The sequence below is a fragment of the Streptosporangium sp. NPDC023963 genome, assembly GCF_040639135.1.
Classification (GTDB): Bacteria; Actinomycetota; Actinomycetes; order Streptosporangiales; family Streptosporangiaceae; genus Streptosporangium.
The window spans coordinates 1-57289 of the sequence record NZ_JBEZZK010000012.1 but is presented as its reverse complement, the minus strand read 5'-3'; the positions used below and the strand labels follow the sequence as shown (position 1 = coordinate 57289).

Sequence of the window (57289 nt, the reverse complement as noted above, 5' to 3'; positions counted from 1 at the left end):
GCCTCCATGGCGGCCAGGCCGAAGCCCTCCTTGAGCGAGGGAAAGGCGAAGACGGCCGCGGAGGCGACCAGCGACGGCAACTCCTCGTGGCCGACGGGACCCAGGACGACCGGTTCCACGCCGAGGACCGCGGCACGCTCGGCCCACCGGGCCCGGTAGTCGCGATAGTCGAACAGGGTCTCGCCCCCGGCGATCACCAGCTTCAGGCCGGGGTCTCCGGCGGCCAGCGACGCGTACGCCTCCAGCAGGTCCAGCGAGCCCTTGCGGGGCTCGATACCGCCGACCGTGAGGACGTAGCGTCCCAGCCGGTCCCTCCAGCGGCCGTCGCCGCGCGCGGCGGCCGCCGCGAACCGGTCCGCCTCGACGCCGTTGGGGATGACCGTCGCGGTGATGCCCCATCCGCCGGCGAGCTCGGCGGCGACGGCACGCGAGACGCAGACGTGCGCGCGGGGTTCGACGATGGCGCGCTCGTGACAGGCGGCCAGCTCGGGGGTGGTGAAGTGGTCCAGGTGGTGGACGGTCCGCACGCACCGCTCGACCGCGTTGGCGCTGATGCAGTCCTGGGCGTGCACGATGTCGTAGCCGCCGGGGGTGAACGCCTCGCGCAGCGCGGAGATCGAGCGCAGCACCCGCTCCCCCACCGTCTCACCCGCCACCTCGCCGAAGGGCACCACCACCTGCCGCACCGCGGGCGCCACGGGCCGGAAGAACCCCGCGTCACCGCCGCGGCCGAGCGTCCAGACCGTCACGTCCTGGCCCGCCTCGGCCAGCGCCTCGGCGAGGTTGAGGGTGTGCACGACCCCGCCGCGCGGCTTGGTGGAGTACGTCAGCAGCGCGATCCTCATCACCGGGAACGCCCCTGGGGCGTCTCTCGCGCCTACCCTGCCGACCGGGCCCGTAGTGCCCTCGGTGCCCCCGGTGCTCATCGCGCCCGCCGCACGCGCAGGGTGCGCAGTGCGTCCGGTGCTCACCGCGCCCGGCGTGCGCGCGTCGCTCATGAGGCTCCCCGGTAGCTGCCGGGCCTGCGCTCGTCGAGATGGCTCAGCACCCGCCGCGCGGTGGCGATCTCGGCGGCGACGTCCACCTCGGCGACCGCCAGGCCCGCCTTGGACCAGGTACGGGCGAGGATGTCACCCCCGGGACCGACCACCTTGGCCTGACCCAGGAAGCGCATGCCGCCCATCGCGCCGGTCTGGTTCGACGAGGCCAGGATGACCTGGTTCTCGGCGGCACGGGCGCAGTCGTAGAGGTCGAACAGACGCGACTGGCGGTCCTGGGCCATCCGGGGCGCCCGGTTGGTGATGCTGGTCGGCCAGGCCGACAGGCAGGCGACGATCTGCGCCCCGTCCAGGGCGAGGCTCCGCGCCGACTCGGGGAAGGTCTTGTCGTAGTCGATGAGCATGCCCACGCGGCCCACCGGGGTGTCGAAGGCGTCGAAACGCTCGCCGGGCGCGTACGCCGCGATCTCCCCGGCGGGCAGGTGCACCTTGCGGTGGCGTCCCAGCACGCCGTCGCCGCTGACACACGCGGCGCTGTTGTATCTGCGGGTGCCGTCGGCCTCGCAGTAGCCGACGCACACCACCATCTCGGCGGCCAGCTCGCCGACCCGCTTGATCAGCGGGTCGTCGGGGCCGAGTGCCGGGGGCAGCGCGTCGGGGTCGGGATGGCGCAGGTCGGCGAGGTAGCCGCCCAGCGCGGCGTCGGGCAGCACCAGCAGCCCCGCCCCCGCCCTGCGGGCGTCGTCGATCAGTTTCGCGATGCGCCGCAGGTCGAACTCCAGGTCCCGGCCGAAGTGCGCGGAGGCCGCGGCTATGCGGATCACGGTTCAGGATCCTCCCACGGCGAGCGCGGGACGGTAGGCGTCCGGGCGGCGGTCGCGCAGGTGGCCCATGGAGCGGCGGGCGGCCTCCAGCGCCGCCCGCACGTCCAGTTCGGCGACCGCGACGCCGCCCGGCACACCGGTACGGGCCAGGATCTCCCCTCCGGGGCCGACGACCTTGGCGCTGCCGACGAACCTGAGGGCGCCGAAGACCCCCGACTGGTTGGCCGACAGCCATACCACCTGGTTCTCCAGCGCCCTGGCCTGGTCGAAGAGGTCGAACCTGCGGGTCCAGCGGTCGTCGGCGAGGTCGGGCGCGGGATCGGTCCTGCTGGCGGGCCAGGCCGACACGCACACCACGATCTCGGCACCGTCCAGCGCCAGCGCCCGCGCCGACTCGGGGAACGCCTTGTCGTAGCAGATCATCATGCCGAGACGGCCGACCGGGGTGTCGAAGGCGGAGAAGGAGTCACCGGCCGCGAACAGCGCGTTCTCGCTGAGCGGCTGGTGGACCTTGCGGTGGTGACCGAGCACGCCGTCGCCGCTGAGGCAGACCACGCTGTTGTACCTGCGGGGGCCGTCGGCCTCGCAGTAGCCCGCGCAGACGACCATGTCGCCCGCCAGGGCGGCCAGCCTGCGGATCTCGGGCCCGGCGGGGTCCAGGGCGGGCGGGGCGTCCTGCGGGTCGCCGTCCATGCTGAGCAGATAGCCGCCCAGGCATGCCTCCGGCAGGGCGAGCAGCCCGACCCCTTCGGCCCGCGCCGCGGTGATCAGCTGCTCGATGCGGGCGAAGCCGCCCTCCACGTCGCGGTCGAACGGCGCCGCGACGGCGCCCATGCGTAATTTCACGTTTCTCCTTCCCCGGGTTCTGCGGGTTCTGCGGCCCTGCCCAGCCCGGTCACCGGGCCGGTGATCACCTCGGTCAGCTCCCCGTCCGGCCAGCGCAGCCGCACTCCCCCGCCGGGAACGAACTCGCCGCACGCGGCACCGGAGGCGGGCCCGGCGTCGAGGCCGGGACTGCCGGGACGCTCGGCGGTGAGCATCGCGAAGCCGGGAAAGCAGGTCAGCCAGTCGCCCATGCTGGCCGCGCCGGGCCTGGGCAGGGACGCGACGTCCAGTACGGCGCCGCAGCCGGAGGCCTCGGCGAGCATGCCGAGGGTGCCCGCGACGCCCGCCATGGACACGTCCTTGGCGGCGGCCGGGCGGGCGGCGGCGACGGCTCCCAGCATGGCCCGCAACTGCGGGGTGCGGCGGTGCGTGGTGGAATCCCACTGGCGGCCCGTGTAGCCGGGCCTCCACCCGCCGCCCAGGTCCGCGGTGAGCCGCACCCGGTGCCCGGGACGCGCCCCGCCGCCGGGAACCGGCTTCCGGGCGCGGCCCAGCGCGGTGACCGACAGCGCCGCCGGTACGCCGAGCTGGGTGTGACCGCCGAGCACCGGCACCCCGTACGCGTCGGCGGCGCGGCGCAGGCCCGCCAGGACCCTGGCCACCGCCGAGGCGTCGCGGGCGCCCACCGCGTCCAGCAGCCCGACCGGCTCCGCGCCCATGGCCGCCAGGTCGTTGAGGTTGACCAGTACCGAGCACCAGCCCGCCCACTCCGGGTCGCGTTCCACCATGGACGGCAGGATCGCGTCGCAGGCCGCGACCAGGTCGCTGCCCGGCACCGGGGCGCCGTCGTCGCCGACGAAACCGGGACCGCCGGGCGCGAGCCCGGCCAGCAGCGCCCCGAGATCGCTCTTGGTGGCAGCGACCAGCGCGGCGATCCTGCCGACGGGCCAGCGCATCAGCACATGCGGTACGCCGGCCACGGCCAGGGGGCGTACGGACCGCCAGCCGAGGCGGGTGAACATGCGCTCGGCACCGGCCCGTACGGTGGCCTCGAAGCGCAGCGCCCCGGCCGCCTCGGCCCGCGCGCACGCGGCGCGCACCAGCGCAGGGCCGATGCCCGCGCCGTTGCGTTCGGCCGGGTCGACGGCGAGCCGCCCGCCGCTCCACCACCCGATGTCGGGGCCGTCACCGGCCGGCCCGAGCCGGACGCCGCCGACCACGGCGCCGCCCCGGTCCCTGGCGACCAGGACGACTGTGCGCGGGTCGTCGTCGCGATCGTCCAGGTCGTGGCCGCTGAACACGCGCTGCTCGGTCACGAACACCCGGTGCCGCAGCGTCCGGTAGGCGGCCAGCCCGGACGTGTCCGCCTCCTCCACGATGAAGGAGGGTGCGCGGGTGCCGAGCAGCACGTCGCAGACCGGCTCGGGGAGCCGCGGCCCGCGGCCGGGAACGGTGCGGCCGCCCCGCCCCGAGCCGCCGCTCAGGGCGGAGGCGACCGGGAGATCGGAGGTGAGGCTCACGGGCGCCTCACCCGCCCGCGGCCTGGAGCGCGCTGCACGCGCCGCACGCGGCGCAGCCCGCGCGCTGGTCGGCGCCCGCCATGCCCGCGTCCCGCAGCAGCGCGGCGACGCTCTCTGTCACCCGCCGGACCACGGCCGGGTCGGGGCCCGGCACGCCGTCGCGGCCCGCGAGGGTGCCGCGCATGGGGCGGAACGGCACGACGAACGGGTACACGCCGCGCTCGACGAGCCCCGCGGCCCCGGCCACCAGCTCGTCGGGATCCTCGCCGAGACCGACCAGCAGGTAGGTGGAGACGCGGTTGCGGCCGAAGACGCGCACCGCCTCGTCCCAGGCCGCCTCGTAGGCGGACATCGGCACCTCGGACTTACCCGGCATCCAGCGGCGGCGCACCTCCTCGTCGAGGGACTCCACGTGGATGCCGATCGCGGACGCGCCCGCCCGCCCGAGCTCGCCGATCCAGGCCAGGTCGGCCGGCGGCTCGCACTGCACCTGGATCGGCAGGCCGGGTACGGCCTCCAGCACGGCCCGCACCGAACGGGCCAGGACGCGCGCTCCCCGGTCGGGGCCGCCGGTGGTGCCGGTGGTCATCACCATCTGCCGCACCCCGTCCAGGCGCACCGCCGCCTCGGCGACCTCGGCGAGCTGCGCCGGGGTCTTCGCGGCGACGGTGGCGCCCGAGCTCAGGGACTCCTCGATCGAGCAGAACCGGCACCGCTCCGCCTCGCCGTAGCGGACACAGGTCTGCACCACCGTGGTGGCCAGCACGTCGGCGCCGTGCAGCCGGGCGATCCTCTCGTACGGGACGCCGTCGGCGGTCGCCAGGTCGTAGAAGCGAGGACGGCCGACCGCGTGGACGGAGGCACCCAGATCGGTCTCGCCCAGCCACAACCTGCCGTCCCTGACGGCATACGGGCTGGCCGGGTTGAGCGGGATCGCGGCGTTGGCGCCGTCGAGGACCAGGTGCCCGTCGTCGCTGGGTCCCGCACCGCCCGCGCGGCGCACCGGGGCGTCCACGCGGACGCCCATGATGGCCACGTCGACTCTCGTGCCGACACTCACCGGTGCCCCCTCAGAACATGTAGGTCGAGTTGATGATCGCGCCCTTGCGGCCGTAGTGGATCAGCGCGTCCTGCACGTCCAGCGGGTGCGTGGGGATGACGCCCTCGATGAGATCCTCCTCGCGGGCGCCGTGCAGCGACAGGCCGAACCGGCAGCAATAGACCTTGCCGCCCTCCTCGATGAACGTCTTGAGCGAGTTGTTGATGTTGTGCTCGCCGGGGAAGGCGGAGTTGCCGGTGGTCGGGAAGCCCCGGGTGGCCAGGCAGTTCAGCGAGCCGGGACCGTAGAAGTAGATCGCGGACTCGAAGCCCTTGCGCAGCGCCCGGGTCGCCTGCAGGATCGCCACGAAGCTCACCGACGACTCGTGGGCGATGCCGTGTACGAGCGTGAAGTACGACTCGCCGTTCTCCGCCTGGTAGTCGGGGAAGACCTTGGTGCCGCCGTACAGGCTGGAGCCCTCCGGGAGGGAGGGGTGCGGGATCTCGGTGAGGCTCTGCTTCTCGAGGTCGGTCAGGTCGGTCATGGGTCTCTCCTTGTCAGCCGTACAGTTTCTCGAAGGTGTCGCGGAAGGCCAGGCGGGCCAGCTCCCCGTCGCCGGCCGCGGCGGCGAGGCGGGCGCGCTCGCCCGCGTAGTCGCCCCACGGCTCGTCGCTGGCGAACAGCACCCGGTCGTGGCCGATGCCGCGCCGGTCGATCTCCTGGGCCAGCCAGCGCGGCGTGAATCCGATCGCCCAGGACAGGTCGGTGTAGACGCGCTTGCCGGCGGTGATCCAGTCGAAGAACCGCGCCCCGGCGAGCTTGATGTGGCCGCTCATGCCGCCGCCGAAGTGCACCAGGTGGACGGCGACCTCGTCGCCGTACCACTCGACCAGGTGGCCCACCTCGTCGATGTCGGAGGCGGCACCCGGCGAGGTGTGCACGTGCACCACCAGGCCGTGCAGGCGGGCCGCGGTGAAGATGCGGTCGAGCGCGGGCCGGCAGGCCGGGTCGGTGGGGCGCCCGCCCAGCAGGAAGCTGAGCTTCAGCGCGCGCACGCCGCTCTCGGCGGCCAGCGCCAATGCCTCGGCCGTGCGCCGCTCGTCCTCGGGACGCGGTGAGACCCACAGGCCGCAGCGGATCCGGTCGTCGCGGGCCGCCGCCTCCAGGCAGAGCTCGTTGAAGGCGAACGCGACCCCGGGATCGGGCACTCCGTAGTTGGGCATCACCAGGGCGCGCTCGGTGCCCTCGGCGTCCAGGTCGGCCAGGAGCCGTGCGACGCTCGCGCGAGCGGTCGTGTCGGGGTTGACCGGAGGGCCCCCGTAGAACGGGTGGGCGGGCAGGACCCCGAGGTGGCGGTGGGCGTCGAAGACCATGTCATGTTCCCAGCAGCTCGGGGTGGACGAAGTAGCCGAGCTGCGCCGGTCCCGCGGCGCGCGGGGCGGGTACGGGACCGCCCGCGGCGGCGATGTGCCGGGCCAGGTGCTCGGCGTCGGCCGCCACCCCGGAGAAGCGGCCCGAGCCCCAGGTGTGCTGCCAGGGCAGCCCGAGGAAGTACAGGCCGGGGACCCGGGTGACGCCGCGCTCGTGGGTGGGGTAGCCGGTGCCGTCGAAGACCGGCACCCTGATCCAGCCGTGGTCGCGGCGGAAGCCGGTACACCAGACGACCGAGGTGATCCGTCCCAGGTCCAGGGTGTCGGGCTCGAAGGCGGGCTGCCAGGGCGGTGTGTAGCGCTTCTCGGCGGGGGCGGAGATGCGGTGGAGGTCGATGAAGGCGTCGATGGAGTCCTTGACGCTCTCGCAGACCGCGTCGGCGTGGTCGAGGTTGCGTCGCAGGTCGGGGGCGAACCGCGCTGTGCCGCTTCCGGCGCCGTTCTCGGCCGTGACCAGCCTGCCGTACAGGCTCATCCCCTCCAGGGCGAAGACTCGCAGGTCGATGTCGCGTCCGCCGTCGCGGCCGGTCACGTAGTGGTTGGCGCGGGCGCGGACGGCGTCATGGTCGTCGAAGGAGTCGATGGGCCGGTCGTAGTGGCCCATCAGGTCCAGCCAGGCCACCACGTCCCTGCCCCGGTAGAAGCGGGCCACCCGGGGCGCGCCGCCGACCGACAGGTGCACGCGCCGCCCGGACAGATGCAGGTCCTCGGCGATCTGGCACCCCGACTGGCCGGTGCCGACGACCAGCACCTCGCCCGGAGGCAACTGCTCGGGATTGCGGTAGTCGCCGGAGTGGATCTGCGTCATGTGCGACGGGAACCGCTCGGCCACCCGCGGGATCACCGGGACCTGGTAGGGGCCGGTGGCGACCACGACCTGGCCCGCGGTGACCGTGCCCCGGTCGGTCTCCACGCGAAACCCCCGCCCGTCGGGGAGGAGGCGGGTGACGTTCACCCCCTCCAGCACCGGCGGGGAGAAGGAGGCGGCGTAGTCCTCCAGGTAGGCGACGATCTGGTCTCGGAGCATGAAACCGTCATGGTCGTCGCCCGCGTAGGGGAACCCCGGCAGGCGGCACTGCCAGTTGGGCGTGACGAGGCAGAAGGAGTCCCAGCGCCGCGCGCGCCACTCGTTGCCCACGCGATGACGCTCGAGCACCAGGTGGTCGACGCCGTCCCGGCGCAGGCAGTGGCTCATCGACAGGCCGGCCTGGCCCGCGCCCACGACGACCACCTCGTGGTGACGGCCGTTCACCGCTCGAACCTCTCGACCGTCACCATGCCGGCACCGGCGAAACCGGCCGCCTTCCTCTCGATCTCGGCGAGCTGGCCGGCCGCGGCCGTGCACCCGAACCCGTACTTCTCGCGTACGCGCCTACCGGCCGCCTCCAGAGCCTTGCTGCTCAGCGAGACGAATTCGGCGATTGGGTACGATTGTTCGGGATGAAGGAAGTCCTCGATGACGAGCGAGGGAGAATAACAGCGTTGTCGCGAGCCATCGGGCCATCTGACCTGGAAGTACATCTCAGGCATGCGAATCTCCACAGGGGAAAGCGGCCTTATCCGAATTGGCGGGCCTTTACCGCTGACGCCAGTTCAACCGGCGGACGTTGCCGACCTGTTTCATCCGGAACAAAACGCGATTGCTGTGGTCACACCAACTTCTCCACCGGATAACAGTGAGGCGGGACGGGGTCCCGCCTGTTTCGATGACGGCCGGAACCCGTAGCGGGCCGGCCGGTACGCCGGCGTCGGGCCCGCCGCGCCGGCCCCCGAGCCGCACGGTCACGCCGAGAAGCGGGCGACCCACTCGCGGGCTCCGGGGAGAATCTCCTCCACCGGCGCCACGTGCGGATACCAGGTGCGCTCCCACTCCAGGGAGACCCAGCCCCCGAAACCGCGCAGCAGCTCGCCGCACTCGTCGAGAGGGACACCGCCCGCCCACATCGGCACCGGGGTCGTGTCGGCGGCCGAGACCGCGTCCTTGATCTGCACATACGCCAGATGCCCGGCCAGCGCCGCCAGGGTCTCCGCGGGCTCCTCGCCGTGCCGCCACGGGTGCAGCACGTCCCACAGCGCGCCCGCCGCCCCGGGAACGCCCGCCGCGTCCAGCAGCCGCCCGACCGCGGCGCCGGTCGGCATCGCGTCATGGGTCTCCACCAGCACCCGTACCCCTGACTCCACGCACAGGTCCGCGACCGCGCGCAGCCGCCGCGCACCCGTCTCGACGTCGTCCCCTCCGGGGAACACCCGCACGGCGGGCGCGCCCAGGTCGGCGGCGAGAGCCAGATCGTCCCGCAGCGCCCGCACGACGGGTTCGTCCGGACCCGCCGCGGCGATCCTGACGTATCCGGCGAGGGCGGAGACCTCCGGCCGGGCGGTCCCGGACGAGCCGCCGGCGGCGGGGCGCGCGGCGCCCGGCGCGCCGTTCCCGCCGTCACCCGGCGAGCCGGCCTCCTCCGGGCGGCCGCCCGGCGACCCGGCGTCCCGCCGGTGGGCACCCGGCGCCCCCGCGAGTGCCGGGTGCCCCTCCGATGGCCCGGCGAGGAGCGCGCGGACCTTCGCACGCCCTGCCGGGGAGAGCCCGGCGTGGACCCCGGTGTCGGGGTGGAGGCGGAGTTCGAGGCCGGCGCACCCGTACTCCACGGCCGTCGCGACGGCCTCGCGCAGGCCCTGCCCCGGCATGCCGAGCGTGCTGAACGCCAACTTCATCGAGGCTCCCTCGCCACCGTTGCCCGGAAAGCGCTTCCCGAGCGAGTCCATCGTAGACGCCGCGCCATCTCGCCGCGCCGGGGCGGCGGGGCTCCGGCGGGGCTCCGGCGGGGCTCCGGCGGGCGATGCCGCGGGGCGGGTCGTCCGCCGCACCGGATTAGGGGCGCGCGACCGGGGGGAGGCCTCAGGTGATGCCGATCGGGGGGCGCGGAGCCGGAGGAGCCCCGGACTCGCAGCGACATCGATCTTCTCAGCTGGAGAATCCCATGACTGGACGCGTATCGGCCCCGGGCGACCTCGGCCGCCGGATCGCCAGGCGACGCGAGGACCTCGGCCTCACCCGGGACGAGCTGGCGAGGCGCGCCGGGATCGACCCGGGCTATCTCGCCTACCTGGAGGACGCCGTGGCCTCGCCGAACACCGGCACCGTCAACCGCGTGGCCACCGCCCTGGACACCAGGCCCGAGGAGCTGCTCGGCGGGAACGTCGACCTGCCGCCCGGCCGGGGCCGACCGGACTCCCGGCCTGAGCTGGAGAAGCTGGACCGGGACGAGTGCCTGCGGCTCATCACCCCCGGCGGGGTGGGACGGATCGCCTTCGAGGAGATCGACGGGCCGGTGATCCTGCCGGTCAACTACGCCCTGCACGGCAGCTCAGTGATCTTCCGCACCGCTTTCGGCGGCCCGCTCGACGACGCTCTGCGCACCGGGGTCCAGGGGGTCGAGTCCAAGGTGGCCTTCGAGGTCGACCGGATCGACGACGCCGGCCGTGAGGGCTGGAGCGTGCTGGTGCGCGGCGGGGTCCACCACATCTCCTCGGAAGAGGACCGCGCCGCCCTGGCGGCGCTGGGCGTCCGGCCGTGGGCGGGTGGTGAGCGAGAGCTGTACGTGAGGATCGCCGCCACCGAGGTCACCGGCCGGCGCATCCGGCGCGACCCGTGACTCCCGCGGAGACGGACGCTCAAAGCGTCGCCGCCCCGGGCCGATCTCCTCGCGTCTCCTCGCGTCTCCTCGCGCCCCCTGCGGCCGGTCCGCGTCCCGGTTTCCTTCCCGGGCCGGGAGGCCCGGGTCTCCTCGAAGGGCTCCGAAGGGCTCCGAAGGGCTCGGGTGGCCTCAGATCTCCTTGATGACGCGGTGCAGGAGATCCGTCGTCGCGGCCGGTTGCTCGGCTTCGATCCCCAGCCGGTTCATGACGTGCCAGTAGCGCTCGACGTCGGCGAGCTTGTCCAGGTAGAGGGCTCCGGTGAGCTGTTCGAGGTAGACCAGGTCGGGCAGCTCCCCCTCGGGGAAGCGCAGGATGGTGGCGGGGCCCGTCGCCGCGGCGGCCGCGCCGGCGCTGAACGGCATGACCTGGAGGGTGACGTGGCCGAGCTCGACGATCTCCGTGAGGTGCCGGAGCTGGTCGCGCAGCACCTTGGGGCCTCCGACGGGACGGTGCAGCACCGCCTCGTCGACGACGATCCAGAGCGTGGCGGGCTCGGGCCGGGTGAGGAGCCGCCGGCGCGCCATCCGCAGGGCGACGCGGCGCTCGACCTCCGACTCGGGGGCGCCGGCGCAGGCGGGCCGGATGAGGGCGCGGGCGTACTCCTCGGTCTGCAGCAGCTCGGGGACGAACTGGACCTCGTAGCCGCGGATGAGGGAGGCGGCCTGCTCCAGCCCGAGGAAGGCGTCGAACCAGGGGGGAACCACGTCGCCGTAGGCATGCCACCAGCCGGGCCTGTTGGCCTCCGCCGCCAGGGCGAGCAGCGGGACGCGCTCGTCGTCGGCGACGACCCCGTAGAGGGTGAGGAGGTCGGCCACGTCACGCTGTTTGAAGCCGGTCCGCCCCAGCTCCAGGCGGCTGATCTTGGAGTGCGACGCGCGGATCGCCTCCCCGGCCTCCTCGCGCGTGATGCGGGCGTTCTCGCGCAGCCGCCGGAGCTGCGCGCCCACCAGCATGCGGACCACGGTGGGCCCGGCCTGCCGGTGATCCGGGTTCTGGCCATCGGCTTGTTCGCTCATCGCCCGAACAACGCGCAAGTTCGCCCCCTTCGACCGCGACCGGTCGCCCAGTGAATGGTCGAGCTTTTCACGTCGGGGCCGTTCCCCGCAGTGAGACGAGGACACCGCGGCCCGAATTTAGGCCATTCCCATACGGAACAGCAGGTTCACCGGAACCCGGGCCACGCCTCGGGCGGACGACATCCACCCGGCCGTACCCGTGAGCGTGGCGCCCGGAGAAGTCCGCGTCTCTTCTCCCGAATTCTCCACTTTATGATGCCGAATCCTCATAATTGGTGATCTCGAATGGACTCCTCGGAGAGGAAGCCAGACCATGCCCGATATCGACCCCGTACGGGCGGGGGATCCCGAACGCGTGGGCGAGTACCAGGTCGTCGGACGGCTCGGGGAGGACGTCTATCTCGCCACGGCCCCCTCGGGAGACCGGGTGGTCGTGCGCCTGCTCCCCGCGGACGTGAGCCCGGAGCGGTTCCGGGAGGCGATGGAGCCGCTGCGGGAGATACCCGCCTTCTGCACGGCGCAGGTTCTGGACAGCGGGCCCGACGGCGGGGTGGACGGCGACAGGCCGTACATCGTGAGCGAGTACGTCGACGGTCCCACGCTGCGGGAGGCGGTGACCTCCGAGGGCGTCCTGGGCGCGGCCGCGCTGCACCGGCTGGCCGTCGGGACGATGACCGCCCTGGTCGCCCTGCACCAGGCGGGTACGGTGCACGGCGACCTGCGTCCCGGTGCCGTGGTGTTCGGCCCCGACGGGCCACGGGTGATCGACCTCGGCATGGCGCGGGCGCTGGAGGCGACCGCGTCCAGCACGACCCGCAAGGTCGACGTCCCCGCCTACAGCGCGCCGGAGAGGCTCATGGGCACCTCCCCCGGGCCCGAGGGGGACCTGTTCTCGTGGGGGGCGACCGTGGTCTTCGCCGCCTCTGGCCGTTCCCCCTTCGACGCCGGGACGATGTCGGGCACGGTCAACCGCATCGTCAACGACGAGCCCGACCTCGGCGCGCTCCCCGACGACCTGCGCGGGCTGGTCACGGCCTGCCTCGCCAAGGACCCGGCGCGGCGGCCGACCGCGAGCGACGCCCTGCTCCGCCTGGTCGGCGGGTTCCTCACCTCCGACCAGGCGCCCCTCGATCCCTCAGCGTCCTCAGCGCCCGGCGCTCCCGCCACCCGGCCGCTGCGCCGCGCCCGGCCCGCGCTGCTGGTCGCGGGCGCGCTGGCCGTCGCCCTCGTCTCCGGTGGCGCGGTCTACCTGGCGGTGTCGGGAGACCCGGCGCCCGCGCCCGCGGCCGCTCCGCGCCCGGCCCGGAGCACCGCGCAGGGCGCGCTCGCCCCGGCCTTCACCCCCCAGCCCCAGCTCAGCCCGAACGTCACCACGGCGCCCTGGGAGTCGGTGGAGAAGACCACCGAGGACGTCGAGCTGCCGGGGACGGGCATCACCCTGCACGAGAGCCCGAAGGACCCGGTCAAGCTGGGCGGCTACGTGAACATCAAGGTGCCCTTCGCCTCGTTCGCCAGGGAGAGGGGGAAGGAGACGTTCATACAGGTGGCCAGCGCCATGCAGCCGGTGTTGTCGCCGCAGGGCGACCTGGTGGCGCTGAACCCGATCGGGAAGTTCGCCGACTCGTCCTTCGACTACCTGAGGATCCGCGACCTGAGGAACGGCGCCCAGTTCGACGTCCCGACCGTCGAGCGGCCCAGGGAGGGGCACAACCCCGTGTGGTCGAAGGACGGCTCCAAGGTCCTGCTGTCGGTACGGGACACGGACGAGGAGAAGTCCGACGGGTTCGTGGTGGTGGACGTGGCGGCGCGCAGGGCCACCCACGTGCGCACCGAGTCCGTCGGAGCCGACACGTTTCCCGTCACGTTCGCGCCGGACGGCTCGGTCGCGCGGGGATACTACGACGGCAAGGGCCACGGGGTCGACTTCTACGGCCCGAACGGGCAGGCCACCCGGACGATGCACTGGGTCGGCCAGCCGCGCAACACCACCTGGTTCTCCCCCTCGGGCGCGCTCTTCGCCACGATATGCCCCAAAGGGAACACCGTATGCGTGTGGGACACGCTGAGCGGCCACCGGCGCTACACGATGGACATCAGGGAGAACACCCGGTTCGTGGGCTGGTTCAACAACAACCACCTGCTCCTCCAGAACCCCGTCAAGAAGGGTTCCAAGATCGAGGTGGTCGACCTGTACGGCAAGTCCGTCCGGGTCCTCGCCGACCTCAAGAAGGGCGACACCGCCCTCCTGAGCTTCACCGCGGCGGCCGGATGACCCGGGTCCTGCCGCCGGCTCCCGGCGATCCCGACCGCATCGGGCCGCACCGGATCACCGGCAGGCTCGGCCGCGGCGGGCAGGGGACGGTGTACCTGGCGGAGTCCCCCACCGGGGCACGGGTCGCGGTGAAGGTGCTCGGCAGGGGCGGCGGCGAGCAGACCCTGGCGCGCTTCCACCGCGAGATCGAGCTGGCCCGCCGGGTGGAGGCCTTCTGCACCGCGCAGGTGCTGGAACACGGCGAGGCCGGCGGCATGCCGTACATCGTCAGCGAGTACGTCGACGGCCCCAGCCTCGCCCAGGTGATCGACGAGCGGGGACCGCTGCGCGGGGCCGAGCTGCGCAGGCTCGCGGTCGGGACCGTCACCGCGCTGGCCGCCATCCACCGGGCGGGCGTCGTGCACCGCGACTTCAAGCCCGCGAACGTGCTGCTCGCCCGCGACGGCCCCCGGGTGATCGACTTCGGCATCTCCCGCGCGCTGGACGCCACGGTGACGGCCTCCGACCACCTGGTCGGCACCCCTCCGTACATGGCGCCCGAGCAGTTCGACGGGCGCGAGGCGGGATCGGCGGCCGACCTGTTCGCGTGGGCGTCGACGGTGGTGTGCGCGGCGACGGGGGAACCGCCCTTCGGGACCGGCCCGGTGCCCGTGGTGATCCACCGGATCCTGAACGCGGAGCCCGTACTCGGTTCCCTGGACGACGAGCTGCGCGAGCTGGTGGGCGAGTGCCTGGCCAAGGATCCGCGGGCGCGCCCGGCGGCCATGCCGGCGCTGCTGCGGCTGCTGGGCCATCCGGCCGAGCGGCCGTCGTACGGGACGGGTCAGGAGGCGCTCGGCGAGGGCCGCAAGCAGGCCGCTCCCCCGCCGGCACGGCGGCGCTCCTCGCGTCCGGTGGTCGCCGCCCTCGCCGCGCTGGCGCTCGCGGCGGCCTCCGGCGTCGCGGTCCTCGCGGTCCGGGCGGCGGGGACGGAGGAGCCCGCGAAGGTGGTCGCGAGCGGCCCGGAGGGCACCCCCTCCCCGCCCGCGAGACCGCCGATCGGGACGATGCCCACCACCTCCACCACCGACCTGCGGATCCCCGGAACGAAGATCACCCTGAGGGAGAACCCCGCGGACACGGAGCGGGTCACCACCTACCGGGACTCACGCAAGGGGGCCGGCGGCTCCCCCGTCTTCCTTCGGCGGGACGACACCGCGGAGTTCACGTTCCTGGGGACGTTCATGACCGCCGTGTCCGCGCCGGGAGGAGCGCGCGTCGCCGTCAACCCGGACAACAAGTTCACGCTGGAGGGGTTCGACCTGATCCGGCTGGTGGGTCCGGAGGGAGAACCGGAGACCCAGATCAGGACCGTCGACTCCCCGCTGACGACCTTCAACCCGCACTGGGACCGGAACGGGACGAGGATCCTGCTGACGATCTACGAGGGAATCGAGGAGGAGCAGCGCTCCCGGGGCTTCGTGATCGTGGACGTGGCCTCGCGCACGGCCCGCGTCTTCCGGGTGCGGGACGACGACCACCGCTCCGACTACGTCTGGGGCGCCGGCGCGGCCTCGGTCCTGCACACCGGACCGGACGGGTCGGTCCGCTTCTACCGCCTGGACGGCACGCCGCTGCGGACGGTCCCGAAGGTGGGCCGGCTGGTCACGGACGACGTCCGGGCCACCTCACTCGGGACGGTCTTCACGACCCGCTGCCACGACAGGCCCCAGGACGTCTGCGTGTGGGACGCCGCCACGGCGGAGCGCAGGGCCGTCGTCCCGATCAGGAAAGGGACGACCTTCAGCGGCTGGCTGGGCGACCGCCACTTCCTCGCCACCGTGACCGAGGGGAAGACCGTGAAGGTCGTCCTGCTGGACCTGCACGGGAAGGTCGTGCGGGTCCTCGCGGACGGCCCCGCCACGGAACTGAGCAAGATCGGCCTCTACTACACGCTCAAATGACGGGCTCCGCCGCGGTCCGGCCGCTCCTCGCCTCGTGGACCTCGCGCAGCAGCGCGGCCGCCGCCGCGCTCGTCGGGTCGCCCGTCACGGTGACGGTCTCCCAGGCCGGCACGGCCCCGGCGAGCCCGACGAAGCGCACCCGGTCGGTCTTGACCGCGAAGGACTGCGGCACGAGCGCGACGCCGAGCCCGAAGGTCACCAGGTCGAGCAGCGAGTGCACGTCGTTCACCTCCAGCGAGACGCGGCGTTCGACGCCCGCGGCGGCGAACACGTCGTCGACCAGGTCCCGGGTGCCCCAGTCCGGCTGGAAGTCCACGAACCGCTCCGCCCGCAGCTCCGGCAGCTCGACCTTCTCCCTGGCCGCGAACGGGTGGCCGGGCGCGCAGGCGAGCACGAGCGGCTCGTCCGCGAGCGGCCCGACCACGATGTCGTCGGGACAGCGGGCCGGGCGGGAGACGAACGCCAGGTCCAGCCGTCCGGCGCGCACCTGCTCGATCAGCTCGCCGGATCCCCCCTGGCGCAGCCGGATCTCCAGGCCGGGGTAGGCGGCGAGGAAGCGGGCGAGCACTGCCGGCAGGTGCACCGCGTGCAGGCACTGCAGCGAGCCGATGGCCAGGCTTCCGCGAAGCAGGCCCTGCACCGCCGCGACGGCGTCCCTGGCCGCGTCGGTCGCCGACAGCGCCCGCCGGGCCTCGACCAGCAGCGCCCTTCCGGCGGGCGTGAGCTCGACCTGCCGGGTGCTGCGCAGGAACAGCGAGGCGCCCAGCTCGCGCTCCAGCGAGCGGATCGAGGCCGACAGGCCGGACTGGGCGACGCGCAGCCGGTTGGCCGCCCGGGTGAAGTGGCACTCCTCGGCGACGGCGACGAAGTACTCCAGCTGCCGTAGTTCCATGATTCATCACCAGGATCGCTGAAAGGCATCAGTTTCTTCTATTGGACAGCTTAATCGGGGCAGGAGAGGGTGAACTCTGTACCAACCGATCTCCGAGGAGGAACTTCCATGCAGACACGCCGCATCGGCGACGTCCAGGTCAGCGCGATCGGTCTCGGCGGCATGCCGATGTCGATCGAGGGGCGCCCCGACGAGCAGCGTTCGGTCGCGGCGATCCACGCCGCGCTGGAGGCGGGCGTGACGCTGATCGACACCGCGGACGCCTATCACGTGGGCGCGGACGAGGTCGGTCACAACGAGTCCCTGATCGCCCGCGCGGTGGCCGGCTACGGCGGCGACACGTCCGACGTGCTGATCGCCACGAAGGGCGGCCACGTGCGTCCCGGCGACGGCTCGTGGACCTTGGACGGCTCGCCGGACCACCTGAAGAAGGCCTGCGACGCGTCACTCGCCCGCCTCGGCGTCGAGGCCATCGGGCTCTACCAGTTCCACCGCCCCGACCCGAGGGTCCCGTACGCGGAGTCGGTCGGGGCGATCCGCGACCTGCTGGACGCGGGCAAGATCCGTTTCGCGGGCGTCTCGAACGCCGACCCCGACCAGATCCGGCAGGCCAACGAGATCCTCGGCGGGCGGCTGGTGAGCGTGCAGAACCAGTTCTCGCCGTCGTTCCGCTCCAGCGAGCCCGAGCTGGAGCTGTGCGCGGAGCTGGGGATCGCGTTCCTGCCGTGGAGCCCGCTGGGCGGGATCCCGCGGGCCGGCGAGCTGGGTTCGCGGTTCGCCGTGTTCGAGGACGTCGCGCGGGCCCACGGGGTGAGCCCGCAGCGGGTGTGCCTGGCGTGGATGCTCGCCAAGGCGCCGGTGGTGATCCCGATCCCGGGCTCCTCGCGTCCGGAGACCATCCGTGACTCGGTCGGCGCGGTCGACGTGAAGCTGTCGGCCGAGGAGCTGTCCCGCCTCGACGCGGCCTGACCTCGAAGCGGCCCGGCCTCGGCACCTTGAAGCGGCCCGGCCTCGACGCGGCCTGAAGAGACGCGGCCTGAGGAAGCGCGCTCCGGCCGGGCCGGCACCGCTCCGGTGCCGGCCCGGCCGTCCGCGTACGAGAGGCGTCTAGGAGGAGTAGACCTCGAACGAGGAGAGCTGCCCGGCGGGCCAGCCGGTGTTGCCGGTGATGTTCAGCCGCACGTACCTCTTCGTCGTCGCCGGGAAGGTGATGGTCACCGTGTTGCCGGTGGCCGGGTTGAAGACGTGACCCCGCGACGGCACGACGGTCTCGAAGTGGTTGTCGGGCGAGACCTGCACCGACAGCGTCTGGGTGCGCGTGCCCCAGGCGGCGGACGGCGGCAGCTTCAGCACCAGGCGCCCGACGGAGGTCTGCGCGCAGAGGTCGACGGTGATCGACTGGGGGAAGGCGTGGTTGGCGCTCTCCCAGTAGGTGTTCGCGTCGCCGTCGACGGCGTTGGCCGCCACGTAGTTCTGCGTGGTGCTGCTCGCGGTGATCGACTTGCCGCGGGCCAGGTCGCCGGTGCCCGGGGAGCACCCGGGCGGGGGCCCGGTCGTCGCGGTCACCGTGCCGGAGGGCGGCGAGGTGTTCTGCGCGGCGTCCCTGGCGACCACGTAGAAGCCGTAGGAGGTCGACGGCGTGAGGCCGGTGACGGTGAACGACGTTCCCGCGGTGCTGCCCACCTTGACGTCGGTGGCGCCCGCCTCGCGGTAGACGTCGTAGCCGGTCACCCCGACGTTGTCGGTGGCCGCGTTCCAGCCCACCGTGATGCTCGTGCTCGACGCCGGGACGGCGCGCGCGGCGCCCGGCGCGGTCGGGGGCTGGGTGTCGCGCGTGCCGCCGGCCCTGCGGGTCTCGAACTCCGTCGCCCAGTACTTCGTCCGGTCCAGGTACGCGGTCTCGGCCGCGGCCCCCGTCCTGCCATACGCGCCGTCGAACGTCTGGTAGCCGAACCCGGCGGGCGGGGTGGAGTCGGCGGGCTCGATGGAGCTGCCCTCGTGCCATTCGTTGAACGAGGTGATGGAGACCCAGGTGGGCAGGCCGCCCTTGGCCGGGTCGAGGGCGTTGGACCACTCCAGGTCGTAGGTGGCGCCGTCGGCGCGGCCGAGGGTCGGGGTGGTGTTTCCGGGCACCGCGCGGTCGTCGATGTAGCCGGGGGCCACCGAGGGCGCCCAGATCAGGTTGTGCTGCTTGGCGTAGGCGCTCGCGTTGGCCCAGCCGGGCGCGGTGGCGCCGGCGATCCCGTCGTAGGTGTACATGCCGGAGAAGTGCGCGATCTTCGACGTGTCGGTGGTCTGGGCGAGCACGATGTTGCCCGCGGTGACCTGGTCGAGCGCGGCCCAGTCGGTGATCCTCAGGCTCTCGAACACGTAGAACGCCGCCCGGTCGCCGTGCTCGGCGTCACGGTAGAAGGCCGGGTGGGAGCCGTAACGGGTGTTGATGTAGCGGATGTCCTCGACGGTGGAGGCCGCCGTGCGCCCGCCGTAGGGCTCCAGGTGCCAGGCGACCTTGACGCCGTACCGCGCGGCGGCGTCCATCACGCCCTGGGTGAGCCTGTCCTCGAAGCTGTCGCGGCCCCACCAGCTGTAGACGATGACGCCGACCCCGGCCTGCTTGATCCACTCCATGTGCCTGGTGACGGCGCCCGCGTGGTCGCCCGAGTCGTAGGCGCCCAGGCTGGGGTACAGGTCGGCGCCCACGTCGCCGGGCGGGGTGTGGCCGCCCTGCTGCCAGTGCCGCCACTCACCACTCGTCTGGGGGTTGCCGTACCAGGAGTAGTAGAACAGGTGGACGTTGGAAGACTGCTCGGGGACGGCCGCGCCACGTGCCGGGAGCGGTGCCTGGGCTCCGGCCCAGCACAGGGCGGCCAGCAGGAGCGCGAGGACGATCTGGGCGCGTCGCCCGGTATGGCGTAAGCGGCTGACAGATTGGTCGGATGTCTTCATCGGCTGACCCTTCGTCACGCGGGGCCGGATCGCCGCGGCCGGCGGAGCGTACGGTCACCGCGATCCAGCCGGGTGGGGGGCGGAGAGGATACCGCCGTCGCCGGGAGGATCGGCGAACGGCGCTGTGCACACCATAAGATGGCGGACAGATGTCCGCAATGTTTCTACTTCTTTTCGCAAAAATATGCCTACAGTATGGCTTTACGCGATATATCGACCGACAGGGGTCGACAGGCGAGTCGGCCGGGACCGCGAGCGGGCGCACCTTCCTGGAACGGTCCGATGTTTCTTGTCCAGCGTCGAAGGGTTTCCCGGCGTCGCGGGTCTCCCGCGGCCCGGAGGTGCGGGGCGGCAGGGCACCCCGGTGCCGGGGAACCTGTGGTTTTTCGCAGGGGAACGCGGAGGGATCTCACAATGGTCCGGGCGGGACGGTGTTCGTAACGTCGACTGGTGCCCGAATTCAAGATCGCAAACGGCCCGCTCCCCCGGCGCCTCGCCGGGCGCCGCCCGGTGGCCCGCGCCGTCATGCTCGCGACGGCCCTCCTGACGGCGGCCTCGTTCGCGCCGGCCCCGTTCGCGCCGGCCTCCTCGGCGGCGGCGTCCTCGGCGCCGGCCTCGTTCACGACGGCGTCCTCGGCGCCGGCCCCGTTCGCGACGGCGTCCTCGGTGTCATCGGCGGGGACGGACACCGCCCCCCGGGAGATCGGCCCCGCGTCCGTCGACCGTTTCGTGAACGCCTACCGGGAGGCGACCGGACTGCCCGGGGTCGCCGTCGCCGTCACCAAGGGGGACGAGGTCGTCCACGTCGCCGGCTACGGCCGTACCTCCTCCGGCGATCCCGTCACGGCGGACACCCCCATGGCGACCGCGTCGCTCAGCAAGTCCTTCACCTCCCTGGCCGTCATGCAACTGGTGGAGAAGGGAGCGGTCAGGCTCGACGAACCGGTGCGCGTCCGGCTCCCCGAGTTCGTGATGGCCGATCCGCGGGCGGCCCGCATCACCGTCCGCCAGTTGCTGGACCAGACCTCGGGCATGGCCGACGAGGCCTTTCCCGAGAGGAGCCTGCCCCAGCCCCGATCACTCCGCGAGGCCGTGGCGCGGCTGAGGGGGGCGAGGCTGGCCGCCGACCCCGGCACGCGGTGGAGCTACCACAACACCAACTTCCAGGTCGCCGCGCGACTGGTCGAGGTGGCGAGCGGCATGCCCTTCGCCGGTTACCTCCGGACGCACGTGTTCGGCCCGCTCGGCATGCGGAACAGCACCACGATCGACACCGAGCGCGACCTCCCCGCGAGCGCGCGGGGCCACCTCCACCTGCTCGGCGCCACGCTCGCCCTTCCCGAGCCCCCGGGCTTCGGCAACGGCTCCGGCGGGGTGATCAGCAGCGCGAGGGACATGGCCCGGTGGATGATCACGCAGAGCGGCGAGGGGGTCGGACCGGGCGGTGTCCGCGTCGTCTCCGCGGCGAGCGTCGCCGAGATGCGCACCCCGTCCAGGATCAACGACTCCTACGCCCTGGGCTGGGCGATCGGCACGACGAGAAACGGCTCGCCGGTCGTCGCGCACGGCGGCGACCTGCTCACCGCGACGGCTCAGCAGACGCTCCTGCCCCGGTCGGGGTACGGCATCGTGGTGATGGCCAACACCGGCACCGCGTACGCCGACAGCGACGCCGTCGCGGACGCGCTGGTCGCCATGGCCGAGGGACAGGAGCCCGAGGCGCCCCCCTCGATCCCCCCGTACCTGATCGTCGATCTCGCCATCGCGGCGGCCGCCGCCGTGACGCTCCTGCTGGCGGGCCGCGGGCTGGCCCGTTCCCGCCGGTGGGCGGCGCGGCGGGCCGGGCACCCGGCGTGGCGCGCGGCGGCGCGGCTGCTGCCGTACGCGCTGCCGGGGGTGCTGTGCCTGACGATCACCGACGTCTTCGGGATGCTGGCCAGGGGAAAGGACACCACCTGGACGCATGTGGCCTACATCTACCCGTCCTTCATGGTCTGGCTCGTCCTCACCACCGGGGCCTGCGTGGTCCTGGTCGTCGCACGGATCGGTCACCTGGTCCGGGCGCGCCGGACGCCCGCGCCCGGCGCCGGGTGAGCGCATCAGGCGCGCCCGGTGCGCCCGATGCGCCCGGCGATCCCGACAGGCCCGCGAGAGGGACCGGACCGGGTTCCGGCGGTGGTGCGGCGGGGACGACCGCTGCTCGGGCGAGATCAGCCGGCGGGCTTGCCGAACCAGCGGGAGAGGTGGTCGTCCAGGTCCTGCTGATCGTCGCCGATCCAGGCGACGTGGCCGTCGGGGCGTAGCAGGACGCACGGAACATCCAGTACCGCGGTGGGATCCGCGAGGTGGTCGACCCGGTCCGACCAGCCGCCGGCGGTCAGGCGTTCGGTGCGGTCCAGCAGCAGGCCGCGGCCGCGACGCAGCAGACCGTAGAGGTGACCCTGTTTCACGTCGATGTCGCGCAGGCGGCGGCCGAGCAGGTCGGGGCCTTCGCCGAAGTCGTAGCGGACGCCGATCGCGGTGATCTTCTCGATCAGATGGCGGTTCACCTCGTCGAAGTCCATCAGTTCGGTGAGCAGCCTGCGCACGGCCCGCGGGCCCGGTTCGGCGGACAGCAGTTCCGTCTGGGCGCGGGTGTTGTCCAGCACGTCCTCGGCGACCGGATGACGTTCGGCCTGGTAGGTGTCCAGCAGTGTTTCCGGCGCCCAGCCGCGGATCTGCGCGGCCAGTTTCCAGCCGAGGTTGAACGCGTCCTGAACGCCCAGGTTGAGGCCCTGACCGCCGATGGGCGGATGGATGTGCGCCGCGTCGCCGGCCAGCAGCACCCGCCCGACCCGGTAACGTTCGGCCAGCCGGGTGGCATCCCCGAAGCGGGACAGCCAGCGCGGGGAGTGCACGCCGAAATCGGTTCCGGCGACGGCGCGCAACCGTTGCCGGAAATCTTCGAGGGTGGGCGGTTCCGTGCGGTCGCCGACTCCCGCGGCGGGGACGACGACGCTGTATACCCCTTCGCCGAAGGGCCTGAGCCAGAACGGCCGGTGGGTCTCGCCGATCTCGGCCACCTTGGCGGCGACCTCCTCCTGCGGCACACCCACCTTCATCTCGCCCATCAGCGTGTCGTTCCGCGAGGGCTCGCCGGGGAAGCCGACGCCGAGCAGCTTGCGCACCGTACTGCGCGCGCCGTCACAGCCGACGAGGTAGCGCGAACGCAGCCGTTCCCCGCCGGCCAGCTCGACGGTCACACCCTCGTCGTCCTGCTCGAAACCGGCCACCGCGCAACCGCGCCGGACCCGCGCGCCCAGTTCCTTCGCATGTTCTTCGAGCAGACGTTCGACGACCGGCTGCGGGATGCCCAGCAGATAGGCGTACGCGGAGTCCAGGCCCTCGGGCGCGGGTTTGGGGATGGCGGCGAAGAAACCGCCGGCCGGACGCCGTCTTCCGTGCGGAAGAACGCGATCCAGCAGCCCGCGCATCGCCATCAGCTCGAGACTGCGGATGTGCAGGCCGACTATGCGGACGAACGACGCGGGCTCGGTTTCCTTCTCCAGGACGAGTACCCGCACATCGTGCAGCCGCAGTTCGGCGGCCAGCACCGCACCGGTCGGCCCGCACCCGGCGATGATCACATCGAAGGTGAGGGGCGCGCGGTCGGCGCCGGAGGCCGGCGACCGGAGAACTCCGGGGGCGTCGCCCGCCGTGGAGTCGTGCTCGCCCCTGTCGTTCGACGGCGGCTCGGCGGTGACCTGCGGAGAGTGCATAGGTGTTGCCTTTCGGGAGTGCCTTGTTGTCGAGGCGCTCCCGGCGACACCTACGTCAATCGCCCGACCGTGACGGCAAGGGGGAGCACCCACATCGCTACAGCGTTCATGGATCTCACCTCCTCGGGCGGTGTCGCGGCCAACCGCAAGTTACAAGCCCGGGCATCACCCCGTCCAACCCTTTTCCAGCCACGTGATCACGGCTCCGGACGGGCCCGTGCGGCGGCGGGGCGAATCCGGCGCGGCGGCCCTGATCTCGGTGGGCGCCGCCCCGACGAGGTTCGCTCGTGGCCACCGCGCGAACCGGTCGCGGGCGACGACGACCGGCGCCTCGAATGATCGAGGTTGGACACCGCACGACCGATGCCGTTCCGGTGGCGCGGAGCCGCCCACCGAGCCGCGGAACCCGCGTCCCCGCCGCTCAGCCGTCCAGATAGCGCAGGATGGCCAGGACGCGCCGGCTGTAGCCGGGGGTGCGCGACAGCCCGAACTTGTCGAAGATCGCGTTGATGTGCTTCTCCACCGTGCTCTGCGACACGTGCAGACGCTCGGCGATCGCGGCGTTGACGAGACCCTGGGCCAGTTGCTCCAGCACCTGGGACTCCCGCCGGGTGAGCCTGCTCAGCGGGTCGGTGCGGGTGGTGCGGGCGAGCAGCCGCCGGACCACCTCCGGATCGAAGACCGTCCCGCCCGCGCGGACCCGCTCCAGCGACTCCAGGAACTCACCCACCTCGGTCACGCGGTCCTTGAGCAGGTACCCCAGCCCTTCGGGGGTTCCGGCGAGCAGCCGCGCGGCGTAGGCCGTCTCGACGTACTGCGACAGCACGAGCACGCCCACGTCCGGCCGGCGCTCCCGGATCGTCAGCGAGGCCCGCAGCCCCTCGCCCGCCTGGCCCGGCGGCATGCGCACGTCCACGATCGCCACGTCGGGCCGGTGCCCGTCCACGGCCTCGAGCAGCCCCGCCGCGTCACCCACCGCCGCCACCACCTCATGACCCGCCTCCTCCAGGAGACGGACCAGGCCCTCGCGGAACAGTACGGAGTCATCGGCGAGGATCAGCCGCATGACGGCTCCGGGCGTTCGGACCCGCCGCGGGGCAGCGTCGCCGTGACCCTGGTCGGGCCACCGGGGGGACTGTCCACCTCGAAGGCGCCGTCCAGCGCCAGAACCCGCCGCTCCAGCCCGGACAGCCCGCCACCGGCGGGATCCGCCCCGCCCCGGCCGTCGTCGGAGATCTCCACGGTCATCGCGTGCTCGTCCTCGCTCAGGACCACCAGGACGCCGCCGGCACCCGCGTGTTTCGCGGCGTTGGCGATGGCCTCGCGGGCCACGAAGTAGACGGCCGTCTCGATCTCGGACACCGGGCGTTCCGCGAGACCGTAGCGGACGGTCACCGGCACGCCCGCCCGTTCCGCCACCCCGGCCAGGGCCTCGCGCAGGCCCAGCTCGTCCAGCGCGGCCGGGTAGATCCGCCAGGCCACACTGCGCAGCTCGTCGAGGAGGCGGCGCGACTCCGCGTACGCCTGGTCCACGAGGGCGGCGACCGCGGCCGGGTCGGCGCCGTGCCGAGCCCGGCCCAGCAGCATTCCCAGGGCCACGCCCCTCTGCTGGACGCCGTCGTGCAGGTCACGCTCGATGCGCCGCCGCTCGTCGTCGACGGCCCGCACGACGCCGCTGCGGGTGGCGGTCAGCTCCGCGATGCGGCGGCGCATCGCCTCCCGCTCCCCGGGACCGGCGAAGTACGCCACCAGCCGCCGCTCCGCGGCCACCGTCGCCGCGCCGCACAGCGCGGCCAGCCCCAGCAGGACCACCCCGTAGGCGGTGCCCAGCGGCCCGCTGTCGACCGTCAGGCGTACGCCGGGATACCGCAGCGGGACCGGGGACGACGCGCCGGAGAGCAGTTCCCCGACACCGCCGGCCAGGAACAGCAGGCCGACGAAGAGAGCGGTGAAGGTCAGAAGGCTCGCGAACGTGCCGAACGCCGCCCGCAGGGCGAGGTAGCCGTACGCGCTCCTCGCCGGTTCCCCGCCGGTGCCGTGACCGGACCACGCTCCGGTGCCGTGGCCGGACCACGCTCCGGCGCCGTGGCCGGACCACGCTCCGGCGCCGTGGCCGGACCACGCTCCGGCGCCGTGGTCGAAGCACGCCGCCAACCGGGCGCGTTCCAGCGCGACCAGCCGTGCCGTTCCCGCCGCCGCGAAGCGCCGCGCGGCGCGCCGGCCCGCGGGCCACGCCGCCAGGACCGCGAGCAGCCCGCCCGCGACGCACAGGAAGCCGAGCTCGGCGACACCCGTCACGCCCCCGGCGACCAGACCCGCGACGCGCCGGGCGGCCCGCCCGACCGGCGTCCCGGCCCGCGCGGATCGGGGCACCGGCCACGGCATGACTTTCATCCTCGGGGTCATCGGGGTCATCGACATCAGACGAATTGTATTGACCTTCCCCCGCCCCCCGAAGACCACGGGCCCCGCCCCTCGAAGACCACCGGGAGGCGACGTCGACCGCCGAAACCGGGCGATGCCGCGGCTCGGAACCGGCTCCGGAACCGGCGGGGCCCCGGACCGGAGGACCCCGGAGCCCGATACACCGCCCGAGCGCTCGCCTAAGGATCCAAATACCTATACAAAGCACCCAAAGAGTCACTGCATTCGCGAATTGCTTTGACCGGCAACCAGGAATTGGTCATATTTACGCAATGATTCATTTACGCCATCTCGCGGGAGCCGCCCTCGCGTCCGTTCTGCTGGCCGGTTCCGTCGCCGCCCCCGCGGCGGCCTCGGCCCGGGAAACCGTCGCCGTCTCCTCGACCGAGGCCGCCGCGCGACCGGGCAACGGAAAGATCCTCTATGACCGCATCAGCGGTGGGCGGGGCACGCTGAAGATCAAGAACGGCGCCGGCAGGGACGCCGTCGTCACGCTGGTCCGCGGCAGGTCCAAGGCGATCAGCGTCTACGTCCGCGCCCGGTCGACGGCCTACGTCCGCGACGTCAGGGACGGCACCTACACGATCTTCTTCACCTCCGGTTACCGGTACAGCACCTCCCGGGGCAGGTTCACCGGCTCCCCCTCCTACCAGCGCTTCACCAGCAAGCTGAGGTTCACCACGACCTCGTCCAGCTCGACCATCTGGACCCTGACCCTCAACCCGGTCAGGGGCGGAAACGCCCGGACGACCGGCGTCAACCCGAACGACTTCCCCACCTGATCCGGCCTCCCCTCCCCCGTACGCCCGTCGTCACGGCAACGCCCGCAGCGTCGCCGGAAGATCCGCCGGGCCGCCTCCCCCCACCGGAAAGGCGGCCCGGCGGCCGCCCGGCGCCGAACGGGACGGCCGCGCCCCTCGCGAGAGCTCCCGGCGCCGGAGCTCTCCGCTCCCAGCGAAGGACGCGACGGCGAGCCAGGCGCCGCAGCACACCGTCGCGGGACGTACCTTGAACTGCACGGGTTGTTGTATCTGACCAGACCTGGGGAAGGTGTGAACGCCATGGAAGCCGCCACCGTGGAAGGCACCGTTGAGGTTGTCGAGGTTGAGGAAGAGGACCTGATCCTGACCGACGACGACGAGGCGCCCGCAGCCCTGGAGGCGACCGTCGGGGCGAGCACCGACCCGGTCAAGGACTATCTCAAGCAGATCGGCAGGATCCCCCTCCTCAACGCCGAGCAGGAGGTCGAGCTCGCCAGGCGCATCGAGGCCGGGCTGTTCGCCACCGAACGGCTCAACGACGGCGACCGGCTCCAGCCCGACGTGCGCGCGGAGCTCGAGTGGCTCGCCGAGGACGGCCACCGGGCCAAGAACCATCTGCTGGAGGCCAACCTGCGCCTGGTGGTGTCGCTGGCCAAGCGCCACACCGGCCGGGGCATGCTGTTCCTGGACCTGATCCAGGAGGGCAACCTGGGGCTGATCCGCGCCGTGGAGAAGTTCGACTACACCAAGGGATTCAAGTTCTCCACGTACGCCACCTGGTGGATCAAGCAGGCGATCACCCGGGCGCTCGCCGACCAGGCCCGCACCATCCGCATCCCCGTGCACATGGTCGAAGTGATCAACAAGCTGGCGCGCGTGCACCGGCAGATGACGACCGACCTGGGCCGCGAGCCCACCCCCGAGGAGCTGGCCGTGGAGCTGGAGATGACCCCGGAGCGGGTCGTCGAGGTCCAGGGGTACGGGCGAGAGCCGATCTCCCTGCACAGCCCGCTGGGCACCGAGGGCGACAGCGAGTTCGGCGACCTCATCGAGGACTCCGAGGCGATCACCCCCGAGGACGCGGTGGCCTCCGCGCTGCTGCAGGAGCAGCTGCACACGATCCTGGAGGCGCTGTCCGAGCGTGAGGCCGGGGTGGTGGCGATGCGGTTCGGGCTCGGCGACGGCCGGCCCAAGACGCTGGAGGAGATCGGGCGCGCCTACGGGGTGACCCGCGAGCGCATCCGGCAGATCGAGTCCAAGACCATGACGAAACTGCGCCACCCCTCGCGCTCGCGGGCCCTGCGCGACTATCTGACCTGATCGGTCTCCCGGCCCCCGCCGGGCGCCCGGGCCGATCGCCGTCCGGGCCGCTCGGCGGGTGCCGTCACGACCCGTGCCGCGACCTGCGCGCGACGACTATCTCGGTGACGACCTCCTCCTGCCACTCCCCCGACGGGTTCGCCGCGGCCAGTGCCTCGCGCACCGCCTCGGTGAACGCGGGCAGGCGCTCGCCGAGACGCGCGGGCGAGGAGTAGGAGAACGACAGCTGCAACCCCACGATGTCGTCGACGGACTGCCGGGCCGTACGGGTGAAACACCGGGACTTCAGCCGGTGGAACGCCGACTCGCGCAGCATCTCCTGGTGGTGCCGCCCGCTCTGGGCGTACTCCTCGCTGTTCGCCCGCCACTCCAGGCCGAACGTCTGCCGTACGGCCCGCACCACCGGCTCCCAGGGCGGATCGACCGGGTCGGTGGTGGGTCCGGCGAGGACGACCGCGCCGTGCGCGGGGAGCAGCCCGTCGAAGTACCGGAGCACCCGCTCGCGCTCCATCCAGTGGAAGGACCGGCCCATGACGACGTGGTCGACCGGGCCGAGGGGCAGCTCCCCGAGCGTCGAGGAGTCGCCCCGCAGCCAGCGGATGCCGGGCGTGCCCCGCCGGGCCCCCTCGGCGAGCATCTCCTCGCTGGGGTCCACGGCCAGGATCTCCCCGGCCCGGGACGCGAGGGGGATCGCCAGCGTGCCCGGACCGCACCCGAGGTCCAGCACCCGTACCCGGTCGTCGAGGTCCAGCATGTCCGCGATGTAGTCGATGATCTCTGTTTCGTAGCCGTGCCGGTAACGCGCGTAGTAGGTGGCGGCACCCGCGAACAGTTCGCTCCGAGAGATCATGAGAACCAGTTTAGACACGCCCTTCCGGGAACCGGAGAGCCTCGACCGGGCCGTTAGGGGGCCCCTGAACAGCGGAGGACGCCGTTCGTCACGCTGCCGGAGACACGCGTCCCGTTCGGCGCGCAGGAAGGGTCACGCCCGGTCCGGGACACCGGGAGGGCCGCGTCCCGTTCAGGGCGTCCGGGAGCCGGAGGGAACGACCCTGCCGAGTCCCCAGGCGACGAGGCCGGTGATCGCTCCGACGATCACGCCGGTGAAGACACTGCTGATCGCGGCGAAGAGGCGCAGGACGGCGGACTGCGTGGCCGGGTCGAGGTCGCTCAGGTTTCCGCCGAGCGCGGGCGGGTCGTCGCCGAACGCGGAGTTCCAGAGCAGCTGATGTCCCGCGGCCAGGATGACGCCGTAGAACAGGCCCACGACGAGGAGGGTGAGGAAGGGGTTGGGCACCCGTTTCCAGAGGGCGACGGCGATCCAGACGACCGGAGGTACGAAGACGAACAGGGCGTTCACGAAGGTACCCTCGTGGATGACGTCCAGGTCGTGAAGCACGACCCGGGGCGCCGCGAGAAGAGCGAGTCCGATCACGGCGAGCACGGGAAGTCCGAGAACCGGGCGTCCCGGGGCGAGCGGTTGACGCGGCCGGGTGTTTCGAGAGGTCATGGCCTCACGTTAGGAAGCGTCCGGGACGCGGCACATCCGTCTCCGGTCTCGATGCCGGTACGTCGAGAGGCGACCGTCGGCGTCGCCTCACGCGGGACGCGGAGCGACGAGACGGCGCCGTAGGGTGAATTCATGATCGAAGAGCGGTACGGGCAGGCGCGGAGGAGGCTTCCGCCCTGGGCGGCCGACGCCCTGATCGGTGCGGGCGTCACCCTCATCGTGTCGGTCGTCATCTCCGCGGGCCAGGGAGGACGGCAGGGCCCTGACGCGATCGCCCATCTGTGGGCCGTGGGGCTTGGAGCGCTGATGCTCGTCCGGCGACGCCACCCGGTGGCCGTGCTCGCCGTGACCGCCCTGGGACTGTTCGCCTACTACGCCGCCGGCCATCCGGCCGTCGGGCTCGCGGTCCCCGTCGCCGCGGCGCTGTTCTCGGCGGCCGAGTTCGGCCGTCTCGTCCACGCCGTCGTCACCGCCACCGTCGTGATCGCGGTCTCGCTGTCCTTCCGCCTGGCCGAGGGAGATGACTTCTCGTTCGTCGTCGGGTACGAACTGGCCGGGCACATCCTGCTCATGGCCGCGGCGATCGCCCTGGGAGACAGCCTGAGATCGCGGCGGAACGCGCAGGCGGGAGCGAGACGGATCGCCGAGCTCACCGCCCAGCGGTACCGGCAGGAAGCGGGCGCCCGGCTGCACGCCGAACGCCTGGCCATCGCGCGTGATCTGCACGACTCGATCGGCCACACGACCTCCGTGATCTCCCTGCACGCCGATGTCGCCCGCGAGTCGCTCGGCCGCGACGAGTCGCAGACCCGGGCGGCCCTCGACCTGATCAAGTCCACCACCACCCGCACGATGGGCGAGCTGCGCAGAACCGTCGCCCTGCTGCGCACCCCGGACGAGGACGCGAGGTCGGTCGTCTCGTTGTCGAGCGTCGACACGCTCCGCGAGAACGCCGCGGCCGCGGGAATCGAGATCGACATCGAGATGCGCGTCACCGCCGAGCTTCCCGCGACGGTGGACGCCTCGGCGTTCAGAATCGTCCAGGAGGCGGTCACCAACATCGTCAAGCACTCCCGCGGCACCCGTGCCCGCATCACCGCGCTCGACGACGGCGCGGTCCTGCGTCTGTCCGTCGTCGACGACGGTCCCGGGCGGGTCCGCGACAGCGGCCCGGACCACGGCATCGGCTCAGGCGACGGTCACGGCGACGGCGACGGCGACGGCGACAGTCACGGTGTCGGCCCGGGACACGGCATCGCCGGGATGCGTGAGCGGGCCGAGACCCTCGGCGGCACCCTGACGGCCGGGCGCGAGTCCGCGGGATTCGCGGTCCGGGCCGTCCTCCCCCTGGAGCGGACGCCATGATAGGCGTGGTCATCGTCGACGATCAGGAGCTCGTGCGCGCGGGACTGCGGACACTCCTCGAGAACGATCCGGGCATCACCGTCGTCGGCGAGGCCTCGGAGGGACGTGCCGCGCTCTCCCGCGTACGGGAGTTCCATCCGGACGTCGTGCTCATGGACATCCGCATGCCCGGCATGGACGGGCTCGAGGCGACCGCGGCCATCAGCGCCGACGAGTCCCTGAGGGGCTCGCGGGTGCTGATCCTGACCACGTTCGACGACGAGGAGGACATCGTCGAGGCCGTCACCGTGGGAGCCGCCGGTTACCTTCTCAAGGACACACCGTCGGAGGACCTCCGCAAGGCGGTGCGCACGGCCGCGGGAGGCGGCAACGTGCTCTCCCCCGCGATCGCCCGGCGCGTCATGGAACGTCTCGCCAGGGCTCCGCGACCTCCCGAGCCGGACCCGCGGCTGGCCACTCTGACCGCACGGGAACTCGCCGTCCTGGCCCGCATCGGCCATGCCGAGACCAACGACAGGATCGCCGCCGCGCTCTTCATCAGCCCGGCCACCGTACGCACCTACGTCAGCCGGATCCTGACCAAGCTCGACGCGCGGGACCGCACGGCGCTGGCCGTCATCGCTCACCGTTCCGGGCTCGGTACCGGCGAGGACCTCCGCCGGTGGTGACCGGAGAGGACCTCCGCCGGTGGTGACCGGCGGGGGCCTTCGCGCACCGTAGCCGTCCCGCCCGGAAGTTCGTCGGGGGTCGGTAGTCGAGGTAGAGATCGCAGGCGCGGTCGAGGGCTTCTTGGGCGGTGCCGACGGGTAGCCCGGTCGGCGGGATCCGGTTCTCGTGCTTGCCGCTACCGGCGAGGTGGAGGCCGAAGCCCCAGCTGGCGGCCGACCCGGCTGCCGACACCCGCGTGAACCCCCGGAGGGTTTACCGGTGAGACCACCCTGTTGAGTTGCCAGGCGCATGACATGGCCGGAAGCCGCCCCGCGCTCGGGCTCCTGCACAGCCACCAGCGTACCGTCTAAGTTGCATTGACCGGTAGCACTCACACGTCTACATTCATGTCTAACAGGACGTCCCCGTGAGGCGACACAAAAAAGCTACCTTCATAATTCCGAACGATGGTGAACCAGTCGAGGAGACCGCGTGCAAGAACGCTTCGGAAGCAAGTCGGCGATCGTCGCACTGACCGCCCTGACCCTGGCCGTGTTCATCTACGTGACCACCGAGTCGCTGCCCATCGGCCTGCTCCCCCTGATCGCCCAGGATCTCGGCACCAGCCCGTCGGCGGTCGGGCTCCTGGTCACCGGATACGGCCTGATCATCGTGCTGGTGTCCCTGCCGCTCACGCGACTGACTCGCCGGCTGCCCCGGCGGCGGCTGCTGTGCGTCCTGTTGGGCATCTTCGTCGTGGCGACCTGCCTGTCGGCCATGGCGGGGAACTACTGGCTGCTCATGGGCGCCCGGATGGTGACCGCGCTGAGCCAGGCGCTGTTCTGGGCCATCGTGACGCCGGCCGCCGCCGGCCTCTTCCGGGCCGAGGTGCGCGGCCGGGCCCTGTCCATCCTGTACGCCGGCGCCTCCAGCGCCGCGCTGACCGGCATCCCGGCCGGCACGTGGCTCGGCCAGCAGACCAACTGGCGGGTGGCGTTCCTCGCGCTCAGCGGCCTGGCTCTGCTCGTCCTCGCCACGATCGCGGCCGTCCTGCCCGACACGCCCGCCGGGCAGGGCGCGGCGGACCGGGGCAGCGCGCCCGACCGCGGCCGGTACCTGTCGATCGTGGCCACCACGGCGGTCGCGGTCACCGGCGCGTTCACGGCGTTCACCTACATCAGCCCGTTCCTGAGCGACGTCAGCGGCTTCACCGAGTCATCGATCGGCCCGCTTCTGCTGGCACGCGGGATCGCGGGCCTGATCGGCGTGGTCGTGGTGGGCTACCTCGTCGACCGCCACGGCTGGAGCACCATGACGGGGCTCATAGGCCTGCAGGCGTTGGCGCTCGCCGGGCAGTACGCGTTCGGCGCCTCCCCGGTCGGGACCGTCATCGCGATCTCCCTGTCCGGCTTCACCCTCGCAGGCCTGACCGCCGTACTGGGATCGCGGGTGCTCGTGTACGCGCCGGGCGAGTCGGTCATGGCGAGCGCCGCTACCTCCATGGCGTTCAATGTGGGCATCACCGCGGGCGCGTTCCTCGGCAGCGTGCTCCTTCCCGGCCCGGGCGTGCGCAGCACGGCACTGGCCGGGGCGCTGCTCAGCCTGGCGGCGTTCGCCATCGTGCTGGCCGAGCCGGTCCTGTCCAGCCGGCGGAAGGGCGCACCGGCCACGGCCGCCGACCCCCTGCCCGAGGGCGCCCGAGTCATGTGATCCGATGCTCAACGCACTGAACCGTGCAACCCCCTTGCCTGCCTTGAGTGGTAGCCTCAAGGGCATGTCACTCGACGTGGGACACCTTCCCCTGGTCGGCGGGCACCCCGCGCTCGATCTGGTCAACACGCTCGAACGAGGGGTACCGCTCGACGGCGGGCCGCCCCACGACTATCTGTCCGACGCCCCCGCATTGCTGCGCTGGGCGGCCAGGGCAGGCCTGATCAGCGACGCGGAGCGCGATCGGGCCGACCAGGCGTGGCACGACGATCCCGCGTCGGCGCAGGCGGGGCTGGCCACCGTACGGGACATCCGGGAAGGGCTGCACCTCGTGGTGCTCGCAACGATCCGGCCCGTCGACGGCGGGCCGGCGGACGACGCGGGCGAGGGGGATCCGATCGCGGCCGGGGCCGCGCTGGTCGTGCTGCACGAGCGATGGGCCGGGGCATCCGCCAGAGCCGCGCTGGTGCTCGACAGAGGCGACCCGCCGCAGGTGCGGCTCACCTACGGCACGATACCCGCCATGCTGATACCCGACCGGGTCGCCGAGGCCGCACTCGACGTCCTGCGGACGGCCGACCTGCCCCGGGTACGCCGCTGCCCCATACGCGACGGCGGCTGCGGATGGCTGTTCCTCGACCAGAGCCGCAACGGCTCCCGCCGCTGGTGCCGCATGGCCGACTGCGGCAACACGGCCAAGGCCCGGCGGCTCACCGAGCGCCGCCGCGCCGCCCGGGGCGGCACCCCGTAGGACTCGTACGCGATCAACGGCCGACGTCGCACCCAGGCAGCGGGTCACCTCGCCGCTGCCCATCGAGGACCCGGCCGGCACCGCGTCCTGCCGGTCGGGTTCGTCCATGAGGGCGTTGAGGTCGGCGGCGAAGGTGTCCATGCCCGATGCTTGTGATCGCTTCTGTACTCCCCAGGCCACCGAACATCTCAGGGGGATCCGCTGCACCATCTCCTGATCATTCTGTTCGGAGTTCTTGGTGAGGGACGTGCAGGCCACGCTCGAAGAAGCTCTCCAGCACCATGACGGTCTGCGTGCCGGTCACCCCCTCGATCTCGAAGATCCTGCGCAGCACCTCCTGCAGTTCCCGGGTGCTCGCCGTGCGCGCCTTGACCAGCAGTGACGCCGGGCCCGCGATGACGTGCGCCTCCTCGATCTCGGGAATCGCCAGCAGTGCCTCGCCCGACGCGCCCATCCACGCCCCTCCCTCCACGAGCACGAACGACAACACGCCCCTGCCCGCGGCGACGGGATCGACCTCGATGGTCGTCCGCCGGATCAGCCCACGTTCGCGCAGTTTGCGCACCCGCTCGTGCGCGGCGCCGCTCGACAGCCCCACCGCCGCGCCGAGCGCGGCGTAAGACTGACCGGCATCGACCTGAAGGAGGCTGACCAACGTCTTGTCAATGTTGTCCATAGCCGTATCATATTCTGTGATCAAGGAGGATTGCATGATGGAATCTATCGCGGCGGAATTCGAGACGCTTGACGAACGGTTCGTCGGCGTCGGGGGCGACGAGCGGATCGAGCGGATCCACCACGGTTGCCGATGGGCCGAAGGTCCCACCTACGTCGCGGCGGGTCGCTATCTGCTGTGGAGCGACATCCCCAACGACAGGATGCTCCGATGGGATGAGATGACCGGGAACGTCGGCCCCTTCCGCGCCCCGGCCGGCTACAGCAACGGTCACACCGTCGACAGGCAGGGCCGGCTGGTCTCCTGCGAGCAGGGCAACCGGCGGGTGACCCGTACCGAGCACGACGGCTCCATCACCGTCATCGCCGACAGCTGGCAGGGCAAGCGTCTCAACAGCCCCAACGACGTGGTGGTCAGGTCGGACGACTCCGTCTGGTTCACCGACCCCAGTTACGGCATCACCAGCGACTACGAGGGCCACCGCGCGGAAAGTGAGATCGGCAACGACCAGGTCTACCGTCTCGACCCCGCCACCGGAGAGGTCACGGCGGTGGCCGACGACTTCGCCCGCCCCAACGGCCTGGCCTTCTCGCCGGACGAGTCCCTGCTCTACGTCGCCGACACCCGCCACGGGCATCTGCGGGTCTTCGACGTGCGCGGCGCCGCGCTGGAGAACGGCAGGGTGCTCGCGGAATGCTCGGCGGGCGGCCTCGACGGGATCAGGCTCGACACCGCCGGCCGGATCTGGGCGGCGACGCACGAGGGGCTGCACTGCTTCGCCCCGGACGGCACCCTGATCGGCAAGCTCAGGCTTCCCGAGAAGACCTCCAACCTGGTCTTCGGCGGCCTCAAGCGCAACTGGCTGTTCATGACGGCCTCCAGCTCGGTCTACGCGATCATGACCAACGTCCGCGGAGCATGATCTTCCGGGACGGGACGGAGGCCGGCTCGGGGACACGGCCGGTGCGCCGGGAAGCCCGGCCGGGGCGGTGTCGGGTGCCCGCCGGCCCGCCGGGGCCGGACCGGCCCGGCGTACGGCCGCGTCCACCGGAGGGGGATCAGCCGCCTCGCCGGTCGACCTGACCGGCCAGCCGCTCCAGGCTGTCGCCGAGCGCCCGGTCGACCGCGTCGCCCGGAGGGGCGTGCGCCTCGTCGAAGAAGGACAGGTGGATCGTCACCTCGCTCTCGGCGTCGCCGATGCCGGCCACCTGGAGCCACCCCGCGTAGCTGCCGTCGTCGCGGGTGCCCCACTCCATCCGGAGCTGGTCTCGCTCGGTGCGCAGCAGCGCGCGGAAGTCCTGCCCGTTGGAGTCCTGCCCGCCGGTGTCGTCGTGCACCGTCACCGCGGGCAGATCTCCCGGGTGTACGTGCAGGTCGTGCGGGAGCCACTCGTCGAGGTTGTCCAAATCGCCCGCCCGGTCGAACACCACCTCCGGCGGTGCGGCGATCGTACGGGAACGCTCGTATTCACTCATCTCGATCCCTCCGGTGTGGAGACCCCGGCCTCGGCCCCGAGGAGGTCGCCGACCGGTCGTGGACGTTGATCGACGACCTACCCCGCCCGGCGAGATCCATCCACGAAACACCAGCTCAAACCGGATTTCGAGAGCTCAGGGCCGGGTCCTCCACCGGGACGGCCCGCCGGGGCCCCGCGGCGTCCCCGGAGGGAACGGCGCGGAACCGAACGGCACCGGATGTCGTTGTGCCGGAAGGGGACCGGGATCCCGGGTGGGGCGTCGAGCTCGATGAGGCGCGTCCCGCCCTCCGACCTCATGAACCCTCACGAACCCTCACGAACCCTCATGAACTCCGTGAATCCATCGGAACGGAACGAAGCCATGCACGTCCCCCAGGATCCTCGGCCCGCGGCGGAGCCCCTCCGGCCCTCCGCCCAGCCCCCCGGCCCGCCGCCCCACCGGTTCGGCGTTCCCGGTGCTCCCGCCGCGTCCGGCGTACCCATGGAGCACTTCCCGCCCCCGTCCCGGCACGACCCCTGGCTGGTGCCGGCACCGCCCGGCAGCCGCTACGACCGGTTGGCGCGCACCCGCCTGCACGCCTGGTGGCGGCCGGTGCTGGGCACGGCCGTGGGCCTCGCGGGCCTCATGCTGGCCGGGCTCGCCGTCATCCTCGGCGGTGCGACGGCCGGGGTGTTCGCGGGCGTCGAGACAGGCGGATCCGGCGGGCAGCTCTTCGCCGATCCGGTGTTCGACCTGGGGATCAACCTGCTCGCGATCGCGGCCGTCCTGCCGATCGTGTACGGCGTGGCGGCGTGGATCCAGCGGCGCCCGCCCGGCACCCTCTCCTCGGTCGTGGGCCGCCTGCGGTGGCGGTGGCTGGCGCGGTGCGCGGCGGTGGCGATCGGCGCCGTGGTGCTGGGCCAGGCCGCGGTCGCCGTCACCTACGTCGCCACCGGGAAAGACCTCGGCGACATGTTCGGCTGGGTGGGCTGGGAACGCTTCCTGCCCGCCCTGGCCGTCACCGTGCTCCTGGTGCCCTTCCAGGCCGCCGCCGAGGAGTACGTCTTCCGGGGGTGGCTGGTCCAGGCGTTCGGCGCCTTCCTCTCCAACCCGTGGCCCGGCATCCTGCTGAGCGCCGCCGGCTTCACCGCGGTGCACGCCTACGTCGACTGGGGCATCGTCGACGTTTTCGCCTTCGGGGCGCTGATGGGCTGGCTGGCGGTGCGGACCGGCGGCCTGGAGGCCGCCATCGCCCTGCACGTGGTCAACAACGTGCTGGCGTTCGGGGTCAGCGGAGCCGACGGGAGCCTGTCGGAGGCGCTGAAGCAGGGGTCGGTGCCCTGGCAGACCCTGGCGGGAACGGTCGTGCAGCTCGGCCTCTACGCGATCGTGGTGGTGGTCATGGCCGGGAGGCGAAGGATCGAGACCGTCTCCCGCTGAGACCTGAGACCTGAGACCTGGAACCTGGAACCTGGGACCTGGGACCTGAGACCTGAGACCTGAGACCTGGGACCTGAGGCCGCACCGCGCCGGGGCGGCCCGCTCCCGGTGACCCGCCTCCGGGCGCCGGCACCCTGTCGTCCGCGGGGAAACCGGCCGGACCGCGCGCTCCCGTCCCGCACGCCGGACGCGACACCTGGACCGCCTTCCATGCTCCTTGACAGCATATATGCCGACTCAGCTATATTGCCGAAGTGGCAACCACATTCGAAGTACTGGCCGAGCCCCGGCGCCGGGAGATCCTCGACCTGCTCCGCACCGGCGAGCGTCCCGTGGGCGACCTGGTGGAGCGGCTCGCGCTGACCCAGCCGACGGTGTCGAAGCACCTGAGGATCCTGCGCGAGGCGGGCCTGGTCGAGGTCAGGCACGACGCGCAGCGCCGGTGGTACCGGCTGCGACCGGAGCCGCTCGCCGAGATGGCCGCCTGGCTCGAGCCCTACCGGAGCATGTGGGAGACCAGCCTGGACGCGCTCGAACGCCACCTCGACACCATGCCGGAAGAGGCCTGACGAGACATCAAGAAATCCGACAAAACCCTAGAAAGGACGACATAGTGGAAGAGCAACAGGCGACCCTGCGGACCGTCGACGACCGGCCGGTGCTGCGCTTCGAACGGCGGCTGGCCCATTCCCCGGAGAAGGTCTGGAAGGCCGTCACCGACCCGGCCGAGACGGTCCACTGGTTCCCGGCGACGGTGGAGACCGAGCAGGTCGTCGGCGCCGCGATGCGCTTCACCTTCGAGGGCGGGGACGACCTCACCCACGGCCGGATCCTCGAGTTCGACCCCCCGAAGGTGTACGCCTTCCGCTGGAACCAGGACGTGCTGCGCTTCGAGGTTCTCCCCGACGGGCCGGGGTGCCGTCTCGTCTTCACCCACACGCTGGGAGGCGGGTGGGCCGGCCGGCTGACCGCGGGCCGCAACGCGGCGGGCTGGGACACCTGCCTGACCGCGCTGCTGGCCAGGCTGGACGGCGAGGCCGCCGAGCAGCCCTCGGGCTGGGCCGACCGCATCGGGGCCTACGTCGAGGTCTTCGGGCTGGCCGAGGGCGAGACGCGGGAGAGCGGCGACGGCCACCTCGTGCGGTTCGCGCGCGACCTGATGTGGAAGCCCGTCGAGGAGGTGTGGAACATCCTCGTCGAGCGGGACGATCCCCGGCCGGGCGCGGAGCCGCCGGCGTGGTTCACGACCCCGTACGTGCCCGCGGGCCCGGTGACGGAGGCCGGGGCGCCGCGCGTCCTGGAGTACGAGTGGCGCCATGACGGCGAGCCCGCGGGGCGGGTGCGCTGGGAGTTCGCGCACGATCCCGCGCAGGGCACCCGGGTGGTGCTGACGCAGACGGTCCCCGCGCGGCTGGCCGGGCTCCGCGCGACGGCGCTCGCCGCCTGGCAGGCGCACCTGGAGGCGCTCTTCGCGGCCGTGCAGGGCGAGCCCCGGCGCCTGCCCGAGGGCCGCGTCGAGGAACTGCGGAAGCTGTACGAGCACCGCCTGGGCTGATCGCGCCCCCGGAGCACCCCGCGGCGCGATCGGCGCGATCGACGGGCAGCGGGCGGGCCGCGCGGATTTCTCGCCCTCACCATGTCGCCACAATACATAGCAATGCTATGGTTTCATGGAACGCGAGCCCGAGCTCGCCGAGGACGAAGGAGCAGCGATGGCCGTCACCCTGGTCAACCCGGACGGATTGCCGAAGCCCGAGGTCTACCGGCAGCTGTCGATCGCCACCGGGTCGAAGCTGGTGTTCCTCGCCGGCCAGGTCGCCCGCGACGCCGACGGCGGCAAGGTGGGCGAGGGCGACCTCGCCGCCCAGGTCGAGCAGGCCTACCTCAACATCGGCACCGCGCTGGCCGGGATCGGCGCCTCCTTCGACGACGTGGCCAAGCTGACCGTCTACGTCGTCGACTGGAGCCCCGACAAGATGCCGCTGCTCGGCGAGGGGGTCGGCCGGGCGGCCGCGAAGCTGGGGGTCGACCCGGTCAAGCCGATCACGCTGCTGGGCGTCGCCGCGCTGGGCGAGCCCGATCTCCTGGTCGAGGTGGAAGCCACCGCGGTCATCGACTGAACGACGGGTGACCGCCGCCCTCGCCGTCCGGCGTCCCCCCGCGGGGCCCGTCGCGGTCGCCTCGTCGGCCACCGTCACGCCACCGGCGGGACCGCGAGGAGGATAGGTTTTGTACTGCGATGATCACGGTTCGCTGGATATGATCGCTTCTTGGTAGATACGGCCGGACGGTGGGCAGGCAACCGGCCAACGCGCCAGACCGGCGTCCGAGCGGGTGGTGTCTCGGCGACGGCGGAGGGAGTCGGCTCCGGTGGGAAACCTCGATCTGAATCGCGAGGCGCTGGCCAAGCTGCGCGTCACGGTGAACACCCAGGGGGGAAGGCTCGCCACCGTCGGCGACGACTTCCCCGCCAGGGGCGGCGCGAGCCCGTCGCTCTTCGGGACCCTGACCGGCGCCCGGGAGCTGGCCGACGCGATCGGCCGGGTCGAAGGGCACGCGGACGGCGAGCTGGGCACGGTGAAGAGCCGTCTTGACGGCGTCGAACGTGCCCTCGACACGATCGAGGACAACGTGACCACGGCCGAGCGGGGCACCACGAGCCACCTTCCGGCCATATGACCGACATGGACGCCGTGGCGGCGCTGCCCGGAGGGCAGGCCCTGGCCGCGCTGGCGAAGAAGACGGACGGGGACCCCGCCGCGATCCGGGCGATCGCCACCCGGTGGCGCAAGGCGGTCAGCTCGTCCGCCGAGCCGTTCAGGCTCCTGAGGAACGCGGTCAACCAGGTGGACACCGCCTGGAGGGGCGCCTCCGCCGACGCCTTCGTGGCGTACATGCGGCGGTACGACAAGGCCGGCGGTTCCCTGCGAGACGCGCTGGGCGACTGCGCGAACTCCCTGGACACCGCCGCCGGCGCCGTCGAGACGGCGAAGGCGGACGCCGAGCGCGTCTGCGGTGACCTGCTGACCTGGGTGGCGGAATACCGGCGCCGCAACCCGCACGCCACCGAGGAGCAGCTCAAGCCGGGCATCGGCCGGCAGGTCGAGATGGCGGTGTCCCAGGTGCAGGGGCACGTCGACTCGGCCGAGACCGCGCTGTCCACCGCGCGGCGCGAGCTCGACAAGCATCTCGGTGACACCACGGTGTTCTCCGCCATCCCGGCCGCGGGCGACCAGGACTTCGTCCCCGGCCCCGGGCACACCACCCGGTGGGTGCCGGTGCCCGAGGAGGAGTTCCGCACCACCACGCTCGCCGGTACGGAACCGGGCTCGCAGGGCGGCGGCGGTAACGGCGGCGGGGGCGGCGGACCGTCGTCCGGGAACCAGGGCAGCGGCTCGGGCGGCTCGGGCGGCGGCGGTGGAGGCGGGGGCCAGGCGATCCCGTACACGGTCACCGGCGACGGCACCGGAGCCGACATCGTGGCCGCCGCGAGGAGTCACATCGGCAAGCCCTACGTCTGGGGCGCCGACGGGCCCAACGCGTTCGACTGCAGCGGCCTGGTGCACGTCTCGCTGAACGAGGCGGGCATCAAGATCGGGGACAACACCGCCGCCGGGTACCAGGACAGCGGCCGGCCGGTCACCGGCCCGCCGCAGCCGGGCGACATCGTCTTCTTCGGCGACCCGGCGACCCACTGCGCCGTCTACATGGGCGACGGCCAGATGATCGCCGCCCCGAAACCGGGCGACCACGTCAAGATCCAGTCGGTGGCCGGCGCTTCTCCCATCACCTACCGGCGTTTCGTCTGAACGTCCGTACGGGACTCGCACGACGCTGACCGGCAGGCCCGCTCGCCGGTGTTCGCGGTGACGGGGCCGGCGGTTCGCGGGCCGCCCGCGCATCGGGTAGGGAGGAGAGGGAAATGTCGGTGGACTCTGGCAGGCTGAGGGCGACCGGCCCAATGGTTTCGTCCCTGCGCGCAGAAGCCTGGAGCCGGGTCACCGGCACGTGAACGCATCGAAGGAAGAGGCCATGCTCACCACCCGATATGTCCCCGGTGCCCCCAACTGGATCGACCTGGGCACGCCCGACGTCGAAGCCGCCGCCGCCTTCTACGGACCCCTGCTCGGCTGGAGCCTCCAGGAGGCCGGTCCCCAGGCGGGCGGCTACGGATTCTTCGAGCTCGACGGCAAGGTCGTCGCCGCCGCCGGGCCGCTCACCCAGGAGGGAGCGGTTTCCGCGTGGACGCCCTACTTCCACACCGCCGACGCCGACGCCACGGCGAAGGCGGTCGAGCAGGCGGGCGGGACCGTGCGCGTCGCGCCGGACGACGTCTTCGCCAAGGGCCGGATGGCCGGGTTCACCGACCCCGGCGGCGCCGAGTTCGCCGTCTGGCAGCCGGGCACGATCAAGGGCCTGGACCTCGTCACCGAGAACGGCTCCCTGGCCTGGCTCGAGCTGTACGTCACCGACGCGGAGACCGCCCGCCCCTTCTACCAGGCGGTCTTCGACTGGGATATCCAGGACATCACGTTCGGCGACATGCCCTACCTCCTGCTGTCGACCACCGAGGGTGAGAACGCGGCCCTGGGAGGCGTCAGGCCGCTCCAGGCGGGCGACAGGCCGCACTGGTTGCCGTACTTCGAGGTGGCCGACTGTGACGCCTCCGTCGTCCGGGTGCGGGAGCTCGGCGGCGACCTCGTCGCGCCCGCCGCGGACATCGAGGGCGTCGGCCGTTTCGCCGTGGTCTCCGACCCCCACGGCGCGCGCTTCGCCGTCATCGCCAGCGTCGGCTGACCCGCGCGGGGCGCCCCGCCGGTCCTGCCGACGCGGGGCGCCCGGCCGGTCCCACCCGCTGAGCAGGCGTGCGTGCCTCCTACCCGCTGAGCAGGCGTGCGTGCCTCCTACCCGCTGAGCAGGCGTGCCAGCCGCGTCGCGTACGGTCGCCAATCAAGGCCCTTGTCCAGCGCCCAGGCGTCGTCGTGGCAGGTCCGCAGGTGACGCTCGCCGGCGTCACCGATCACGGTGACCACGTCGCCGCGGACCTGCCGGTCGCGCATGCGGACGGCCATCTCCAGCGCGCCCCACAGGTTCGTCCCGGTGGCGGCGCCGACCGTCAGTCCGGTCACCTCGCGCACCCGGCGGGCGGCGGCCACGCTGGCGGCGTCCGGCACGGGAACGACCAGGTCGACGAGGGAGGCGACGAAGCCCGGCTCGATGCGCGGCCGGCCGATCCCCTCGATCCTGGACGGCATGCCGGTGCCGTAGTCGTCGGCACCGGTCACCCAACCGGGAAAGTACGCCGAGTTCTCCGGATCGACCACGGCCAGCCTGCCGGGCAGCCGGTGGTCGCGCAGGTGGCGGCCGACGGCTGCGGAGGTGGCACCGGTGCCCGCGCCGACCACGGTCCACTCCGGGCAGCGGGGCACCTGCTCGAAAAGCTCCTCCGCCAGGCTCCCGCCGCGCCAGTCGACGGTCGCGGCCGAGGCGTAGTGGTCCAGGTAGCAGCCGCCCAGCCGCTCGGCCAGCTTCGCGGCCTCCTCGTAGATGGCCGGCGGCGGATGGACGTATCGGCAGGTCCCACCCCATCTCTCCACGTCCTGCCCTCGGGAGCCCCGCGGCATGACCGCGGTGTACGGCAGGTCGAGCAGCCGGGCGAAGTACGCCTGGGCGACCGCCATGGCGCCCCCCGTGGCCTCCACCACGGGAGTGCCCCGCGTGATCCGGCCGGCGGCGATCGCGGTCGTGAACAGGGCACGGGCCAGCCGGTGCTTCAGACCACCTGTCGGCTGGACCGACTCGTCCTTCAACCAGAGCCGCACCCCCCAGCCGCCGGGCAGCGGGAACGGCCGCAGCAGGGTGGGCCCGGTGCGCGTCCTCTCCTCCTCCAGCCGTTCGATCGCCTCCGCCGCCCACGCACCTGTCATGAGGGAAGACCTCTCTGCCGTACGGCGCCGGAAATCGTCCGAAGACCGGTGGCGGCCACCGGCGCGTTCATGTCCACCGCCTCGAGGATGGAACGGCTCCCACGGCTCCCACGGCTCATCGCGGGTCAGGCGGCGGGCGGGGCGTCATGACGGCCGTTGACCTCGGCCGCGAACGGAGGCCACGATCACCGGTTCCATGTCCGGATGCTACCCGCCCAAGATCTCCCGCGCGCCTTGGTGATCATCGCTTCCCGGCGCCGGCGACCGCCGGAAGCGGGACCGTCCAAACCGGACGGTCATGTCATCCCATGCGGTCACGCAGGATCGCGACGCCGTCGCCGTCGAGGTCGTCGCAGTAGGCCGCGCGCCCGGTCATGGCCATCGTGAGCGCCAGGGTGCCGCCGGACACGAGCGCACCGGAGCCGGCCCTGAAGGGGCCGTCGTCGGCGGCGAGTCGCAGGCCGCCGATCCGTCCTTTGGCGAGGACCACGAGGTCGGAACCCCGGTAGTACTCGGCCAACCGGGTGAGGGTCGTGATCGGGTAGTCGCGGCGGATGCCCAGGGGGCGCCGGATGTCCTCCGCGTGGACGATCGTCTCGCCCAGCATCGCCACGACCGGCAGGGGTGGTTTGGTGGTGCTCGTGACGACGCGGCGGAACCTGTCATGCGTCTCGGCCCCGGTCGCCCCCAGCTGCTCGGCCAGCCGCATGGCGACCTGCCTGTCGAAGTCGAACCGGCAGCGGATCACACCCGCCAGCCACCGCACCGGGCCGAGGCCCGCCGCCGAGGTGAGGTGTGCCAGCACCTCACGCACGGTCAACCCGGCGCACAGCGACGGCGTCGCCCACTGCTCGCCGGTCAGGTTCGCCAGGTCCGCCGCGAGGGCCGCTCGTTCGGCGTGGATCAGCGGCCAGATGCCGGACGCGCGGCGGAGGTTCGTCTTCTGGTCTGGGTCGGTCATGTCGGGCGGCGTCCTGTCATGGGTCATGGAAGTCCTCGCGGCGGCCGGTGGGGAGGGTCGGAAGATGAGACTCTCGCCCCGAGGCGGAATCGTCGCTCGCGAGCCGTCTTTTCGCGGGCGATCCCGGCGGTGGGGCGGCACGACGCGTGCCGCCCCACCGCCTCCCGCTCGATCCGGCGACCGGAAGGCACGGCCTCCGCCGGCCGGAACCGGAGGGCACGGTCTCCGCCGGCCGGAGCCGGAGGGCACGACCACCGCCTGCCGGAGGACGGCTGCGGCGAAGGCGCGGGCCCCGAGACCAGGGACCGGGAACCGGGGACCGGGGACCGGGGACCGGGAACCGGGGACCGGGGACCGGGGACCGGGGACCGGGGACCGGGGACCGGGGACCGGATCAGACCTGACGGGCGAGGCCCCTTTCGACCGCCTCGATGATCCTCGGCCGCAGCTCGGCGCAGCTGATGATCATGTCCACCGAACCGACGTCGACCGCCCGCTGGATGCTGTGCACGCGGTCGAACTCGGTGGCCACCTCGGTGAGCTTCTCGGCCCGCACCGACGACCGCAGCTCGGCCAGCTCGGTGGCGAGCGCGGCCCGCGTGGCGGCCGGTGCCTCCGCGACGCGGGCGGCGAGCGCGAGCACGCGGGGGTCGTTGCCGGTCCGCTTGTCGACGTCGCGCGCGAAGACCACCGCGGCGGCCGGGGCACCGCCGAGCACCGAGGCGAACGAGCCCTCGACCGCGAGCACGGTCATGTTCGGGTTGAGCGCCTTGGAGAACACCACGAACGCGCCGCCGTGGTACCGCGAGATCACGCAGAACACGATGGGGCCCTTGAAGTTCACCACCGCGCGGCCGATCTCCGCGCCGTACTCCAGCTGCAGCTTGCGCATCGACTCCGGCGACCCGTCGAACCCCGACAGGTTGGCCAGCACGACCAGCGGGCGGTTCCCGCTGGCGGCGTTGATGGCCCGGGCGGCCTTCTTGGACGAGCGCGGGAACAGGGTGCCCGCGGTGTAGGTGTCCGGGCCGTCGGTGGGCGGGAACCCGCGACGCGGCACGGACCGGGACTCGATGCCCAGCAGGCACACCGGCCGGCCGCCGAGGTGGACGTCCTGGACCGCGGCGGTGTCCGCGTCGGCCATGCCCGCCCACCGCTCCAGCACCGGGTGGTCCTGGTCGGACAGCGCGCGCATGACGGTGCGGATGTCGAACGGCTTCTTGCGGTCCGGGTTGGACTCGACGGAGAAGATCTGGCCCACCGTCGTGAAGTCGCTGTCCGGCACGCTGTGCGGGAACGTCGACACGTCGCGGTCCACCGGGTCACCGGTGACCGTCCTGCGCGGCCGGCTCTCCCCCGGCGCGATGTAGCTGTGGTCGTAGTGCGACATCAGGATCTCCCGAGCGCCGCGGATGTCCGGCGCCCAGTACTGTGCCTGGCCGTTCGGGCCCATGATCCGGTCGTACCCGCCGATGCCGTGGTTGTCCTCGGCCGACACGCCGCCGGAGAAGTCGAGCGACTGCTTGCCCGTGAGCACCATCGCGGAGTCCGGCGTCATCACCAGGATGCCCTTGGTGTGCATGAGCATCGTGGCCTCGGCGTTCCAGTACGGCTGGGCGCCGACGTTGATGCCCGCGACCACGATGTTGATCTCGCCGCCGTCCTGGGTGAAGTTCACGATCCGCTTCAGCGCGGCCGCCACCCAGTCCATGTTCTCGGTGCCGGACGACATCGAGATCCGGGCGCCCGCGGAGAGCGCGAACCACTCCAGCGGCACCCGCATCCGCTCGGCCAGGTCGAGCGCGGCGATCACCCGCGCGCACTCGGGCTCGGACAGCGCGCCGAGCGCCTTCGTCGGGTCGCCCAGCAGCACGACGCGGGTCATGCCCTCCGGGTGGCGCGGCGTGGGCGTGCTGACGACACCCGCGACGAGCGCGGCGGTGTTGCGCCCCTTGGGCCGGTTCACCGGCACCAGCTCCGACCGCTCGTCCAGGTCGTACTCGGTGAACGAGCCGAACGGCCCGGCGAGCATGGCGGTCAGCTCGTACGGGTGGTGCGTGCCGCGGCTGTGCGCGCGCAGCACCTCCTGGCGGTAGTCGTCCAGCGGCTCGATGGGCTCGGTCGGCGGCGGCACGACGGACAGTTGCACGCCGGAGCCCACGTCGTAGCCGATCCGGACGGCGATGTCGACGAGCTCGCCGGTGGCGCCGTCGCGGCGCCTGCCGAGGAACAGCACCTCCTCCAGGCCCGCGCCCGCCGTCGTCGGCAGCACGCGCTTCGCCACGGTGTTCAGATCCTCCGGCGACAGGTCGTTCGGCGGCCACACGTAGATGACGATCCGGTTGGTGGCGGACGTCTTCGCGCCGGGCTTCTTGGCCCGGCGGATCGCGTCGAGGCACGTGGCCAGGATGTTCTCGGCGGCGGGCAGCGCGACGAGCCTGCCCTCGTCGTCGCGCAGCGGGGTCAGGTCGCGGACCTGGCCCAGGGCGACGAGACGCTCGTCGGACGGGTTCTGCCGCGCCGTGGCCCGGAAGAGGTAGACCTCCTCGTCGGGCGCGGGCAGCCGGGTGAGGTCGAAGTCGCGCAGCCGTTCCAGCTGCATGCGCTCGGCGATGCGCGGGTGCAGGCCGCGCAGCAGCCGCTCCTCCGCGAAGCCGTCCGCGGACGGCCGGAAGGTGAAGTGGTGGTGCATCACGGCGCCGCTGTTGCCCGCGACGGTCGTGACGATGCGGCCGACCCGGTTCGACGGCTGCTGCGCGCCGATGACCTCGCGCAGGCGCGCGGCCATCTCGTCGGGGTCGCTCGGGCCGTCCAACCAGGTCAGGTAGATGTCCGCCACCAGCTCGCCGTCGCCGGCGAACTCGTCGACCGCCTTGACCGCCTCGGCCAGCGCCAGGAAGTCGACCGCGGTGGCCACGACGCGGCCGTTGCCGGCCGCGGTGCGGTGGTCGGCGACGACGAACGTGCAGCCCGCCACCTTGCTCACCCGGATGTCGCCGAGCGCGCGGTTGCCGTAGTAGCGGCGGCTCAGCACCTCCAGCAGCGGCACGGGGTCCGCGCCCTCGCGGCCGATCCGCTGGCCGACCAGCCGGACGAGCGGCTCGGCGCTGGCGACCATGGCGGAGATCCGCTCGGCGCGGTCGGGCGCGTCCGGGTGCCGGTCGAGGTGGCGCAGGTGCTTGCGTACGGCCGTGTAGACCTTGGCGCGGGTGCGGCGCAGCAGCGGCTGGGCGAACCAGGCGAACACCACGCCACGCGCCAGGTCCGCGACGGCCGGGAACCGGACCTGGGTGGCGGCGACCAGGTGCTCCAGCGCCAGGCCGACGGTGACGCGGTCGGCCTCGGCGGGCGGGGACTCGTTGACCCACTGGCGCAGCAGGGTCGTCACCACGGCGACGTCGGTGGACGCGCGCCGCTGGGCCAGGAAGATCCGGAAGACCGCGTCCTCCAGCTCCGGCGTGCGCTCCAGGCCCTCGACGCCGTAGCGGGACAGCACGTGCGTGAGCCGCTGCCGGAAGCTCTCCGACAGCCCGGCCCGGTCCGGGTCCAGGTACTGCAGGTAGGTGTGGAAGTACTCGCGGGGGCTGTGCACCGAGGAGTCGGGCTTCGACTCCTCTCCGGCGGGCCGGTTGCGGCTCAGCTCGCTCAGGTCGGCGAACAGGCGCAGCAGCTCGACCTCACCGGCCGGCTCGTGCTCGCCCTTCTCGGCGAGCTCGGCGCGCGCGGCCAGATAGCCGGCGAGCAGGCGCTTCTCGTCCCGCGAGTCGATGTCGAAGCCCAGCAGGAGGCTGCGCAGGTCCTGCAGCCCGCGCGCGGCCCGCTCGGCCGCGGGCACGTCCGCCGGCTCGGCCGGCAGATCCAGCTCGACCTCCCGCGCCTCGGCCACGGGACCGGCCGCCTCGTCGCCGTCACCCAGCGGCTCCAGGCGCAGCAGGCGGGCGCCCGCCTCCACCTGGCTGCCGACCGACACCGCGAGCTCCCGCACGCGGCCGCGGAACGGCGCGCGCAGCACGGTCTCCATCTTCATGCTCTCGACCACGAGCAGCGGCGCGCCGGCCTCGACCTCGTCGCCCGCCTGCAGCGGTGTGGCCACCACGAGCGCGGGCACCGGCGAGCGCACGATGCCGCCCTCGTCGCGGCTGATCCGGTGCGTGACGCCGTCGACCTCGACCAGGTGGATCGGGCCGTGAGTGCTCGTGACGACCTTGAAGCGGACGCCGTTCACGGTGATCTGGCCGCTGTGCTCGTCGAAGCGCTCGATGTCGACGTCGGCCGCGTACTGGGGGCCGCCCGCCGAGATGCCGACGCGGAACCGGTGGCCGCCGGTGCGGGCGACCTGGACGCGGTAGCCGACGTCGCGGAGCTTGAGCTCCAGCGCGCGTCCGCTCTCGTGCTGCGACTGCGGGCGGCCGCCGTGCGCGGCGGCCAGGAAGCGCTGCCGCGTCACGGCCTCCTCGTCCTCGTAGGCCTCGACGGCGGCGGCGATCAGCGCGATCGCGGAGTGCCGGTGCGCGACGAGGGCGCCCTGGGCGCGCACGCGGTCGATCCAGCCGGTGTCGGCGGACCCGTCGATCACCGCGGGCTCGTCGAGCAGCGTGCGGACGAAGCCCTTGTTCGTCACGCCGCCCTCGATGATGACGGTCGTCTGCGACATCGCGCGGCGCAGGCGGGCCAGCGCCTCCGTACGGTCACGGCCATGCGCGATGATCTTGGCGATCATCGAGTCGAAGTCGGCGGGGATCGTGTCGCCCTCGCTGAACCCGGTGTCCACCCGGATGCCGGGGCCGCTGGGCAGCGCGAGCCGCGCGATCCGGCCGGGTGAGGGCGCGAAGTCGCGGTCGGGGTCCTCGGCGTTGAGGCGCGCCTCGACGGCGTGACCCCACTCCTGCGGCGCGTCCCCCTCGAGCCTGCCGCCCGCCGCGACGTGCAGCTGGGCCTTCACCAGGTCGACGCCGGTGGTGATCTCGGTGATCGGGTGCTCCACCTGCAGGCGCGTGTTGACCTCCAGGAACGCGAACAGCCGCTCACCGGGGTGGTAGAGGAACTCGACGGTGCCCGCGCCCTTGTAGTCGACCGCGAGCACGAGCCGCTCGGCCGCCGCCTTCAGCTCGGCGACCTGCACGGCGTCGAGGACCGGGGAGGCGGACTCCTCGATGATCTTCTGGTTGCGCCGCTGCACGGAGCAGTCGCGCACGCCCAGCGCCCACGCGGTGCCCTGCCCGTCGGCGATGACCTGTACCTCGACGTGCCGGGCGCCCGTCACCAGGCGTTCCAGGAACACGACGCCGCTGCCGAACGCGCGCGCGGCCTCCTGGCGCGTCAGCTCGTAGGCCTGGGACAGCTCGTCGGCGTCGGCGGCCATCCGGATGCCGCGGCCGCCGCCGCCCGCGGTCGCCTTCAGCATCAGCGGGTAGCCGATCCGCTCCGCCGCCGCCTTCGCCTCCTCCAGTGTCTCCACCGGGCCGCGGCTCCACGGCGCGACGGGCACCCCGACCTCTTCGGCGATCAGCTTCGAGCCGATCTTGTCGCCCAGTCTGCGCATCGCCTCGGCGCCCGGGCCGACGAACGTCACGCCGATCTCGGCGCACAGGTCGGCGAACGCCGGGTCCTCCGCCACGAAGCCCCAGCCGACCCAGGCCGCGTCCGCGCCGGTCTCGACCAGGGCCTTCCGCAGGACCGCGTGGTCCAGATAGGGCCGGTCCGCGGCGAGTCCCAGGTCGTAGGCGAGGTCCGCCTCCCGGACGAACGTGGCCGTCCGGTCGGAGTCCGTGTACAGGGCGACGGTCTCGATCCGTGTGCCCGTCTCCGCGGCTAGGTCCTGAACGGCGTGGATGAGCCGCATGGCGGCTTCACCGCGGTTGACGATGGCGACACGACTGAACACTGAGCGGGCCTTTCGAAGACGGTGAACACGGCGGTCGTCCCCGCCGTAACCGGGGTACATCCTCTCGACTGCCTCCGGATACCGGAATGGCGGGGACTAAGCGTGTTTCGCGGCCGGAGTTGTGCGGCTCGCACAAACGCGCCCGTCGGGATGGTGTGACATGTGGCGGGTGTGACGTGTGTCTGGTGTGATCCTGGTCGCGCGGCGGCTCGTGGACTCGAAGGTCCGTTCGGACTGGTCACGGGCGAGGGTAGTCCGTTTGCCGGGCGGCGACAAAGACGGCAGCTCGCGCCCGTGCCGTCCGCGCGGCGTGGCCGCGGGAGCGACGGGTGGCGCGGCCGCCGCGTCGCGCCTCCCGATCTCCGGAAACGACGGTTCTCCCTGGGCCGTGATCGCCCGAGGGGCGACGCGGAAAAACCCGGCCGGCTCGCAGGTCGCGATCACCACGCCGGTGGTGGCGGTCACGGAGCACCCGGGTGACGGCACTCCTGCCGGCCTCGCCGGGAAGGACGTCTATTCGCCGGTGAAACCGTCGATCCGCTCGCGCAGCAGGTCGGCGTGGCCGTTGTGCCGGGCGTACTCCTCGATCATGTGGACGAGGATCCAGCGGTGGGAGCAGTCCTGCCCGTGGCGCTGCCGCTTCGCGATGGCGTCCAGCGGCACCTCGGCCGAGAGCTTGCGGGCGATCTCGATCTCGGCCCGCCAGGTGGCGAAGGCCTCCTGGGCGGAGGCGGTGTCCACGTCGTTGAACTCCGCGTCGGGGTCGTCGGTCTTGTAAAGGAGGGGGACGTCCTCGTCGTCCAGCACGCGGCGGAACCAGGCGCGCTCCACGTGCGCCATGTGGCGGACCAGGCCGAGGAGCGACATGGTCGACGGCGGCACCGAGCGCTCTCGGAGTTGCTTCTCCGAGAGCCCCGCGCACTTGACGGCCAGGGTCTCGCGGTGCCAGTCGAGCCAGTTGTTCAGCATGGCGCGCTCGTCACCGATGAAGGGAGGAGAAATGCGGTTGTCAGTCACGGCCCACGATTATCGCACCGCGAAGTACCGTCCGGTCATGGCCGGCGGCCGGCCGGAGTCGCCGCGCCACCTCCGCCGCGCCCTTCCGGAGACCGCTGAACGGCTCGGTCACGGCGAACGGCCGCGGCGGGCCCGTACGAGGCACGAACGACGAGCTCCAGGGGTCCCGTCACAGGGTGGACGCGCCGTCGGCGATCGCCCGGAGCGCGGCGCAGTGCGCGGCGAACGCCGCCCTGCCCTCCTTGCTGAGGGCGAGCCAGGTGCGCGGACGCTTGCCGACGTACCCCTTGATGACCTTGACGTACCCGGCGCCCTCCAGCGTGGCGACCTGTTTGGACAGGGCCGAGTCGGTCACCTCGACGGTGTCGCGGACGTAGCCGAACTCGGCCCTGTCGGCGGCGGCGAGCAGGGCCACGATCGCGAACCGGACCGGCGAGTGGATGACGTCGTCGAGCAGGTGGCGCGGGTGGCTCATCGGCGCGCCTCCAGGTAGGCGCCGACGAAGGGGGGCAGGGAGACCAGGACCGCGCCCGGCAGCCACCAGGCGGGCTCGCCGAAGAACCAGACGACCCCGCACAGCAGGACACCGAGGTACAGCACTCCCCACGTCGCCATGATCACAATGTGCCGGACACCGTACCCGCGAGGATTGACCGGCTGGCGTGCGGCGTAGACGATCAACGCCGCCACGAACGCCATCCATATGGTCGTGGAGACCGCCACCGCGAGCACGCCCGAGGCGAATCCGAGCGCGGGCACCATCACGAGCGTCGCGACACCGAAGAGGAGCAGATACCGGCTGTACCACCTGGAGCGGTTTCTCACGAGGGCGTCGAGTTCCCGGGCGCGTGCCAGCGCCTCCGTGGGGCTCATGTGCTCGTGCTGCGCCATGGGACTTCCTTCCTCTTCGACCAGTACCTTCAATTTAGATAACTACTTGCAATATTGGCAAGTAGTTTCCAAACGTGAGGACACGTCATCGCGCGGGCGGCCCGGCTCGCCGGTCGCGGCGCTCCGGAGGTTCCGGTGAGGAGCGAATTTGAGTCACTTGACTTAAACAAGGCGGGCGATTTGAATGACGCCAACCGCGATCCTCGAGGGAGAGTGATCTTGAGCGAGCCCGGCGCCGAGGCGCCCGAATACCCCTTCCGCAACCCCAGCGCGCTGGAGCCTCCGCGGGAGTGGGCCGAGCTGCGGGAGGGCTGCCCGGTCGCGCCGATCCGGCTGGCCAGCGGGGACACCGCGCTGCTGCTGACGCGCTACCAGGACGTCAAGGAGGTCCTGTCGGACCCGCGTTTCTCCCGCCGGCTCGACGCCGAGGGGGCGGCGCGGGTGACGGCCAACGAGTCGGGCGGCGTGTTCGGCCGCGGCGGTGACGGCGGCGGCGACATGACAGGCGACACCCACCGGGCGTGGCGGCAGCTGGTGGGCAGGGCGTTCACCGCCAAGCGGGTCATCGCGATGCGGCCCAGGATCCAGGCGATGGCCGAGCGGCTGGTCGAGCGGATGGTCGCCCGGGGCGAGCCCGCCGACCTGGTGAGCGCGGTCGGCTTCCCGCTGCCGGTGTGGGCGATCTGCGACCTGCTCGGGGTGCCCGACTCCGACCGGGACAGGTTCGCGTACTGGTCGGACACCATGCTCAGCATGACCAGGTTCGGCCAGGAGGAGATCGACGCCGCCCAGGGCGAGTTCGACGCCTACCTGATGGCGCACGTCGACACCAAGCGGGCCGAGCCGGGCGAGGACCTGCTGAGCGAGCTGGCCTCGATGGTGGAGGGGCTGGACGGGCGGCTGACCGAGCAGTTGCTGGTGATGACGGCCAAGGGCCTGCTGGTGGCCGGGCACGAGACCACCGCCAACATGATCGGCAAGATGGTGTCGATGCTACTGGCCGACCGTTCCCGCTGGGAGGCGCTGCTGGCCGACCGCACGCTGATCCGCTCGGCGGTGGAGGAGGTGCTGCGTTTTGACGCCAATCCCGGCTTCGGCATGCCGCGCTACCTCAGCGAGGGGGTCACGGTGGCGGAGGAGGAGCTGCCCGCGGGCACGACGGTCGTGTGCAGCATGGCCTCGGCCAACCGGGACGAGCGGCAGTTCGAGAACGCCGACGAGATGCGGCTGGACCGCTCGCCCAACCCGCACGTGACCTTCGGCGCCGGCCCGCACTCCTGCCTGGGGCAGGCGCTGGCCCGCACCGAGCTGCAGACCGTGCTCGGCGTGCTGCTGGAGCGGCTGCCCACGCTGGAGCTGGCCGTCCCGGCCGCCGAGCTCAGGCGCCGCGAGGGTCTCGTGGTCGGCGGGCTGGAGAAGGTCCCGGTCCGATGGTGACCGCGCCCGGCCGGACGGATCACGACAAGAGGGAGCGTGGAAAGACCGTCCCCACCAGGACCGCGTCCGGCATGACGAAGCACGGCAAGACCGTGCCCGGCAGGACGGAGCGGGCGCGGGAGACGCGCGGAACCATCCTGGACGTCGCCGAGCGGCTGTTCGCCGAGCACGGGGTCGGCGAGGTCTCCAACCGGCAGATCGGCCAGGCCGCCGGGCAGGCGAACAACTTCGCCGTCGGCTACCACTTCGGCACCAAGGCCGACCTGGTACGGGCGATCATCCGCCGCTACACCACCGAGACCGAGGAGCGGCGGCTGCGCATGCTGGAGGCGATCGGCGACTCCGCCGACCCGCGGGCGTGGATCTCCTGCCTGGTACGTCCCGCCACCGACCACCTCGACGCGCTGGGCGTGCCGAGCTGGCGGGCCCGCTGCCTGGCCCAGGTCACCACCGTGCCCGCCCTGCGCCAGATCGTCACCGAGGAGTCCGTGGCGACACCGTCGATGCGGCGCACCCTGGACGGCATGCTGCGACTGCTGCCCGACCTGCCGGAAGAGGTGCACCGCGAGCGCGGCGACATGACCCGCCTGCTCCTCGCGCACGCGCTGGCCGAGCGCGAGCGCGCCCTGCACGAGGGTGGGTCAACGGCCCACGCGAGCTGGGAGGCCGTCGCCGTCGGGCTCATCGACGCGCTGGCCGGCCTCTGGCGGGCCCCTGTCACCCCCCACCCCCGAACGCGGAGAACGGATCCCTCATGCGCGGGCTGAAGCACAGGAGAGTCGTCGTGGCCGGCGGCGCCACCGGCACGGCGCCGCCATCCGTGGGCGAGCGGCCCTGACCCGCCGCCCCTTCACGCCATGCTCGCCCTTCTCCCGAGGCCCGGCGGCCCGCCTGCGCCCGGAAGGCCGCCGTCGCCGTCCCTGCGGTTGCCCGCGTCACGCCGTTCCCGGATGATCGGGGAACGGAGTGGGGCGCACCGGAGGCGACGATGAAGGCATTGCTGATTTTCCTTGGCGTCGCCGCGGTGGGGGCGCTGGTCGCGGTCCTCCTGTTGCTGCGGAACCCGGCGGGCGGCGATCCGGATGAGGAGCACCTGGTCTCGGGGTCCACCGCCGCGGCCTCCACGGCTTCCACGGCCCCCGCGCCCTCCGCGGCCGGAAAGAGCGTGCTGCTGGACGTCGAAGGCGCCGTCATCGAGGAGTTCTCCGGCGACTGCGCGAACAGCGGTTATCCCTATATATGCCGGTATGTCAGGGAGCGGCTTCTCGCCGAGGACCCGCGGCTGCCCGGCCGCGACGGCCTGACGATCCGGACGACGATCGACCAGCGGCTCCAGCGGGCGGCGCAGCGGGCCATCGACGCCCACGTCCACCGCGACGACCCGCAGGTCGCCACCCAGATCATGATCGTCCCAGGTGAGGGCGCCATCAGGGCCATGGCCACCAGCCGCGACGCCGCCGGCGGGGCCGCCTTCCAGCAGGGCAAGACGGCGATGCCCTACACCCTGGCCGCCGCGCTCGCCGCCGGCCTGCGCCACGACGACGGCTTCCAGATCTCGGACGAGTACCGCGCCCCGAACTACACCGCGTTCAGGAACTGCGCGAACCAGGCCGTCGCCGACCCGGCCCACACCATCGTGAACCTGGAGAAGCGCGGGGAGCGGTTCGTCACCCTGCGCTCGGGCACCCGGGAGGCGGTGAACACCTTCTACATGCGCCTGACGGAGAAGGTCGGCCTGTGCGAGACCGTCAGGATGGCCGAGCGGCTCGGGCTCAGGCGCGCCGACGGGACGCCGCTTCGGGAGTTCGAGACGTTCACGCTGGGCGTCAACGAGGCCGACCCCGTCTCGGTGGCCAATTCCTACGCCAGCCTCGCCGCCCGTGGCCGCTTCTGCGAGCCGACGGTGATCACGGAGATCCGCGACGGCTCGGGTGCCCCGCGCTCCTTCCCGCCGCGCTGCGGCCAGGTCCTGGATCCGGCGGTCGCCGACGCGGTCACCGCGGTGCTGTCGGACGTCCTGGCCGAAAGCGCGCTCGGGGGCGTCGGCCGCGAGGCGGCGGGCATGCCCGGCACGACCGCCGACTTCACCGCCGCCTGGTACGCCGGATACACCCCCGGCCTGGCCTCGGCCGTCAGTCTCGGCGACCCGCGCGGCGCGTTCCGGCACCCGCTGACCGACGTCACCATCGGCGGCCGCCACTACCCGCGGGTGGAGGGCACGTCGGTTCCCGGCCTGGTCTGGAAGGAGGCGATGACCGAGGCGGTGCGGGGAACGCCCGAGACCGCCTTCACCCCGCCGGACGCCGGTCGCTTCGGCGCCTGCCGCGACGCCTGTCCGAACTGACCTGGCGCGGGCCCGGCCTCGCCCGTTCCGTCGCCGTCCGGCCGCCGTCAGGGATCCAGCAGGCGGCGGGGACCCGGGCCGTGTTCCGCGAGCGTGTCCCCGGGGTTGATCAGCGCGCACTGCTCGAACGACAGGCAGCCGCAGCCGATGCAGTCGGTGAACCGGTCGCGCATCCGCTCCATCTTCTCGATGCGGGCGTTGATCTCCTCGCTCCAGCACGCCGACGCCTTGAGCCAGAACTCCCGGGTGGGCGGGACACCCTCGGGCAGGAAGCCCAGCACTCCCCCGATCACCGACAGCGGCATGCCGACGCTCTGCGAGGCGCGGATGAACGCCACCCGGCGCAGCGTGCTGCGGTGATAACGGCGCTGGTTGCCGGTGGTCCGGCGGCTGGTGATGAGCCCGCGCCGCTCGTAGAAGCGCAGCGCCGAGGCGGGCACGCCGCTGCGCTCGGACAGCTCGCCGATGGTCAGCTCCTCGGCGATCATCGCGGGTTCCGGCATGGGCCAACCCTAGCCTGATGTGAACCTCGGTTCAGGTACGAGGTCGTTCACCCGGTGCCGCCGAGACGCCAGGACGGAGTCACCCGACGCCACCAGGACGCCGGGGCGAAGTCACCCGACGCCACCGAGACGCCAGGACGGAGTCACCCGATGCCGCCGGGAGGCCGGGGCGGGGCGTCGGGCGGCGCGACGGGAAGGACGCAGAACAGGGCGCGGCGCAGGGTCGCGGCGAAGGACTCGGTGTTGCCCGGCTCGAGCCAGTGCCGCCCGGCCACGCGGATGGCCCCGGCGACCGCGGCGGCCGTGACGGCGGGGAAAAGGTCGCGTCCGGGGTCGGTGCCGGTGCGCGCCGCGATCGCCTCGGCGAGCGGGCCCTCCGCCATGGTGAACGCCTTCAGCGCCTCGCCCTCCAGCTCGGGCGTCGACATGATCATGCGCAGGCCGGCCTTGTCGGGCTCGGGATCGGTGTAGAGCTCGATCACGGCCGCGGTGACGGCCTGGTCGAGCGGCTCGTCGGCGGGCCGCGAGCGCAGCGCCTGCCCCACGCGCCTGGACTGGTCGGCCTGGAAGGCGCAGATCGCCTCGGCCCTGCTGGAGAAGTAGTTGTTGTAGGTGCGGGGTGAGACTCCCGCGGCCGTGGCGATGTCATGGACGCGGACGAGGGCCAGCCCGTTGGGGCCTCGCTCGATGGCCAGGCGCAGCGCGGCATGGCCGATCGCCTCCCGGGTGGCCCGACTGTTGCGTGCCCGGAGGTCCGTCTCGTCGTCGTTCATGGGGCAACCCTATCGAGATTGCGTGTCACGCACTATGTGCGTGACACGCAAGTTGTGGATAGAGTGCGGTGGAGCGCCTGGCACTCACGCCTGGAGAGTGCCAACCACGCAGCGTGTTCCGGGACGGCGAGGTCCGCCGGCGGGTTGGCCGCCCGCCGGGGGACCGTCCGTCGCGGGCGCCGTCCCGGAGAGCCCCATCGAGAGCAGGAGCGGAAATGACATCAAAAATGATCGCGTTCAACGAGGACGCCCGGCGCGGTCTCGAGCGCGGCATGAACCAGCTCGCGGACGCCGTCAAGGTGACCCTCGGCCCCAAGGGCCGTAACGTCGTGCT

At 72.5% G+C, this 57289-nt stretch carries 49 protein-coding genes and 1 pseudogene (1 of these 50 cut by a window edge); 22 read left to right on the top strand and 28 right to left on the bottom strand.

Annotation, left to right across the window (positions count from 1 at the left end):
* The 10 genes from AB0F88_RS29945 to AB0F88_RS29900 form a co-directional block, all read right to left on the bottom strand.
* Nucleotides 1-845: the 5' portion of an MSMEG_0565 family glycosyltransferase gene (locus AB0F88_RS29945; protein WP_362691366.1), read on the bottom strand. Its footprint begins 283 nt before the window's first position; the window shows 845 of its 1128 coding nt (coding positions 1-845); its start codon is at nucleotides 843-845; the stop codon falls past the left edge of the window.
* 149 nt (nucleotides 846-994) lie between these two features.
* The gene (locus AB0F88_RS29940) at nucleotides 995-1822 is read right to left on the bottom strand and encodes a carbon-nitrogen hydrolase family protein (RefSeq protein ID WP_362691363.1); all 828 of its coding nucleotides are present in this window, start codon (nucleotides 1820-1822) and stop codon (nucleotides 995-997) included.
* Between the two features lie 3 nt (nucleotides 1823-1825).
* The gene (locus AB0F88_RS29935; protein WP_362691360.1) at nucleotides 1826-2668 is read right to left on the bottom strand and encodes a carbon-nitrogen hydrolase family protein; all 843 of its coding nucleotides are present in this window, start codon (nucleotides 2666-2668) and stop codon (nucleotides 1826-1828) included.
* Entirely contained in the window at nucleotides 2665-4167 is a 1503-nt protein-coding gene (locus AB0F88_RS29930) for an MSMEG_0567/sll0787 family protein (RefSeq protein ID WP_362691357.1), read from the bottom strand. Before AB0F88_RS29930 ends, AB0F88_RS29935 begins: the two co-directional genes overlap by 4 nt.
* A gap of 7 nt (nucleotides 4168-4174) precedes the next feature.
* On the bottom strand, nucleotides 4175-5227 hold the full coding sequence (locus tag AB0F88_RS29925) for an MSMEG_0568 family radical SAM protein (RefSeq protein ID WP_362691354.1): 1053 nt from the start codon (nucleotides 5225-5227) through the stop codon (nucleotides 4175-4177).
* Nucleotides 5228-5237: 10 nt separating this feature from the next.
* Nucleotides 5238-5750, bottom strand: a complete 513-nt coding sequence (locus AB0F88_RS29920) for an MSMEG_0572/Sll0783 family nitrogen starvation response protein (RefSeq protein WP_362691351.1) — start codon at nucleotides 5748-5750, stop codon at nucleotides 5238-5240.
* 13 nt (nucleotides 5751-5763) lie between these two features.
* Nucleotides 5764-6579 (bottom strand): amidohydrolase family protein, encoded by an 816-nt coding sequence (locus tag AB0F88_RS29915; RefSeq protein WP_362691348.1) that lies wholly within the window; start codon nucleotides 6577-6579, stop codon nucleotides 5764-5766.
* Nucleotide 6580: 1 nt separating this feature from the next.
* The gene (locus AB0F88_RS29910; protein WP_362691345.1) at nucleotides 6581-7888 is read right to left on the bottom strand and encodes an MSMEG_0569 family flavin-dependent oxidoreductase; all 1308 of its coding nucleotides are present in this window, start codon (nucleotides 7886-7888) and stop codon (nucleotides 6581-6583) included.
* Nucleotides 7885-8166, bottom strand: a complete 282-nt coding sequence (locus AB0F88_RS29905; protein ID WP_362691343.1) for an MSMEG_0570 family nitrogen starvation response protein — start codon at nucleotides 8164-8166, stop codon at nucleotides 7885-7887. Before AB0F88_RS29905 ends, AB0F88_RS29910 begins: the two co-directional genes overlap by 4 nt.
* 252 nt (nucleotides 8167-8418) lie before the next feature.
* Complete coding sequence (locus AB0F88_RS29900; protein WP_362691340.1) at nucleotides 8419-9345, bottom strand: TIM barrel protein; 927 nt, start codon at nucleotides 9343-9345, stop codon at nucleotides 8419-8421.
* Nucleotides 9346-9611: 266 nt separating this feature from the next.
* On the opposite strand from AB0F88_RS29900, the gene AB0F88_RS29895 reads away from it, so the two are divergent.
* Entirely contained in the window at nucleotides 9612-10286 is a 675-nt protein-coding gene (locus AB0F88_RS29895) for a pyridoxamine 5'-phosphate oxidase family protein (RefSeq protein ID WP_362691337.1), read from the top strand.
* Between the two features lie 171 nt (nucleotides 10287-10457).
* Here the strand turns inward: AB0F88_RS29895 and AB0F88_RS29890 are convergent, their stop codons facing one another.
* The gene (locus AB0F88_RS29890) at nucleotides 10458-11345 is read right to left on the bottom strand and encodes a helix-turn-helix transcriptional regulator (RefSeq protein ID WP_362691334.1); all 888 of its coding nucleotides are present in this window, start codon (nucleotides 11343-11345) and stop codon (nucleotides 10458-10460) included.
* Between the two features lie 313 nt (nucleotides 11346-11658).
* Here AB0F88_RS29890 and AB0F88_RS29885 point away from each other — a divergent pair, with 313 nt between their 5' ends.
* Nucleotides 11659-13617, top strand: coding sequence for a WD40 repeat domain-containing serine/threonine protein kinase (locus AB0F88_RS29885; protein WP_362691331.1), 1959 nt, complete (start codon nucleotides 11659-11661; stop codon nucleotides 13615-13617).
* A complete protein-coding gene (locus tag AB0F88_RS29880; RefSeq protein ID WP_362691328.1) occupies nucleotides 13614-15560 on the top strand; it encodes a serine/threonine-protein kinase in 1947 nt (648 codons plus the stop codon). The genes AB0F88_RS29885 and AB0F88_RS29880 overlap by 4 nt, the downstream gene beginning before the upstream one ends.
* On the opposite strand, the gene AB0F88_RS29875 is transcribed toward AB0F88_RS29880, so the two are convergent.
* A complete protein-coding gene (locus tag AB0F88_RS29875) occupies nucleotides 15553-16452 on the bottom strand; it encodes a LysR family transcriptional regulator (protein WP_362691325.1) in 900 nt (299 codons plus the stop codon). The genes AB0F88_RS29880 and AB0F88_RS29875 overlap by 8 nt on opposite strands.
* Before the next feature lie 108 nt (nucleotides 16453-16560).
* On the opposite strand from AB0F88_RS29875, the gene AB0F88_RS29870 reads away from it, so the two are divergent.
* Nucleotides 16561-17421, top strand: a complete 861-nt coding sequence (locus tag AB0F88_RS29870; protein WP_362691323.1) for an aldo/keto reductase — start codon at nucleotides 16561-16563, stop codon at nucleotides 17419-17421.
* Nucleotides 17422-17559: 138 nt separating this feature from the next.
* On the opposite strand, the gene AB0F88_RS29865 is transcribed toward AB0F88_RS29870, so the two are convergent.
* On the bottom strand, nucleotides 17560-19398 hold the full coding sequence (locus AB0F88_RS29865) for a discoidin domain-containing protein (RefSeq protein ID WP_362691320.1): 1839 nt from the start codon (nucleotides 19396-19398) through the stop codon (nucleotides 17560-17562).
* A 450-nt stretch (nucleotides 19399-19848) separates the two neighbouring features.
* Here AB0F88_RS29865 and AB0F88_RS29860 point away from each other — a divergent pair, with 450 nt between their 5' ends.
* Nucleotides 19849-21492, top strand: coding sequence for a serine hydrolase domain-containing protein (locus AB0F88_RS29860; protein WP_362691317.1), 1644 nt, complete (start codon nucleotides 19849-19851; stop codon nucleotides 21490-21492).
* A 116-nt stretch (nucleotides 21493-21608) separates the two neighbouring features.
* Here AB0F88_RS29860 and rox read toward each other — a convergent pair whose 3' ends face one another.
* The 3 genes from rox to AB0F88_RS29845 form a co-directional block, all read right to left on the bottom strand.
* Nucleotides 21609-23156, bottom strand: coding sequence for a rifampin monooxygenase (rox, locus tag AB0F88_RS29855; protein WP_362691314.1), 1548 nt, complete (start codon nucleotides 23154-23156; stop codon nucleotides 21609-21611).
* 421 nt (nucleotides 23157-23577) lie between these two features.
* Entirely contained in the window at nucleotides 23578-24222 is a 645-nt protein-coding gene (locus AB0F88_RS29850) for a response regulator transcription factor (protein WP_362691311.1), read from the bottom strand.
* Nucleotides 24213-25577, bottom strand: coding sequence for a histidine kinase (locus AB0F88_RS29845; protein ID WP_362691308.1), 1365 nt, complete (start codon nucleotides 25575-25577; stop codon nucleotides 24213-24215). The genes AB0F88_RS29850 and AB0F88_RS29845 overlap by 10 nt, the downstream gene beginning before the upstream one ends.
* Before the next feature lie 275 nt (nucleotides 25578-25852).
* Between AB0F88_RS29845 and AB0F88_RS29840 the strand changes: the two genes are divergently transcribed.
* Both AB0F88_RS29840 and AB0F88_RS29835 read left to right on the top strand, forming a co-directional pair.
* Complete coding sequence (locus tag AB0F88_RS29840) at nucleotides 25853-26362, top strand: hypothetical protein (protein ID WP_362691305.1); 510 nt, start codon at nucleotides 25853-25855, stop codon at nucleotides 26360-26362.
* A gap of 318 nt (nucleotides 26363-26680) precedes the next feature.
* A pseudogene (locus AB0F88_RS29835) lies at nucleotides 26681-27661 on the top strand (RNA polymerase sigma factor); the annotation flags it as partial.
* 64 nt (nucleotides 27662-27725) lie between these two features.
* Here AB0F88_RS29835 and AB0F88_RS29830 read toward each other — a convergent pair.
* Both AB0F88_RS29830 and AB0F88_RS29825 read right to left on the bottom strand, forming a co-directional pair.
* Nucleotides 27726-28511, bottom strand: a complete 786-nt coding sequence (locus AB0F88_RS29830) for a methyltransferase domain-containing protein (protein WP_362691302.1) — start codon at nucleotides 28509-28511, stop codon at nucleotides 27726-27728.
* A gap of 171 nt (nucleotides 28512-28682) precedes the next feature.
* Nucleotides 28683-29171: a hypothetical protein gene (locus tag AB0F88_RS29825; protein ID WP_362691299.1), complete on the bottom strand. Its 489-nt coding sequence runs from the start codon at nucleotides 29169-29171 to the stop codon at nucleotides 28683-28685.
* Between the two features lie 132 nt (nucleotides 29172-29303).
* On the opposite strand from AB0F88_RS29825, the gene AB0F88_RS29820 reads away from it, so the two are divergent.
* The 4 genes from AB0F88_RS29820 (at nucleotide 29304) to AB0F88_RS29805 (ending at nucleotide 33645) form a co-directional block, all read left to right on the top strand.
* Entirely contained in the window at nucleotides 29304-30536 is a 1233-nt protein-coding gene (locus tag AB0F88_RS29820; RefSeq protein WP_362691296.1) for a histidine kinase, read from the top strand.
* Nucleotides 30533-31204, top strand: coding sequence for a response regulator transcription factor (locus AB0F88_RS29815; RefSeq protein WP_362691293.1), 672 nt, complete (start codon nucleotides 30533-30535; stop codon nucleotides 31202-31204). Before AB0F88_RS29820 ends, AB0F88_RS29815 begins: the two co-directional genes overlap by 4 nt.
* A 472-nt stretch (nucleotides 31205-31676) precedes the next feature.
* The gene (locus AB0F88_RS29810; RefSeq protein WP_362691290.1) at nucleotides 31677-32894 is read left to right on the top strand and encodes an MFS transporter; all 1218 of its coding nucleotides are present in this window, start codon (nucleotides 31677-31679) and stop codon (nucleotides 32892-32894) included.
* A gap of 64 nt (nucleotides 32895-32958) precedes the next feature.
* Complete coding sequence (locus AB0F88_RS29805; protein ID WP_362691287.1) at nucleotides 32959-33645, top strand: CGNR zinc finger domain-containing protein; 687 nt, start codon at nucleotides 32959-32961, stop codon at nucleotides 33643-33645.
* Between the two features lie 217 nt (nucleotides 33646-33862).
* Here AB0F88_RS29805 and AB0F88_RS29800 read toward each other — a convergent pair whose 3' ends face one another.
* Entirely contained in the window at nucleotides 33863-34321 is a 459-nt protein-coding gene (locus AB0F88_RS29800; RefSeq protein WP_362691284.1) for an Lrp/AsnC family transcriptional regulator, read from the bottom strand.
* Between the two features lie 34 nt (nucleotides 34322-34355).
* On the opposite strand from AB0F88_RS29800, the gene AB0F88_RS29795 reads away from it, so the two are divergent.
* A complete protein-coding gene (locus AB0F88_RS29795; protein ID WP_362691281.1) occupies nucleotides 34356-35243 on the top strand; it encodes an SMP-30/gluconolactonase/LRE family protein in 888 nt (295 codons plus the stop codon).
* Between the two features lie 136 nt (nucleotides 35244-35379).
* Here the strand turns inward: AB0F88_RS29795 and AB0F88_RS29790 are convergent, their stop codons facing one another.
* Nucleotides 35380-35796, bottom strand: coding sequence for an SRPBCC family protein (locus AB0F88_RS29790; RefSeq protein ID WP_362691278.1), 417 nt, complete (start codon nucleotides 35794-35796; stop codon nucleotides 35380-35382).
* Nucleotides 35797-36159: 363 nt separating this feature from the next.
* Between AB0F88_RS29790 and AB0F88_RS29785 the strand changes: the two genes are divergently transcribed.
* The 7 genes from AB0F88_RS29785 (at nucleotide 36160) to AB0F88_RS29755 (ending at nucleotide 42015) form a co-directional block, all read left to right on the top strand.
* Nucleotides 36160-37218, top strand: coding sequence for a CPBP family intramembrane glutamic endopeptidase (locus tag AB0F88_RS29785; RefSeq protein WP_362691275.1), 1059 nt, complete (start codon nucleotides 36160-36162; stop codon nucleotides 37216-37218).
* 254 nt (nucleotides 37219-37472) lie between these two features.
* A complete protein-coding gene (locus AB0F88_RS29780) occupies nucleotides 37473-37787 on the top strand; it encodes a metalloregulator ArsR/SmtB family transcription factor (protein WP_362691272.1) in 315 nt (104 codons plus the stop codon).
* 44 nt (nucleotides 37788-37831) lie between these two features.
* Entirely contained in the window at nucleotides 37832-38773 is a 942-nt protein-coding gene (locus AB0F88_RS29775; protein ID WP_362691269.1) for an SRPBCC family protein, read from the top strand.
* Between the two features lie 157 nt (nucleotides 38774-38930).
* A complete protein-coding gene (locus tag AB0F88_RS29770) occupies nucleotides 38931-39338 on the top strand; it encodes a RidA family protein (RefSeq protein WP_362691922.1) in 408 nt (135 codons plus the stop codon).
* Nucleotides 39339-39588: 250 nt separating this feature from the next.
* A complete protein-coding gene (locus AB0F88_RS29765) occupies nucleotides 39589-39897 on the top strand; it encodes a hypothetical protein (RefSeq protein WP_362691266.1) in 309 nt (102 codons plus the stop codon).
* Nucleotides 39894-41027 (top strand): NlpC/P60 family protein, encoded by a 1134-nt coding sequence (locus AB0F88_RS29760; RefSeq protein ID WP_362691263.1) that lies wholly within the window; start codon nucleotides 39894-39896, stop codon nucleotides 41025-41027. The genes AB0F88_RS29765 and AB0F88_RS29760 overlap by 4 nt, the downstream gene beginning before the upstream one ends.
* A 223-nt stretch (nucleotides 41028-41250) precedes the next feature.
* On the top strand, nucleotides 41251-42015 hold the full coding sequence (locus AB0F88_RS29755; RefSeq protein WP_362691260.1) for a VOC family protein: 765 nt from the start codon (nucleotides 41251-41253) through the stop codon (nucleotides 42013-42015).
* Nucleotides 42016-42122: 107 nt separating this feature from the next.
* Here the strand turns inward: AB0F88_RS29755 and AB0F88_RS29750 are convergent, their stop codons facing one another.
* The 6 genes from AB0F88_RS29750 to AB0F88_RS29725 all read right to left on the bottom strand — a co-directional run bounded on the left by AB0F88_RS29750 (nucleotide 42123) and on the right by AB0F88_RS29725 (nucleotide 51898).
* Nucleotides 42123-43145, bottom strand: coding sequence for a pyridoxal-phosphate dependent enzyme (locus tag AB0F88_RS29750; RefSeq protein ID WP_362691257.1), 1023 nt, complete (start codon nucleotides 43143-43145; stop codon nucleotides 42123-42125).
* 301 nt (nucleotides 43146-43446) lie between these two features.
* The gene (locus tag AB0F88_RS29745; RefSeq protein ID WP_362691254.1) at nucleotides 43447-44106 is read right to left on the bottom strand and encodes a maleylpyruvate isomerase family mycothiol-dependent enzyme; all 660 of its coding nucleotides are present in this window, start codon (nucleotides 44104-44106) and stop codon (nucleotides 43447-43449) included.
* 394 nt (nucleotides 44107-44500) lie between these two features.
* On the bottom strand, nucleotides 44501-49990 hold the full coding sequence (locus tag AB0F88_RS29740) for a carboxyl transferase domain-containing protein (RefSeq protein ID WP_362691251.1): 5490 nt from the start codon (nucleotides 49988-49990) through the stop codon (nucleotides 44501-44503).
* Nucleotides 49991-50503: 513 nt separating this feature from the next.
* Nucleotides 50504-51007 (bottom strand): DinB family protein, encoded by a 504-nt coding sequence (locus AB0F88_RS29735; protein ID WP_362691248.1) that lies wholly within the window; start codon nucleotides 51005-51007, stop codon nucleotides 50504-50506.
* A 169-nt stretch (nucleotides 51008-51176) separates the two neighbouring features.
* A complete protein-coding gene (locus AB0F88_RS29730; protein WP_362691246.1) occupies nucleotides 51177-51482 on the bottom strand; it encodes a transcriptional regulator in 306 nt (101 codons plus the stop codon).
* Nucleotides 51479-51898, bottom strand: coding sequence for a hypothetical protein (locus tag AB0F88_RS29725; RefSeq protein WP_362691244.1), 420 nt, complete (start codon nucleotides 51896-51898; stop codon nucleotides 51479-51481). Before AB0F88_RS29725 ends, AB0F88_RS29730 begins: the two co-directional genes overlap by 4 nt.
* Before the next feature lie 219 nt (nucleotides 51899-52117).
* Between AB0F88_RS29725 and AB0F88_RS29720 the strand changes: the two genes are divergently transcribed.
* The 3 genes from AB0F88_RS29720 to AB0F88_RS29710 all read left to right on the top strand — a co-directional run bounded on the left by AB0F88_RS29720 (nucleotide 52118) and on the right by AB0F88_RS29710 (nucleotide 55679).
* Nucleotides 52118-53335, top strand: a complete 1218-nt coding sequence (locus AB0F88_RS29720) for a cytochrome P450 (RefSeq protein ID WP_362691241.1) — start codon at nucleotides 52118-52120, stop codon at nucleotides 53333-53335.
* Nucleotides 53329-54102, top strand: a complete 774-nt coding sequence (locus AB0F88_RS29715; RefSeq protein ID WP_362691238.1) for a TetR family transcriptional regulator — start codon at nucleotides 53329-53331, stop codon at nucleotides 54100-54102. The genes AB0F88_RS29720 and AB0F88_RS29715 overlap by 7 nt, the downstream gene beginning before the upstream one ends.
* 230 nt (nucleotides 54103-54332) lie before the next feature.
* Nucleotides 54333-55679: a hypothetical protein gene (locus tag AB0F88_RS29710; RefSeq protein WP_362691235.1), complete on the top strand. Its 1347-nt coding sequence runs from the start codon at nucleotides 54333-54335 to the stop codon at nucleotides 55677-55679.
* Nucleotides 55680-55726: 47 nt separating this feature from the next.
* On the opposite strand, the gene soxR is transcribed toward AB0F88_RS29710, so the two are convergent.
* Nucleotides 55727-56182, bottom strand: coding sequence for a redox-sensitive transcriptional activator SoxR (soxR, locus tag AB0F88_RS29705; RefSeq protein WP_362691232.1), 456 nt, complete (start codon nucleotides 56180-56182; stop codon nucleotides 55727-55729).
* 143 nt (nucleotides 56183-56325) lie between these two features.
* Nucleotides 56326-56955 (bottom strand): TetR family transcriptional regulator, encoded by a 630-nt coding sequence (locus AB0F88_RS29700; RefSeq protein ID WP_362691229.1) that lies wholly within the window; start codon nucleotides 56953-56955, stop codon nucleotides 56326-56328.
* Between the last annotated feature and the right edge of the window lie 334 nt (nucleotides 56956-57289).

Coding starts and splice junctions, on each gene's coding strand:
- AB0F88_RS29920 (WP_362691351.1), bottom strand. CDS start 5,750: ATGACCGACCTGACCGACCTCGAGAAGCAGAGCCTCACCGAGATCCCG.
- AB0F88_RS29915 (WP_362691348.1), bottom strand. CDS start 6,579: ATGGTCTTCGACGCCCACCGCCACCTCGGGGTCCTGCCCGCCCACCCG.
- AB0F88_RS29905 (WP_362691343.1), bottom strand. CDS start 8,166: ATGCCTGAGATGTACTTCCAGGTCAGATGGCCCGATGGCTCGCGACAA.
- AB0F88_RS29900 (WP_362691340.1), bottom strand. CDS start 9,345: ATGAAGTTGGCGTTCAGCACGCTCGGCATGCCGGGGCAGGGCCTGCGC.
- AB0F88_RS29895 (WP_362691337.1), top strand. CDS start 9,612: ATGACTGGACGCGTATCGGCCCCGGGCGACCTCGGCCGCCGGATCGCC.
- AB0F88_RS29890 (WP_362691334.1), bottom strand. CDS start 11,345: ATGAGCGAACAAGCCGATGGCCAGAACCCGGATCACCGGCAGGCCGGG.
- AB0F88_RS29885 (WP_362691331.1), top strand. CDS start 11,659: ATGCCCGATATCGACCCCGTACGGGCGGGGGATCCCGAACGCGTGGGC.
- AB0F88_RS29880 (WP_362691328.1), top strand. CDS start 13,614: ATGACCCGGGTCCTGCCGCCGGCTCCCGGCGATCCCGACCGCATCGGG.
- AB0F88_RS29875 (WP_362691325.1), bottom strand. CDS start 16,452: ATGGAACTACGGCAGCTGGAGTACTTCGTCGCCGTCGCCGAGGAGTGC.
- AB0F88_RS29870 (WP_362691323.1), top strand. CDS start 16,561: ATGCAGACACGCCGCATCGGCGACGTCCAGGTCAGCGCGATCGGTCTC.
- AB0F88_RS29865 (WP_362691320.1), bottom strand. CDS start 19,398: ATGAAGACATCCGACCAATCTGTCAGCCGCTTACGCCATACCGGGCGA.
- rox (WP_362691314.1), bottom strand. CDS start 23,156: ATGCACTCTCCGCAGGTCACCGCCGAGCCGCCGTCGAACGACAGGGGC.
- AB0F88_RS29850 (WP_362691311.1), bottom strand. CDS start 24,222: ATGCGGCTGATCCTCGCCGATGACTCCGTACTGTTCCGCGAGGGCCTG.
- AB0F88_RS29845 (WP_362691308.1), bottom strand. CDS start 25,577: ATGTCGATGACCCCGATGACCCCGAGGATGAAAGTCATGCCGTGGCCG.
- AB0F88_RS29840 (WP_362691305.1), top strand. CDS start 25,853: ATGATTCATTTACGCCATCTCGCGGGAGCCGCCCTCGCGTCCGTTCTG.
- AB0F88_RS29830 (WP_362691302.1), bottom strand. CDS start 28,511: ATGATCTCTCGGAGCGAACTGTTCGCGGGTGCCGCCACCTACTACGCG.
- AB0F88_RS29825 (WP_362691299.1), bottom strand. CDS start 29,171: ATGACCTCTCGAAACACCCGGCCGCGTCAACCGCTCGCCCCGGGACGC.
- AB0F88_RS29820 (WP_362691296.1), top strand. CDS start 29,304: ATGATCGAAGAGCGGTACGGGCAGGCGCGGAGGAGGCTTCCGCCCTGG.
- AB0F88_RS29815 (WP_362691293.1), top strand. CDS start 30,533: ATGATAGGCGTGGTCATCGTCGACGATCAGGAGCTCGTGCGCGCGGGA.
- AB0F88_RS29805 (WP_362691287.1), top strand. CDS start 32,959: ATGTCACTCGACGTGGGACACCTTCCCCTGGTCGGCGGGCACCCCGCG.
- AB0F88_RS29800 (WP_362691284.1), bottom strand. CDS start 34,321: ATGGACAACATTGACAAGACGTTGGTCAGCCTCCTTCAGGTCGATGCC.
- AB0F88_RS29795 (WP_362691281.1), top strand. CDS start 34,356: ATGATGGAATCTATCGCGGCGGAATTCGAGACGCTTGACGAACGGTTC.
- AB0F88_RS29790 (WP_362691278.1), bottom strand. CDS start 35,796: ATGAGTGAATACGAGCGTTCCCGTACGATCGCCGCACCGCCGGAGGTG.
- AB0F88_RS29785 (WP_362691275.1), top strand. CDS start 36,160: ATGCACGTCCCCCAGGATCCTCGGCCCGCGGCGGAGCCCCTCCGGCCC.
- AB0F88_RS29770 (WP_362691922.1), top strand. CDS start 38,931: ATGGCCGTCACCCTGGTCAACCCGGACGGATTGCCGAAGCCCGAGGTC.
- AB0F88_RS29760 (WP_362691263.1), top strand. CDS start 39,894: ATGACCGACATGGACGCCGTGGCGGCGCTGCCCGGAGGGCAGGCCCTG.
- AB0F88_RS29755 (WP_362691260.1), top strand. CDS start 41,251: ATGCTCACCACCCGATATGTCCCCGGTGCCCCCAACTGGATCGACCTG.
- AB0F88_RS29750 (WP_362691257.1), bottom strand. CDS start 43,145: ATGACAGGTGCGTGGGCGGCGGAGGCGATCGAACGGCTGGAGGAGGAG.
- AB0F88_RS29745 (WP_362691254.1), bottom strand. CDS start 44,106: ATGACCGACCCAGACCAGAAGACGAACCTCCGCCGCGCGTCCGGCATC.
- AB0F88_RS29730 (WP_362691246.1), bottom strand. CDS start 51,482: ATGAGCCACCCGCGCCACCTGCTCGACGACGTCATCCACTCGCCGGTC.
- AB0F88_RS29725 (WP_362691244.1), bottom strand. CDS start 51,898: ATGGCGCAGCACGAGCACATGAGCCCCACGGAGGCGCTGGCACGCGCC.
- AB0F88_RS29715 (WP_362691238.1), top strand. CDS start 53,329: ATGGTGACCGCGCCCGGCCGGACGGATCACGACAAGAGGGAGCGTGGA.
- soxR (WP_362691232.1), bottom strand. CDS start 56,182: ATGCCGGAACCCGCGATGATCGCCGAGGAGCTGACCATCGGCGAGCTG.
- AB0F88_RS29700 (WP_362691229.1), bottom strand. CDS start 56,955: ATGAACGACGACGAGACGGACCTCCGGGCACGCAACAGTCGGGCCACC.